Origin of the sequence: Streptomyces sp. NPDC007945, assembly GCF_042958885.1 — a bacterium.
Classification (GTDB): domain Bacteria; phylum Actinomycetota; class Actinomycetes; order Streptomycetales; family Streptomycetaceae; genus Streptomyces.
Window position 1 is genome coordinate 114,738 of sequence record NZ_JBIBJV010000008.1, and the last position, 56,603, is coordinate 171,340.

The 56,603-nt window shown below is 73.5% G+C and carries 49 protein-coding genes (2 of these 49 cut by a window edge); 35 read left to right on the forward strand and 14 right to left on the reverse strand.

From position 1 onward, the window contains the following. Positions 1-398, forward strand: the 3' portion of a protein-coding gene (locus ACFZCF_RS24775; RefSeq protein WP_388449449.1) for a GntR family transcriptional regulator. Its footprint begins 286 nt before the window's first position; only the last 398 of its 684 coding nucleotides appear in the window; its start codon lies off the left edge, out of view; it ends in the stop codon at positions 396-398. Positions 399-566: 168 nt separating this feature from the next. Here ACFZCF_RS24775 and ACFZCF_RS24780 read toward each other — a convergent pair whose 3' ends face one another. Next, on the reverse strand, positions 567-848 hold the full coding sequence (locus ACFZCF_RS24780) for an HPr family phosphocarrier protein (protein ID WP_043227291.1): 282 nt from the start codon (positions 846-848) through the stop codon (positions 567-569). Positions 849-1,051: 203 nt separating this feature from the next. On the opposite strand from ACFZCF_RS24780, the gene ACFZCF_RS24785 reads away from it, so the two are divergent. From ACFZCF_RS24785 to ACFZCF_RS24820, 8 genes are all read left to right on the forward strand, one after another. After that, on the forward strand, positions 1,052-4,102 hold the full coding sequence (locus ACFZCF_RS24785) for a GNAT family N-acetyltransferase (RefSeq protein ID WP_391288850.1): 3,051 nt from the start codon (positions 1,052-1,054) through the stop codon (positions 4,100-4,102). A 39-nt stretch (positions 4,103-4,141) separates the two neighbouring features. Next, positions 4,142-4,741 carry a DUF5998 family protein gene (locus ACFZCF_RS24790; RefSeq protein ID WP_189955404.1) on the forward strand — a complete coding sequence of 200 codons (600 nt, stop codon included), beginning with the start codon at positions 4,142-4,144 and terminating at the stop codon, positions 4,739-4,741. Then, on the forward strand, positions 4,741-5,946 hold the full coding sequence (locus ACFZCF_RS24795; protein ID WP_388449447.1) for an alkaline phosphatase family protein: 1,206 nt from the start codon (positions 4,741-4,743) through the stop codon (positions 5,944-5,946). Before ACFZCF_RS24790 ends, ACFZCF_RS24795 begins: the two co-directional genes overlap by 1 nt. A 79-nt stretch (positions 5,947-6,025) precedes the next feature. Beyond that, complete coding sequence (locus tag ACFZCF_RS24800; protein WP_388449446.1) at positions 6,026-6,676, forward strand: thymidine kinase; 651 nt, start codon at positions 6,026-6,028, stop codon at positions 6,674-6,676. Between the two features lie 63 nt (positions 6,677-6,739). After that, on the forward strand, positions 6,740-6,898 hold the full coding sequence (locus ACFZCF_RS24805) for a hypothetical protein (protein WP_391288853.1): 159 nt from the start codon (positions 6,740-6,742) through the stop codon (positions 6,896-6,898). A gap of 218 nt (positions 6,899-7,116) precedes the next feature. Next, entirely contained in the window at positions 7,117-9,741 is a 2,625-nt protein-coding gene (locus ACFZCF_RS24810; protein ID WP_391288855.1) for a YfhO family protein, read from the forward strand. Positions 9,742-9,934: 193 nt separating this feature from the next. Beyond that, a complete protein-coding gene (locus tag ACFZCF_RS24815) occupies positions 9,935-10,900 on the forward strand; it encodes a glycosyltransferase family 2 protein (RefSeq protein ID WP_388449443.1) in 966 nt (321 codons plus the stop codon). A 2-nt stretch (positions 10,901-10,902) separates the two neighbouring features. Then, entirely contained in the window at positions 10,903-12,252 is a 1,350-nt protein-coding gene (locus ACFZCF_RS24820) for a polysialyltransferase family glycosyltransferase (RefSeq protein ID WP_391288857.1), read from the forward strand. A 42-nt stretch (positions 12,253-12,294) separates the two neighbouring features. Here ACFZCF_RS24820 and ACFZCF_RS24825 read toward each other — a convergent pair whose 3' ends face one another. After that, the gene (locus tag ACFZCF_RS24825) at positions 12,295-13,017 is read right to left on the reverse strand and encodes a VOC family protein (protein WP_391288860.1); all 723 of its coding nucleotides are present in this window, start codon (positions 13,015-13,017) and stop codon (positions 12,295-12,297) included. Between the two features lie 210 nt (positions 13,018-13,227). Between ACFZCF_RS24825 and ACFZCF_RS24830 the strand changes: the two genes are divergently transcribed. Further along, on the forward strand, positions 13,228-14,055 hold the full coding sequence (locus ACFZCF_RS24830; protein ID WP_391288862.1) for a rhodanese-like domain-containing protein: 828 nt from the start codon (positions 13,228-13,230) through the stop codon (positions 14,053-14,055). Between the two features lie 174 nt (positions 14,056-14,229). Here the strand turns inward: ACFZCF_RS24830 and sepH are convergent, their stop codons facing one another. After that, complete coding sequence (sepH, locus tag ACFZCF_RS24835; protein ID WP_391288864.1) at positions 14,230-15,276, reverse strand: septation protein SepH; 1,047 nt, start codon at positions 15,274-15,276, stop codon at positions 14,230-14,232. A 411-nt stretch (positions 15,277-15,687) separates the two neighbouring features. On the opposite strand from sepH, the gene ACFZCF_RS24840 reads away from it, so the two are divergent. Beyond that, complete coding sequence (locus ACFZCF_RS24840; RefSeq protein ID WP_391288866.1) at positions 15,688-16,659, forward strand: hypothetical protein; 972 nt, start codon at positions 15,688-15,690, stop codon at positions 16,657-16,659. 7 nt (positions 16,660-16,666) lie between these two features. On the opposite strand, the gene ACFZCF_RS24845 is transcribed toward ACFZCF_RS24840, so the two are convergent. Further along, positions 16,667-18,004, reverse strand: a complete 1,338-nt coding sequence (locus ACFZCF_RS24845) for a D-arabinono-1,4-lactone oxidase (protein ID WP_391288868.1) — start codon at positions 18,002-18,004, stop codon at positions 16,667-16,669. Beyond that, positions 17,946-19,205 (reverse strand): MFS transporter, encoded by a 1,260-nt coding sequence (locus ACFZCF_RS24850; RefSeq protein WP_388449436.1) that lies wholly within the window; start codon positions 19,203-19,205, stop codon positions 17,946-17,948. Before ACFZCF_RS24850 ends, ACFZCF_RS24845 begins: the two co-directional genes overlap by 59 nt. A 159-nt stretch (positions 19,206-19,364) precedes the next feature. On the opposite strand from ACFZCF_RS24850, the gene ACFZCF_RS24855 reads away from it, so the two are divergent. Together ACFZCF_RS24855 and ACFZCF_RS24860 are read left to right on the forward strand one after the other, a co-directional pair. Next, on the forward strand, positions 19,365-20,492 hold the full coding sequence (locus tag ACFZCF_RS24855; protein WP_388449435.1) for a ferrochelatase: 1,128 nt from the start codon (positions 19,365-19,367) through the stop codon (positions 20,490-20,492). A 10-nt stretch (positions 20,493-20,502) separates the two neighbouring features. Next, positions 20,503-21,306 (forward strand): inositol monophosphatase family protein, encoded by an 804-nt coding sequence (locus ACFZCF_RS24860; RefSeq protein WP_388449434.1) that lies wholly within the window; start codon positions 20,503-20,505, stop codon positions 21,304-21,306. 93 nt (positions 21,307-21,399) lie between these two features. Here the strand turns inward: ACFZCF_RS24860 and ACFZCF_RS24865 are convergent, their stop codons facing one another. Next, positions 21,400-21,582, reverse strand: coding sequence for a hypothetical protein (locus tag ACFZCF_RS24865; protein ID WP_189955346.1), 183 nt, complete (start codon positions 21,580-21,582; stop codon positions 21,400-21,402). Positions 21,583-22,000: 418 nt separating this feature from the next. Between ACFZCF_RS24865 and ACFZCF_RS24870 the strand changes: the two genes are divergently transcribed. The 4 genes from ACFZCF_RS24870 (at position 22,001) to ACFZCF_RS24885 (ending at position 25,668) form a co-directional block, all read left to right on the forward strand. Further along, positions 22,001-22,654 carry a response regulator transcription factor gene (locus ACFZCF_RS24870; RefSeq protein WP_189955344.1) on the forward strand — a complete coding sequence of 218 codons (654 nt, stop codon included), beginning with the start codon at positions 22,001-22,003 and terminating at the stop codon, positions 22,652-22,654. Between the two features lie 4 nt (positions 22,655-22,658). Further along, the gene (locus ACFZCF_RS24875) at positions 22,659-23,897 is read left to right on the forward strand and encodes a sensor histidine kinase (protein ID WP_388449433.1); all 1,239 of its coding nucleotides are present in this window, start codon (positions 22,659-22,661) and stop codon (positions 23,895-23,897) included. 396 nt (positions 23,898-24,293) lie between these two features. Further along, a complete protein-coding gene (locus tag ACFZCF_RS24880) occupies positions 24,294-24,590 on the forward strand; it encodes a DUF4193 domain-containing protein (RefSeq protein ID WP_003955561.1) in 297 nt (98 codons plus the stop codon). A gap of 13 nt (positions 24,591-24,603) precedes the next feature. Then, on the forward strand, positions 24,604-25,668 hold the full coding sequence (locus tag ACFZCF_RS24885) for a hypothetical protein (RefSeq protein ID WP_391288873.1): 1,065 nt from the start codon (positions 24,604-24,606) through the stop codon (positions 25,666-25,668). 37 nt (positions 25,669-25,705) lie between these two features. Here the strand turns inward: ACFZCF_RS24885 and ACFZCF_RS24890 are convergent, their stop codons facing one another. After that, a complete protein-coding gene (locus ACFZCF_RS24890) occupies positions 25,706-26,212 on the reverse strand; it encodes a DUF3093 domain-containing protein (RefSeq protein WP_388449431.1) in 507 nt (168 codons plus the stop codon). Between the two features lie 57 nt (positions 26,213-26,269). Between ACFZCF_RS24890 and ACFZCF_RS24895 the strand changes: the two genes are divergently transcribed. The 8 genes from ACFZCF_RS24895 to ACFZCF_RS24930 all read left to right on the forward strand — a co-directional run bounded on the left by ACFZCF_RS24895 (position 26,270) and on the right by ACFZCF_RS24930 (position 33,815). Continuing rightward, positions 26,270-26,854, forward strand: coding sequence for a PaaI family thioesterase (locus ACFZCF_RS24895; protein WP_388449430.1), 585 nt, complete (start codon positions 26,270-26,272; stop codon positions 26,852-26,854). Next, entirely contained in the window at positions 26,854-27,366 is a 513-nt protein-coding gene (gene dut / locus ACFZCF_RS24900) for a dUTP diphosphatase (protein ID WP_388449429.1), read from the forward strand. The genes ACFZCF_RS24895 and dut overlap by 1 nt, the downstream gene beginning before the upstream one ends. A gap of 1 nt (position 27,367) precedes the next feature. Next, positions 27,368-28,135: a DUF3710 domain-containing protein gene (locus ACFZCF_RS24905; protein ID WP_388449428.1), complete on the forward strand. Its 768-nt coding sequence runs from the start codon at positions 27,368-27,370 to the stop codon at positions 28,133-28,135. A 251-nt stretch (positions 28,136-28,386) separates the two neighbouring features. Then, on the forward strand, positions 28,387-29,115 hold the full coding sequence (locus ACFZCF_RS24910) for an ABC transporter ATP-binding protein (protein WP_388449427.1): 729 nt from the start codon (positions 28,387-28,389) through the stop codon (positions 29,113-29,115). 142 nt (positions 29,116-29,257) lie between these two features. Next, entirely contained in the window at positions 29,258-31,804 is a 2,547-nt protein-coding gene (locus ACFZCF_RS24915; protein ID WP_391288878.1) for an ATP-binding protein, read from the forward strand. A 133-nt stretch (positions 31,805-31,937) separates the two neighbouring features. Then, on the forward strand, positions 31,938-32,624 hold the full coding sequence (locus ACFZCF_RS24920; protein ID WP_388449425.1) for a response regulator: 687 nt from the start codon (positions 31,938-31,940) through the stop codon (positions 32,622-32,624). A gap of 45 nt (positions 32,625-32,669) precedes the next feature. Beyond that, positions 32,670-33,068, forward strand: a complete 399-nt coding sequence (locus ACFZCF_RS24925) for an OB-fold nucleic acid binding domain-containing protein (protein ID WP_381860680.1) — start codon at positions 32,670-32,672, stop codon at positions 33,066-33,068. Positions 33,069-33,071: 3 nt separating this feature from the next. Next, complete coding sequence (locus tag ACFZCF_RS24930; protein ID WP_391288880.1) at positions 33,072-33,815, forward strand: DUF3159 domain-containing protein; 744 nt, start codon at positions 33,072-33,074, stop codon at positions 33,813-33,815. Positions 33,816-34,269: 454 nt separating this feature from the next. Here ACFZCF_RS24930 and ACFZCF_RS24935 read toward each other — a convergent pair whose 3' ends face one another. After that, positions 34,270-34,944, reverse strand: a complete 675-nt coding sequence (locus ACFZCF_RS24935) for a potassium channel family protein (protein ID WP_388449423.1) — start codon at positions 34,942-34,944, stop codon at positions 34,270-34,272. Beyond that, entirely contained in the window at positions 34,944-35,612 is a 669-nt protein-coding gene (locus tag ACFZCF_RS24940; protein WP_362185874.1) for a TrkA family potassium uptake protein, read from the reverse strand. Before ACFZCF_RS24940 ends, ACFZCF_RS24935 begins: the two co-directional genes overlap by 1 nt. Positions 35,613-35,846: 234 nt before the next feature. On the opposite strand from ACFZCF_RS24940, the gene ACFZCF_RS24945 reads away from it, so the two are divergent. From ACFZCF_RS24945 to ACFZCF_RS24955, 3 genes are all read left to right on the forward strand, one after another. Then, complete coding sequence (locus ACFZCF_RS24945) at positions 35,847-37,898, forward strand: APC family permease (RefSeq protein ID WP_388449422.1); 2,052 nt, start codon at positions 35,847-35,849, stop codon at positions 37,896-37,898. 67 nt (positions 37,899-37,965) lie between these two features. Then, complete coding sequence (locus ACFZCF_RS24950; protein ID WP_391288883.1) at positions 37,966-39,294, forward strand: TRAM domain-containing protein; 1,329 nt, start codon at positions 37,966-37,968, stop codon at positions 39,292-39,294. A 1,072-nt stretch (positions 39,295-40,366) separates the two neighbouring features. After that, positions 40,367-40,999 (forward strand): TetR family transcriptional regulator, encoded by a 633-nt coding sequence (locus tag ACFZCF_RS24955; RefSeq protein ID WP_391288885.1) that lies wholly within the window; start codon positions 40,367-40,369, stop codon positions 40,997-40,999. On the opposite strand, the gene ACFZCF_RS24960 is transcribed toward ACFZCF_RS24955, so the two are convergent. Beyond that, on the reverse strand, positions 40,988-41,614 hold the full coding sequence (locus tag ACFZCF_RS24960; protein WP_388449417.1) for a ScbR family autoregulator-binding transcription factor: 627 nt from the start codon (positions 41,612-41,614) through the stop codon (positions 40,988-40,990). The genes ACFZCF_RS24955 and ACFZCF_RS24960 overlap by 12 nt on opposite strands. Positions 41,615-41,731: 117 nt before the next feature. Then, a complete protein-coding gene (locus ACFZCF_RS24965) occupies positions 41,732-42,514 on the reverse strand; it encodes a response regulator (protein WP_391288887.1) in 783 nt (260 codons plus the stop codon). Between the two features lie 312 nt (positions 42,515-42,826). Between ACFZCF_RS24965 and ACFZCF_RS24970 the strand changes: the two genes are divergently transcribed. Further along, positions 42,827-43,825 (forward strand): ScbA/BarX family gamma-butyrolactone biosynthesis protein, encoded by a 999-nt coding sequence (locus tag ACFZCF_RS24970; protein WP_391288889.1) that lies wholly within the window; start codon positions 42,827-42,829, stop codon positions 43,823-43,825. 279 nt (positions 43,826-44,104) lie between these two features. On the opposite strand, the gene ACFZCF_RS24975 is transcribed toward ACFZCF_RS24970, so the two are convergent. Beyond that, entirely contained in the window at positions 44,105-44,497 is a 393-nt protein-coding gene (locus ACFZCF_RS24975; protein ID WP_388449414.1) for a winged helix-turn-helix transcriptional regulator, read from the reverse strand. Positions 44,498-44,749: 252 nt separating this feature from the next. Between ACFZCF_RS24975 and ACFZCF_RS24980 the strand changes: the two genes are divergently transcribed. From ACFZCF_RS24980 to ACFZCF_RS24995, 4 genes are all read left to right on the forward strand, one after another. Next, complete coding sequence (locus tag ACFZCF_RS24980; RefSeq protein WP_391288892.1) at positions 44,750-45,595, forward strand: NAD(P)H-binding protein; 846 nt, start codon at positions 44,750-44,752, stop codon at positions 45,593-45,595. Between the two features lie 223 nt (positions 45,596-45,818). Beyond that, entirely contained in the window at positions 45,819-46,799 is a 981-nt protein-coding gene (locus ACFZCF_RS24985; protein WP_391288894.1) for a 3-oxoacyl-[acyl-carrier-protein] synthase III C-terminal domain-containing protein, read from the forward strand. A 101-nt stretch (positions 46,800-46,900) separates the two neighbouring features. Beyond that, positions 46,901-47,665, forward strand: a complete 765-nt coding sequence (locus tag ACFZCF_RS24990) for an alpha/beta fold hydrolase (RefSeq protein WP_391288896.1) — start codon at positions 46,901-46,903, stop codon at positions 47,663-47,665. A 126-nt stretch (positions 47,666-47,791) separates the two neighbouring features. Further along, on the forward strand, positions 47,792-49,375 hold the full coding sequence (locus ACFZCF_RS24995) for an aspartate aminotransferase family protein (RefSeq protein WP_388449410.1): 1,584 nt from the start codon (positions 47,792-47,794) through the stop codon (positions 49,373-49,375). 73 nt (positions 49,376-49,448) lie between these two features. On the opposite strand, the gene ACFZCF_RS25000 is transcribed toward ACFZCF_RS24995, so the two are convergent. Next, on the reverse strand, positions 49,449-51,935 hold the full coding sequence (locus ACFZCF_RS25000) for a BTAD domain-containing putative transcriptional regulator (RefSeq protein ID WP_391288898.1): 2,487 nt from the start codon (positions 51,933-51,935) through the stop codon (positions 49,449-49,451). 428 nt (positions 51,936-52,363) lie between these two features. Between ACFZCF_RS25000 and ACFZCF_RS25005 the strand changes: the two genes are divergently transcribed. Next, the gene (locus ACFZCF_RS25005; RefSeq protein WP_359533981.1) at positions 52,364-53,131 is read left to right on the forward strand and encodes an SDR family oxidoreductase; all 768 of its coding nucleotides are present in this window, start codon (positions 52,364-52,366) and stop codon (positions 53,129-53,131) included. Between the two features lie 147 nt (positions 53,132-53,278). Here the strand turns inward: ACFZCF_RS25005 and ACFZCF_RS25010 are convergent, their stop codons facing one another. Beyond that, positions 53,279-53,656 (reverse strand): SgcJ/EcaC family oxidoreductase, encoded by a 378-nt coding sequence (locus ACFZCF_RS25010; RefSeq protein WP_189955219.1) that lies wholly within the window; start codon positions 53,654-53,656, stop codon positions 53,279-53,281. A 275-nt stretch (positions 53,657-53,931) separates the two neighbouring features. Between ACFZCF_RS25010 and ACFZCF_RS25015 the strand changes: the two genes are divergently transcribed. Further along, on the forward strand, positions 53,932-56,603 hold the beginning of the coding sequence (locus ACFZCF_RS25015) for an SDR family NAD(P)-dependent oxidoreductase (RefSeq protein WP_391288901.1). Its footprint extends 11,086 nt past the window's final position; only the first 2,672 of its 13,758 coding nucleotides appear in the window; its start codon is at positions 53,932-53,934; the stop codon falls past the right edge of the window.

Sequence of the window (56,603 nt, forward strand, 5' to 3'; positions counted from 1 at the left end):
GCACCGACGCCCACCTCAAGGTGCTGCGGGGCCTGGTCAGGCTGGGGCAGGAGCGGGCCCGCCGGGGGCAGGGCGAGGACCTGCGGGCGCTCGGCGGCTGGTTCCACGAGACGCTCGCCCAGGCCTCCGGCTCCCCGGCCCTCGCCGCGCTCCTCACCCAGCTGCGCCACAAGATCGCCTGGATGTACGTGGTGGACCAGCCGGACCGGCCCGCCGAGACGTGGGCCGAGCACGGGGCCATCGTCGACGCCGTCGCCCGCGGGGACGCCGAACGGGCCCGCGCGCTCACCGCGCAGCACGCCGAGCACACGCTCCCGCTGCACCGGCTGAAAAGGCCCGAGCGGGGCCGCGTGAGGGTTTCGCAACATGCCGTCAACACGGCGAGCGTCCGGAATTAACACGGGCACCGTATACAAAGAATAGCGATTATCGGGCTTCTTTCGCGCTGCCCGGAAACTCTCCGAAAAGGCAATTCCGCTGTCCCGGAAATGCCGGACGGCCGCGTCCGCCCGGGAAATTCCGGGGACGCGGCCGTCGGGGGAGGAGCGTGGAGCGACCCGCCGGGGTCAGACCGTCTCGGGGAGCTCGTCGAGGCCCTCGGCGACGAGCTTGGCGAGGCGCTCGAGCGCGGCCTCGGCACCCTCGGCGTCCGAGGCGAGCACGATCTCCTCGCCGCCCTGCGCGCCCAGGCCGAGGACCGCGAGCATCGACGCGGCGTTGACCGGGTTGCCGTCGGCCTTGGCGATGGTCACCGGGACACCGGAGGCCGTGGCGGCACGGACGAAGATGGAGGCGGGGCGGGCGTGCAGGCCCTCGGCCCAGCCGACGTTGACGCGGCGCTCAGCCATGGTGTTGCCCTTCAGGTCTTCAGCGGGTTGTCTAGACCAGTCTCTCACGGGTTGCGGCGTGCTCCTGTCGGGGCGGTCCCGCCTCCGTGGGACGTCCGGCCCTCTCACCTTGCACGGGGCCGGGAGGCCGCGCGAGCCGTGTACCGCCAGGGAGTGGGCGCGCGGACGGTGCCGGTGTCGGACCCCGGCCGTAGGCTTTGCCCATGCGCAGCGCGTCGGAGCAGACGGACGGACCGGGCGGGGCCGGAGGCGGCGGGGCCGCGGTCGCGGGCGGGGCGCCGGGCGGCGGCCCGGCGCCGGAGGAGCACGCCTACCCCGACCACTGGGAGGCCGACGTCGTCCTCAGGGACGGCGGCACCGCGCGCATCCGGCCCATCACCGCCGACGACGCCGACCGGCTGGTCAGCTTCTACGAGCAGGTCTCGGACGAGTCGAAGTACTACCGCTTCTTCGCCCCCTACCCCCGGCTCTCCGCCAAGGACGTCCACCGCTTCACCCACCACGACTTCGTCGACCGGGTCGGCCTCGCCGCCACCGTCGGCGACGACTTCATCGCCACCGTCCGCTACGACCGGATCAACGACCTCGGTCGCCCCGCCTCCTTCCCCGCCGACGAGGCCGAGGTCGCCTTCCTCGTCCAGGACGCCCACCAGGGACGCGGCGTCGCCTCCGCGCTCCTCGAACACATCGCGGCCGTCGCACGCGAGCGCGGCATCCGGCGCTTCGCCGCCGAGGTGCTGCCCGCCAACACCAAGATGATCAAGGTGTTCACGGACGCCGGCTACACCCAGAAGCGCAGCTTCGAGGACGGCTCTGTCCGCCTCCACCTCGACCTCGAACCGACCGACCGCTCCCTCGCCGTCCAGCGCGCCCGCGAACAGCGCGCCGAGGCCCGCTCCGTCCAGCGGCTCCTCGCCCCCCGCTCGGTCGCGGTGGTCGGCGCCGGACGCGCCCCCGGCGGGGTCGGCAGGACCGTGCTGCGGAACGTGGTCGCCGGCGGCTTCACCGGGCAGGTGTACGCGGTCAACCCCGCGCTCGGCGCGGACGGGCCCGCCGAGCTCGACGGCGTGCCCGCCTTCCCCTCCGTCGGCGCCGTCGGAGCCCCCGTCGACCTCGCGATCGTCGCCGTCCCCGCCGAGCGCGTCCCGGAGGTCGTCGCCGACTGCGGCGAACACGGCGTGCGCGGCCTCGTCGTCCTCTCCGCCGGCTACGCCGAGAGCGGCGGCCCCGAGGGCCGCGAGCGGCAGCGGGCCCTGGTCCGCCAGGCCCGCTCGTACGGCATGCGGATCATCGGCCCCAACGCCTTCGGCATCATCGACACCGCCGAGGACGTGCGGCTCAACGCCTCCCTCGCCCCCGAACTGCCCGCCGCCGGCCGCATCGGCCTCTTCACCCAGTCCGGCGCCATCGGCGTCGCCCTCCTCGCCCGGCTGCACCGGCGCGGCGCCGGCCTCTCCTCCTTCATCTCCGCCGGCAACCGCGCGGACGTCTCCGGCAACGACGTCCTCCAGCACTGGTACGACGACCCGGCGACCGACGTCGTCCTCCTCTACCTGGAGTCCCTCGGCAACCCCCGCAAGTTCGCCCGGCTCGCCCGCCGCACCGCCGCCGTCAAGCCCGTCGTCGTCGTCAAGGGCGCCCGGCACAGCGGCAGCGCCCCGCCCGGCCACCGCGTCCCCGTCACCCGCATCCCGCACGCCACGGTCTCCGCGCTGCTCCGCCAGGCCGGCGTCATCCGCGTCGACACCGTCACCGAACTCGTCGACGCCGGGGTGCTGCTCGCCGGGCAGCCCCTGCCGGCCGGCCCGCGCGTCGCGATCCTCGGCAACTCCGAGTCCCTCGGCCTCCTCGCGTACGACGCCTGCCTCACCGAGGGGCTGCGCCCGCAGCGGCCCCTCGACCTGACGACCGGCGCCACGCCCGCCGACTTCCGGGACGCGCTCGCCGCCGCGCTCGCCGACGACTCCTGCGACGCGGTCGTCGTCACCGCGATCCCGTGGGTCGGCATCGAGGGCACCACCGAGGTCTTGGCCGCCTCCCTCCGCGAGGCCGTCGCGGGCAGCGGGGCCGCGGGCGCCGCGAAGCCGGTCGTCGTCGTCCACGTCGAGATGGGCGGCCTCGCGGAGGCCCTCTCCGCCGCCACCAGCACCCGCCCCGCCCTCACCCGCCGCCGCACGGCGGCATCCGCACCACCGGAGAGCGGGCGGACGCAGGACGCTCGGGCGGCGCAGAGCGCCCCGAGCTCCCAGAGCATCCAGAGCACTCAGGGGTCAGACACGTCACAGACGTCACATGCCTCACAGGCAGCACAGGCGCCGCAGGACCCCCACGCGCCGCAGGACGGGTCCGAGGCCGCCGGCCCGGACGGCCCCGCCCGGAACATCCCCGCCTACCCCGCCGCCGAGCGGGCCGTCCGCGCCCTCGCCGAGGCGGTGCGGTACGCGCAGTGGCGGCGGCAGGCCGCCGACCCGGGACGCGTACCGGAGTACGACTCCATCGACGAGTCCGGCGCCGCCGCGTTCATCGACCGGGTGCTCCGCGAGCGCGGCGCCGGGCAGGAGTCCCGGGGCGTCGGCCTCACCGCCGAGGAGACCGGCGCACTGCTCGGCCGGTACGGGATCGCGCTCCGCCCCACGCTGCCCGCGCCCGGCCCCGACGCGGCCGTCGCGGCCGCCGCCGTGCTCGGCTACCCGGTGGCCCTCAAGACCACCGCCCCCCACCTGCGCCACCGCCCCGACCTCGGCGGCGTCCGGCTCGACCTGGCGACCGAGCAGCAGCTGCGGACCGCCTACGCCGAGCTGACCGAGGCCCTCGGCAAGCCCGAGGAGCTCCAGCCGGTCGTCCAGGCGATGGCCCCCCGCGGCGTGGACACCGTCATCCGCGCCGCGATCGACCCCGCCGTCGGCGCCGTCCTCTCCTTCGGGCTCGCCGGCGCCGCCTCCGATCTCCTCGGCGACACCGCCCACCGCCTCGTCCCCGCCACCGACCAGGACGCCGCCGAGCTGGTCCGCTCCATCCGCACCGCCCCGCTGCTCTTCGGCTGGCGGGGCTCGGCCCCCGTCGACACCCCCGCCCTGGAGGAACTGCTGCTCCGGGTCTCCCGGCTGGTCGACGACCATCCGGAGATCGTCTCCGTCGTGCTCGAACCCGCGGTCGTCGGCCCGACCGGCGTCTCCGTGCTCGGCGCCGCGGTCCGGCTCGCCCCGCCCGCCCCCACCACCGACCTCGGCCCCCGCCGCCTGCCCAGCTACTGAAGGGTCGGAGGGGGCCCGCGGCCCCGTAGGATGGAGTCCATGGTGAAGAGCGGTACGACGACCCAGGGGCTGCGCGCGGCGATCGAGCGCAGTGGCTACTACCCGGCCCTCGTGTCCGAGGCGGTGGAGGCCGCCGTCGGCGGCGAGGACGTGGCGTCGTACGTGGTCCACCAGGAGACCACCTTCGATGCCAACGAGGTCCGGCGCCACGTCACCGTCCTCGTGCTGACGCCGAGCCGGTTCATCGTCAGCCACACCGACGAGCAGGCGGCCGACAACAGCTCGCCGAGCCCGTACGCCACCACGTCCACCGAGTCCGTGAAGCTGGACCGGATCTCCTCGGTCGTGGTCAGCCGGGTCGTCGCCAACCCGGAGTCGTACACCCCGGGCTCCGTGCCCCGCGAGGTCGTCCTCACGATCGGCTGGGGCGCCGTCTCCCGGATCGACCTGGAGCCCGCGGCCTGCGGCGACCCGAACTGCGACGCCGACCACGGCTACACCGGCAACGCCACCGCGGACGACCTCAGCCTGCGCGTCAGCGAGGCCGGGGACGGCCCGGACACCGTGCGGCAGACGCTCACCTTCGCCCAGGCCCTCTCCGAGGCCACCGCCGACACCGCGCCGACGGCCGGCCGCTGATGGCGCAGCCGACCTCCGTCTCCCACGGCTGGCCGGACGATCCGGTTCCGCTCGCGCCCGGGACCGCTCCGGTGCCCGAGTACGGCTCCGGCTCCCTCGCCGACCTGCTGCCCACCCTCGTCGCCGGCCAGGGAGTGCCCGGCTTCGACGCGCGGATCGCCGAGCTGACCCCCGCCGACCGCGTCTGCGTCTTCCTCGTCGACGGGCTCGGCTGGGAGCAGATCAAGGCCCACCCGGACGAGGCCCCGTACCTGACCTCGCTGCTCGCCTCCTCGCGCGGCGGCACCGGCCGGCCGCTGACCTCCGGCTTCCCCGCCACCACCGCGACCTCGCTCGCCTCCGTCGGCACCGGTCTCGCCCCCGGCGCCCACGGCCTCGGCGGCTACATGGTGCGCAACCCGGAGACCGACGAGCTGATGAACCAGCTCAAGTGGCGCCCCTGGACCCCGCCGAAGGCCTGGCAGCCGTACCCGACCGTCTTCCAGCGGGCGCACGAGGCCGGGATCCACACCGCGCAGGTGTCCTCCCCGATCTTCGAGCAGACCCCGCTGACCCAGATCGCGCTCAGCGGCGGCACCTTCCACGGCCGCCTCTCCGGCGAGGAGCGGATGGACCTCGCCGCCGAGCAGCTGGCCGGCGGGGACCGCTCGCTGGTCTACACGTACTACAGCGAACTCGACGGCGCCGGGCACCGCTTCGGCCTCTCCTCCGACGCCTGGCGCGGCCAGCTCATGCTCGTCGACCGGCTGGTCCAGCGGCTCGCCGAGCAGCTGCCCGCCCGCTCGGCGCTGTACGTCACCGCGGACCACGGCATGGTCGACGTGCCCTTCGACGAGGAGCACCGGATCGACGTCGACGAGGACTGGGAGCTGCGCGCCGGCGTCGCCCTCCTCGGCGGCGAGGGCCGCGCGCGGCACGTCTACGCCGTCCCCGGCGCCGAGGCCGACGTCCTCACCTGCTGGCGCGAGGTCCTCGGCGAGCAGTTCTGGGTGGCGGGCCGCGACGAGGCCATCGCCCTCGGCTGGTTCGGCGACACGGTCGACGAGCGGGTGTACGGCCGGATCGGCGACGTCGTCGCCGCGGCCCACGACGACGTGGCCCTCGTCGCGTCCGTGGGCGAACCGCTGGAGACCCGGATGACCGGCATGCACGGGTCGATGACCCCCGCCGAGCAGTTCGTGCCGCTGCTCGAAGTCCGGTCCTGACCCCTTCCGCCCTGCCCTTCCCGACTTCCCATCCTTCCCGGCCTCCCGCCCCTCCGACCCGAAAGGTCTGCGACCCGTCATGCCCGAGCTGGTGTTCTTCTCCGGAACGATGGACTGCGGAAAGAGCACCCTCGCGCTCCAGATCGCGCACAACCGCGACGCGCGCGGGCTCCAGGGCGTGATCTTCACGCGGGACGACCGGGCGGGCGCCGGGAAGCTGTCCTCGCGGCTCGGCCTGGTGACCGAGGCCGTCGAGGCGCCGGACGGCCTCGACCTGTACGGGTACCTCGTCGACCAGCTCTCCCAGGGCGGCAAGGCCGACTACGTGATCGTCGACGAGGCGCAGTTCCTCGCGCCGGTCCAGATCGACCAGCTCGCCAGGATCGTCGACGACCTCGGCCTCGACGTGTACGCCTTCGGCATCACCACCGACTTCCGCACCAAGCTCTTCCCCGGTTCGCAGCGGCTGATCGAGCTCGCCGACCGGATCGAGCAGCTCCAGGTGGAGGCGCTCTGCTGGTGCGGCGCCCGCGCCACCCACAACGCCCGGACCGTCGACGGCCACATGGTCGTCGAGGGCGAGCAGGTCGTCGTCGGCGACGTGAACACCGCCGCGGAGGTCGTCGGATACGAGGTGCTGTGCCGCCGCCACCACCGCCGCCGGATGACGAGCGCGAGCGCCCGCGCGGCGGCGCTGTCGCCGGACGTGCTGCCGGTGACCCCGGCCTGAATTTCGCCTTCCTGTACAACCTTCCGGCCAGGACGGGGGTCTCAGGGAGCGGCACCGGTATCCATGCGCCGCGCGCCGACTTCTCGGAAGGAACCTCGTCCCGCCGACTTCGTCGCCCGCGACCGGAACTACGCCGGGACGGGTGACTACCGGAAGCCCTTCGGCCCCCGCGTCGCCAGCCCCGTCCTGACCGGCCGGCCCGCGTTCGACCACGTCCTCTGATCCACCCGCCGTCCCGCCGGCCTCTCCGGCGGGACGGCGGAGCGCGCGCGGCCGGCACCCCTCCCGGCGGTGGAGGCGACACCAGGTGTTCACCCGTGAGCCGCCGGGAGATCGCCGGGTGATCCGCTTCGGGTCGCCCGAACCAGGAGTAATGGGTTCGTCCCGCCGTGCGTTCGCCGCGGGTGATCGACGAGAGCCCCGTGCTCCCTGGAGGACCCGTGCCACCCGCCGCCACACCCGCGCCCGCCCCTGACCGGGAGGCGGCGCGGGGCGGTCCCCGCCGGGTCCGGAACCCGCTGCTGCTCGCCCCCGCCGGCGCCGGACTGCTCACGGCGGCCGTCTTCGTCCTGGCCACCGCGCTCGCCCGCAGCCATCCCCTCGGGCCGTACACCCGGAACGTCGTCGACCTGGGCCAGCAGTACCTGCCGTACCACGCCTACTGGCGTGCCTTCCTGCTCGGCGACACCCACGGCGACGCCTTCCTCAACTGGAACTCCGGCTTCGGCGCGGGCTTCCTCGGCGACATCGGCACGTATCTGAGCAGTCCGTTCTCCCTGCTCGTCGTGGTCTTCCCGGCCGACCGGCCGGAGCTCGCGCTGTACGTCATCACCGCGCTCAAGATCACCGCGGCGGGGGCGGCGATGGCCGCGCTGCTGATCCGGCTCCGCCCGGCGGACGGGCGGGACGGCGGCCCCTGGCCGCTCGCCGCCCTCCTCGGAGCCGCGTACGCGCTCTCGGGCTGGACCTTCAACCACGGCGCCTCCGTGCCGATGTGGCTGGACGGGCTCATCGCCTTCCCGCTGCTCTGCCTCGTGGCCGAGTGGGCACGGGCGGGACGGCGGCCGGTGCTCGGGCCGCTGGTCGTCGCCGTCGCCTGGACCGCCAACTTCTACACCGCCTACATGGCCACCCTCGGTGCCGCGCTCTTCCTCGCCGTGCGGCTCCTCACCGCCGACACCACCGGCGCCCGGGCGCGTCTCGCCGCGCTGCTCCGGTCCGTGTGGACCGTCGGCCTCGGCGTCGGGCTCGCCGCGCCGCTCGTCCTCGTCGTCTTCAGCGGCACGAAGTACGCGGACCCGACGCCCGAGACCGTCTTCGCGCCCGCCGCCTGGACCGAGCTGTTCGGCCGCTTCCTGCCCGCCACCGCCAACGTGGGCACGCCGGCGCTCTTCATCGGCACGCCCGCGCTCCTCCTCGCGCTCACGCTGCCGTTCAACCGGGCCGTCGCCCCGCGCGTCCGGTACGGCTGGACGGCGGCGGTCGTCCTCGTCACGCTCTCCCTCCAGTGGGGGCCCACCCACCTCCTCTGGCACGCCGGCGCCTCACCCAACGGCAACCCGTACCGCCAGACCTTCGTCCTCTGCGGCCTGCTCCTGATCGCCGCCTGGCTCTCCGGCGCCCCCGGCGTGCCCCGTCCGGCCGCCCTGCTCGGCGCCGCCACCCTCCTCGGGGCGCTCGCCCTCGCCGCCCGCACCAGCACCGACATCGACGCCTGGAGCCACCCCACCGCCGGCGCCGCCCTCCTGCTCGCCGCCCTCGCCGCGCCGCTCCTGCTCCGCGGCCGCGCACGGACACCCGCACTCGCCGCCGTCGCCGCCGCCCTCCTGCTCGCCGCGCAGGCGGGCGAGGCGGCCGTCAGCGGGGCGCGGATCGAGCGGCAGCAGCGCGCCGACGTGGCCTGGGCGCCCCGGATCGGCGGCTGGCAGCGGGCCGTGGGCGCCGAGGTGGCCCGCGCGGACGCCTGGCCCGCGCACCGCACCGACCCCGGCCCGCTGCCCGGCGGCAACGAACCCCTCCTCCTCGGCGGCGAGGGCGCCGACACGTACTCCAGCCTCACCACCGAGAACACCTCCCGCACCCTCGACTCCCTCGGCTTCGGCCACTACGCCAAGGGCCGGCACCCCGAGACCCTCGACAACCCCGTCACCGACGCGATCTTCTCGATCGGCACCCGGATCCGCTCCGCGGCCGCCGAGCCGGTGCGCCAGGACGCCGCGCCCCGCGGCACCGCGACCGCCACGACCACCGCCGTACCGCCGCTCGTCACCGTCCACCCGGGCCGGCCGGCCGTCGTCGACCCGGCGGACTCCGCCTTCCGCAACCAGGAACTGCTCCTCGGCGCCTCCGTGTACGCGCTGCCCGCCGTGCGCCGCACCGGCACCACGCTCACCGCCCGCTGCCCGGCCGGCGCCGAGGTCTGGTTCTGGGCGCCCGAGTACGAGGGCACCGCCGCCCTCGCCGACGGCGCGCCCGCCGACTACGACGGCCGCCCGCCCGCCACCCGCGCCCCGATGCGCGCCCTCGGTACCGTCCCGGCCGGCGGCGAGGTGCGCATCCGGCTCGTGCCCGCGCGGAAGCCGGTCCTGCCACGCCAGTCCGTCGGCTGCCTCGACCGCGCCCGGCTCGCCGCCGCCGTCACCCGGCTCACCGCCACCGGCGCCACCCGCGTCACCACCACCGGCCACACCCTCACCGCCGAACTGCCGCCCGGCAGCACCGGCCTCGCCGTCGTCGCCGTGCCCCGGACCACCGGCTGGCGCTGCGCGGCCGGGGAGGCCGAGCCGGTCTCCGCCCGCTCTCACCGGGGCCTGCTCGCCGTCCCCCTGGACGGCCGCGCGACCCGGGTCGGCTGCTCCTTCCGCCCCCCGGGCGTCCGGCTCGGCGCCGCCGCCGGGGCCACCGCGCTCCTCGCCCTCGCCGGCACCGCGCTGGTCGCCCGGCGTCGCGCCCGAGGGCCGGACGGCGGTTCGCGCGAGGGACGACAAGAGTTCACCGGCCGTCCACGCGAGGCTCGTTCGCGTGCTCAGGACGCCGATTACGCTGCCCGCCGTACCGGCGCCTGACAGCCGGAGGACACCCGGAATCCAGATCCGGGCCCGTCCCCGGCACCGCAAGCCCGCCCTCGTGAGCCCACTCCCGCAAGCCCGCCCTCGTGAGCCCACTCCCGCAAGCCCGCCCCGTCGCACGGTCCCGTCCGTCTCCGACCCGTCCGTCTCCGACCCCGTCCGTCTCCGATCCAGTGTGGGGATTCTCCGCGTGCCCAAACTCTCCGTCGTCGTCCCCTTCCACAACGTCGGGCCCTACGCCCCCGACACCGTGCGCAGCCTCGCCCAGAACGCGGACCCGGACTTCGAGTTCCTGCTGATCGACGACTGCTCCACCGACGAGACCCCGGACGTCCTCGACCGCTGGCGGGACCGCATCCCGAACGCCAGGGTCATCCGCCACGAGACCAACCTCGGCGTGGCGCAGGCCCGCAACACCGGCATCGACGCCGCCACCGGCGACTACCTCACCTTCCTCGACGGCGACGACTGGTACGCCCCCGGCCACCTCCGGGCCGCCGTCGACGGCATAGAGCGGCTGGGCTGCGACTTCGCCCGGACCGACCACGTCCTCGCCGAGGGCCGCAAGCGGAACATCAAGTACGCCCCCGCCAAGGTCCGCGACGCCGTGATGGACCCCCGCGACGGCATCGCCCCGGCCAGCATGATCACCATGGTGGACTACCCCTTCGTCCCCTTCGGCATCTACGGCCGCACCCTCTTCGAGGACGGCGCGTCCCGCTTCGAGACCCGGCTGCGCACCGCCGAGGACCGTCTCTGGGTCTGGCGCCTCCACCTCAAGGCCCGCACCTACGCCGCCCTCTCCCTGCACGGCGTCTTCTACCGCCGGGGCGTCACCACCTCGCTGACCCAGATCAGCGACAACCGCCAGCTGGACTTCATCCCCTCCTACGACCTGCTCCTGGAGGAGGTCTCCCGGGACCGGGACGCCGACCGCTTCCTGCCCAAGGCCGTCCGCACCTACTGCGCCATGATCGCCTTCCATGTGAACAAGGCCGGGAAGTACGAGCCGGAGGTCGCCCAGCGGCTGCGCGCCGACGTCGCCGACGCCCTGCACCGCATGCCGCAGGACGTCCTCGAAGAGACCCTCTCCACCATGGACACCCCTCGCGCCACCCTCCTGCGGAGCCTGCGCGAGACCGGAAGGACCGTCTGACCATGACCACCGACACCGCCACCGGGGCCGGCACGGTCCAGATCTTCCAGGTCTCCACCCTCTACGGCGCCGCGACCGTCGCCGCCGCGATCGACGCCGGACTCTACGGAGCCCCCGCCGACGCCCGCCGCCTCCTGCTGCTCTCGCACAACGCCGAGATCCCGGAGACCGCGCTCCGCCTGGAGTCCATGACCGGCTACCCGCGGATCGCGGCCCGCTTCGACGGCGTCCTCGACTGGAACGAGACGATCCACCCCTACCACCCGGCCGCCTGGGCCCCCCGCCCGGAGGAGGCCCCGCTCTGGCAGCGGGTGCTCCGCACCGCCTGGGACCTCGGATCCGCCCGCGTCGAGCTGATCGTGGAGTCCATCCAGGTCAACCCGGCCAAGGCGCTCGGCGCCTGCTTCCCGGAGAGCTCCGTCGAGGTGTACGCCGACGGGCTGATGAGCTACGGACCCACCCGCACGGACGTGGCCCAGTCCCTGGCCTGCCGCATCCGCCGGCTGCTCCACCTCGACCTCGTGCCCGGCCTCACCCCGATGCTCCTCACCGAGTACGGCACCCCCTCGGCCCTGGTCCCCGACGCCGCCTTCCGCGCGGTGCTCGCCGAGATCGCCGCCGACGCGGGCGAGGACCCGGCCGTCGCCGCGGCCGTCGCCGCCGCGCCCACCGCGCTCCTCCTCGGCCAGTACCTCGCCGCGCTCGGCCTCCTCACCGTCGAGGAGGAGGAGGAACTGCACGTCCGCATGCTCCGGGGCGCCGCCGCACTCGGCCACCGCAGCGTCGTCTTCAAGCCGCACCCCACCGCGCCCGCCGGCTACTCGACCGTGCTGCGCGAAGCCGCCGAGGAGGCCGGGGTCCGGCTCACCGTCCTCGACGTGCCGCTGCTCGCGGAGACCTTCTACGAGCGCTGCGCGCTGCGGCTCGTCGTCGGCTGCTTCTCCACGGCGATGCTCACGGCCGCCGTCTACTACGGGGTCCCCGTCGCCCGGGTCGGCACCGGCGAACTGCTCGAACGGCTGACCCCCTTCGAGAACAGCAACCGGATCCCGCTCACCGTGGTCGACCACCTCGTCCCCGATCTGGAGGACGGCGCGGAGCCCGTCGTGCCGGGGGCGGCGCCCGCGTCACTCGCGCCGCTCGTCCGCGCGGTGAGCTACTGCATGCGGCACAAGGCCCACCCCGGCATGCGGGCCGAGACCGAGCTGTACCTGGCGGCGCACCACGCCGACCCTGCGGTCGCCCACCACTTCGCCCCGGCACGCCTCACCCAGCTCGGCCTGCCCGGCGGCGAGCCCGCCCCGGCCGGGCCCTCGCTGCTCCGCCGGGGCCTGGTCCGCGGCCGCCGCTGAGGTCCGCCGCGCCGCCGGTTCGGTCCCGGGGCCGTACCGGCGTCAACGGGAGCGTGACCTCACGAGGGTGAACACCGCGCCCTCCGGGTCCGCCACCAGGGCGAGCCGTCCGGCGGTGCCGTCCCGGGGCGGCCGCAGCACGTGGCCGCCCAGCTCCACCACGAGCCGGGCGGCCGCGTCCGCGTCGTCGACCTCGAAGTACGTCATCCAGTGCGGGCCCCGGTCCCGGGCCAGCTCCTCGCCCACCCCGTGCAGCGAGGCGACCGGGCGCCCGTCGACGTGCAGGGTGGCGTAGTCGAAGTCCGCCGAGACGACCGGCTCGACCTCGTAGCCGAAGACCGACCGGTAGAACTTGCCGACGGTGGCCGTCTCGTAGGTGAGCAGTTCGTTCCACACCGGCGTCCCGGGCGGGCCCGCGAGCGCGGTGCCGTGGTGGGCCTCCGCCTCCCAGACCCCGAAGACCGCGCCCGCCGGGTCGGCGCAGATGACGAGGCGGCCGGCCTCGCCCGCGTCCAGCGGGCCGACCGCCACGGTCCCGCCGCAGCAGCGGATGGACTCGGCGGTCTCCCCGGCGTCGTCGGTGGCCAGATAGGTCGTCCAGGCGGTGTCGAGGTGGCGGTCGGGGGGCAGCTGTCCGATGCCGGCCACTTCGCGGCCGCCGAGGAGCGCCCGCACGTACGGGCCGAGCTGCTGCGGACCGGGGACGAACTCCCAACCGAAGAGTTCCCGGTAGAAGTCCTGCGTCGCCTGGATCCCGTGCACCATGAGACTCACCCAGCAGGGTGTCCCCGGGCTGCGTCGAGCGGCCTCGGTCATCGTCACCCTCTCCTCGGACGTGGTCGTGACCGTGCTCCGCCGCCGGTGACTTCGCCGGGCCGCGCACGGCGCGCCCCGGTCGCACCCCGTCTGGCGCGATCCTCCGGGAGGACGCCGGGTCCCTCCCCGACGCGGGCATGGCTGCGCGAGGATGGCCCCATGAAGCCCATCATCTCCGCAAGCGAACTCGCCAGCGAGTCGGCGGGAACCCGGCCGCCGGTCCTCCTGGACGTGCGCTGGACCCTCGGGGGCCCGCCCGGGCGCCCCGCGTACGAAGCCGGCCACCTGCCCGGCGCGGTCTACGTGGACCTCGACGCCGAACTGGCGGGACCGCCGGGGGAGGGCGGCCGGCATCCGCTGCCCGACCCGGAGGCCTTCGGGGCGGTGATGCGCCGGGCGGGGGTCCACGCGGACCGTCCGGTGGTGGTCTACGACGGCGGGCTCGGCTGGGGGGCCGCCCGCGCCTGGTGGCTGCTGCGCTGGACCGGCCACCAGGACGTGCGGGTGCTCGACGGGGGCCTGGCGGCCTGGCCGGGGGAGCTGTCGACCGCGGTGCCGGCACCGGAGCCGGGCGACTTCACTCCGAAGCCGGGCGGGCTGCGGTTGCTCGACGCGGACGAGGCGGCGGCGCTGGCCCGCTCCGGGCTGCTCCTGGACGCCCGGGCGGCCGAGCGGTACCGCGGCGACGTGGAGCCGATCGACCGGGTCGGCGGTCACATCCCGGGCGCCCACTCGGCGCCGACCACGGAGAACGTGGCCGCGGACGGCCTCTTCCTCGCCGCCGACGCGCTGCGGGAGCGGTTCGCCGGTCTCGGCGCGGTGGAGGCGGAGGAGGTCGGCGTCTACTGCGGCTCGGGCGTCTCCGGCGCCCACGAGGTGCTGGCCCTGGAGCTGGCCGGCATCCCGGCGGCCCTGTACGCCGGCTCCTGGTCGGAGTGGTCCTCGGACCCGTCCCGCCCGGTGGCCACCGGCCCGGACCCGCGGTAGCGGAGGCGTACGGGAAGGACCGCGGCACCGGAGGTTCACGGAAGGGCCGGCAGTAGCGGAGGCGTCCGAGAGGCCCGCGGTAACGGAGGCGTCCGAGAGGCCCGCGGTAGCGGAGGCGTACCGAAGGGCCCGCGTCGAGCGTTCGACGCGGGCCCTTCCCGGTGCGTGCCGGGGCTACTCCTGCTTCTTCCGGCGCGTCCCGAAGACGATCTCGTCCCAGCTGGGGACCGCCGCGCGGCGGCCCGGGCGGACGCCGTCGGCCTCCGCCTGCCGGTCGGTGGCGCCGTGCAGCCGGTCGCGGTGACCGGAGACGGAGCGGGGCATGAGGACGTCGGCGTACGCCGCGCCGGCTCCCGCGGAGGCGGCGGGAGCGGGCGGCTCCTCCGCCTCGACCTCGTCGGAGGGCTGCCCGTCGGGCTGCTCCGGCACCACCAGGTCGCCGCGGAAGCTCGGCACCGCCTCCAAGAGGCTGGTGAGCGAGTCCCGCTCGTCCTCCGGCTCCGCCGACGCCGTCAGCGGGGCGCGGTCGAGCTGCCGGTCGAGGGCGCGGTCCAGCGGCCGGTCCAGAGTCCGGTCGAGCGGCCGGTCCCGGGGCAGCCGGGCGATGCGCGGTACGAAGGGGAAGCTCGGCTCCGGCGCGGCGAGGGTGTCGTCGGTCTCGCCGATGAGCGCCCGCGCCTCGTCGTCCACGGCCTGGACGAGCCGGCGCGGCGGGTCGTAGGTCCAGCTGGCGGTGTGCACCTCGCCCGCGACCCGGTAGACGAGCAGCACCTCCCAGGTGCCGTCGTCGCGCCGCCAGGAGTCCCACTGCACGGTGTCCTTGTCGGCGCCGCGCAGCAGCAGCCGCTCCTGCACCGCCTCGCCGAGCTGGGGTCCGGTGTTCTCGCCGGGCCGGCGAACCGGGGTCTTCCGGGCCCGCTCGGCCATGAAGGCGCGCTCGGCGAGGACGGGGCCCTCGAACCGGCGGACGCGGTCGACGGGGATGCCGGCGAGCTGGGCGACCTCCTCGGCGGAGGCACCGGCTCGTATCCGCGCCTGGATGTCCCGGGGGCGGAGGTGGCTCTCGACCTCGATCTCGATCTGGCCGAGGCGCGCGCGGTCGTTGCGCACGGCGGCCCGCAGCCGCTCGTCGATCGGAAGCGTGTACTCCGTGCTGTCGGCAGCCTTGAGCACCAGTCGTGTGCCGTCGTTGGAGACGGCCACGACACGCAGTTCGGGCATGGGGACCTCCCGGGTGGTGCCTGCCGACGTCACGTGCGTCGCTGCTTCCGCTAGTCGAGTGTGGCCTGCCCGGGTGCAGCCTGCCACTACCTTGCCGAGTTGCCCGGCGTGTCGGGCGTGGACCCGGAGTCGCCGTTATGGCACGGTTACCTGTTCACTACCCGGAGTGACCGAGGGTCACACTGTGTAGCGGTTCCGTTCCCGGGCGCCCCGGAAGGCGTCCGGACCCAGGGTTCGCCAATGTACTCCATTCGGGCCACTCGGGTGGACCGGCGCGCCGCCCAACTTCTCGGGGTGCGCGGGAGTTGAGTCGCCGTCTCCCTTCCTGCCGCGTGGCACTCTTCACAGAACCCCCTGAAACGGAACTATTCGCTTCGCCCGTATGTCCCTTCTGGGTGCACGGTGGAACAGATGACCAAGCAGAGGGTGGAGATGCGTCACAGGCAGCCGACCGACACGGACGACCCGGAGATACGGGCGCCGGCCCCCGGGAACGGAGCCCCGGAGCCGGGGGAGACGGCCCCGCGGAAGATCGACCTGAGCGTGCCCCAGGTCGCCGGCAGCGCTCTCGCCGCCGTGATCGCCGCCAAACTCGCCTCCACCCTGGGGGTCTACGGCACGATCCTCGGCGCCGGTGTGATCAGCGTCATCGCCACCTGCGGCGGGCCGCTCTTCCAGCAGCTCCTCAAACGGACCGGCGAGCAGGTGCGGGGCGCGACCGCCGTCAAGCCGAGGGCGCGTCAGGTCCCGTCCCCCGCACCGGCGGACCCCCGCGACGACCGCCACACCCCGATGCCGGGCGCCCTCCCCGGGGCCGCGGCGCCGTCGCCGTACGACGGGGAGTTCGGCGCCGCCACCCTCCACGGAACCCGGCTGCGTGGCTGGAAACGCCCGATGCTGGCCGCCGCGCTCGTCTTCGGCGTCACCATGGGCGGCATCACCACCTACGAGCTGGTCTCCGGCGAGGACTTCAGCGGTACCCAGGGCACCACCACCTTCGGCTCCGTGGTCCGCGGCGACGGCGGGGGCCGGCAGGACGCCCCCGAACCGCTCGCGCCCGAGCGCCGGACGCCCGCGCCGACCGGCTCCGCGAGCCCCGACGCCCAGCCGGACGCGCGCACCCCGTCCACCGGCGCCACCTCCGACCCCGGCACCGGCACCGGAACCCCGGACGGCGGGGCCACGACGGCCCCGGTCCCGGACCCGACCGGCTCGGCCGACGGCGGCACGGCCCCCACCCGGGAGCCCGTCGCGCCGACCACCGGGCCCACGGCGCCCGAGTCGCCGAGCGCGCCCACCGAGCCCCCGGCCACCGGCCCGGTTCCCGGGGGCACCGCCCCCACCGCCCCCGCGGCCCCCTCCGGGGACGGCACGGCCGGCTGAGCCCCCGTCAGTCGCCGAGGATCCGCCGCAGATGGTCGTTGGCGAAGAGGCGCTCCGGATCGAGCCGGTCGCGCAGGGCCGTGAACTCGGCGAAGCGCGGATAGGCCGCCGCCAGCCGGTCCGCGTCCCGGGTGTGGACCTTGCCCCAGTGCGGCCGGCCGCCGTGCGCGGTCATGATGCGCTCCACCGCGGTGAAGTACCCGCGGTGGGGCGTCCCCCGGTAGAGGTGCACGGCGATGTAGGCCGTCTCCCGGCCGGAGGCCGTGGAGAGCGTGATGTCGTCGGCGGGCGCGGTGCGCACCTCCACCGGGAAGCTCACCTTGAGCGGCGAGCGCTCCACCATCGCCTTCAGCTCGCGCAGCGCCGTCGTAGCGGCCTCCCGCGGCAGCGCGTACTCCATCTCCAGGAAGCGGACCCGGCGCGGGGTGGTGAAGACCTTGTACGGGATGTCGGTGTACGTACGGGCGGACAGGGCGCGGCTGGAGACCCGGGCGATCGAGGGGATGGCCGGCGGCACCGCCCGGCCGAGTGCGCAGGCCGCCCGGAAGACGCCGTTGGAGAGGAACTCGTCCTCGAACCAGCCGCCGAGGCGCGGCAGCGGGGCGGCGGGACCGGCGCTGCGGTTGTTGCGCTTGGTGTTGCAGTTGTCCGTGTGGGGGAACCAGTAGAACTCGAAGTGCTCGTTCTCCGCGTGCAGCTGGTCGAACTCGGCGATCACGCGGTCGAAGCGCATCGGCTCCTCCCGAGCGGTCAGCAGGAAGAGCGGCTCCACGGCGAAGGTGATCGCGCTGACCACGCCGAGCGCGCCGAGGCCGATCCGGGCCGCCGCGAACACCTCGGGGTGCCGCTCCTCGGAGCACGTCATGACCCCGCCGTCGGCCGTCACCAGCTCCAGGGCGCGTATCTGGGCGGCGAGGGAGGCGGAGTCCCGGCCGGTGCCGTGGGTGCCGGTCGAGGTGGCCCCGGCGACCGTCTGCTCCATGATGTCGCCCATGTTCGTGAGCGACAGGCCCTCCCGGGCCAGCGCCACGTTGAGCCGCTTCAGCGGCGTGCCGGACTCCACCGTCACCGTCATCGCCGCGCGGTCGATCCGCCGGATCCCGGTGAGCAGATCGGGGCGGATCAGCACCCCGTCGGTGGCGGCGATCGGGGTGAAGGAGTGGCCGGTGCCGACCGTCTTGACCCGCAGCCCGTCCCGGGCGGCCCGGCGGAGCTCGGCGGCCAGCTCCTCGGCGGAGGCCGGGCTCACCTCCCGGACCGGCCGGGAGGTGACGTTCCCCGCCCAGTTACGCCACGGGCTGCCCGCCGTCCTGGCGCTGCCCGGTCCCGCTGTCCTCGTGCTCATCTCGCCCCTCCCGCTCCGGCGCCGGCGTCCGCAGCCGGCGGTGGCCGAGGAGCCCCACCACGACCGCGAGCGCGCCCGCGACGACGGGCACCACGTACGCCGCCTCCGCCCCCGAGGCGTCGACCACCCAGCCGGCCGCGGAGGAGCCGAGGGCCACGCCGATCGCGAGGCCGGTGCCGGTCCAGGTCATGCCCTCGGTCAGCTGGGTGTGCGGTACGTGCTTCTCGACGAGGGCCATTGTGGTCACCATCGTCGGCGCGATGGAGAGGCCCGCGACAAAGAGCGCCACGGCCAGCAACGGCAGGTTCCCGGCCAGTAGGAGGGGGATCATACTCACGGCCATCGCGCAGACGCCGAGCAGCCACCGGCGGGACGGCTCGCCCTTGAGGTGCAGCAGCCCGAAGACCGCGCCGGCCAGGCAGGAACCGAGCGCGTAGACGGCCAGGACCAGGCTGGCGGCGGCCTTGTGGCCGCGCTCCTCGGCGAAGGCCACGGTCACCACGTCCACCGCGCCGAAGATCGCGCCGGTCGCCACGAAGGCCAGGGCGAGGACCTGGAGGCCGGGGGAGCGGAGCGCCGAGCGGCTCTTGACGGCGGGCTGCGGGTGCGGCTCGGGCTCGGTGGCCCGCTGGGAGGTCAGCCAGAAGACGCCGATGGCCAGGAAGACGCCGGCGAGCAGCGGGCCGGCCTCGGGGAACCAGGTGGTCGACAGGCCGATGGAGATGATCGGGCCGAAGATGAAGCACACCTCGTCGACGATCGACTCCCACGAGTACGCCGTGTGGAGCTTGCGCGCGTCACCCCGGTAGATGCCCGCCCAGCGGGCCCGGGTCATCGCGCCGACGCTGGGGACGACGCCGATCACGGCCGTGAACGCGAAGAGGGTCCAGTCCGGCGCCCCCTGCTGCACGCAGAGCAGCAGTCCGGCCGCGGCGGCCATCGAGATCAGGGTGACCGGGCGGAGCACCCGGCGCTGGCCGTGGCGGTCGACGAGCCGGGAGACCTGGGGGCCGAGCACGGCGGCGGACATCGCGAGCGTCGCCGACAGGGCGCCGGCGAGCCCGTACCGGCCGGTGACCTGGGAGATCATCGTGACGATGCCGATGCCCATCATGGACAGCGGCATCCGGCCGAGGAACCCGGCGACGGAGAACGAGGCGGTGCCGGGAGCGGAGAAGATCGCGCGATAGGGACTGGACAAGGGGTTCTCCGGCTCTGCGACGCGGCGTGCCGTCTGCGCGGCGCGGTCGACACGGGTAGTTAATGTCTAAAGCCTAAGGGTTCGAAGCGATCGGGTCACCCCCGAATTCCGGACGGGCCGCGCCCCGGACCGTCGGTCGCGGGTGGCAGGATCGGTGCCATGTCCGATCAGCTCGATCCCGCCCCGTACGACGCCCTGCTGCTGCTCTCCTTCGGCGGCCCCGAGGGCCCGGACGACGTCGTCCCGTTCCTGGAGAACGTGACGCGCGGCCGTGGCATCCCCAAGGAGCGGCTCAAGGAGGTGGGCCGGCACTACTTCCTCTTCGGCGGCGTCAGCCCGATCAACGGCCAGAACCGCGCGCTGCTCGACGCGCTGCGGGCCGACTTCGACGGGGCCGGCCTGCGCCTGCCGGTCTACTGGGGCAACCGCAACTGGGCCCCCTACCTGACCGACACCCTCCGCGACATGGTCCACGACGGCCGCCGCCACATCGCCGTCCTCACCACCAGCGCCTACGCCTCCTACTCCGGCTGCCGCCAGTACCGCGAGAACCTCGCCGACGCGCTCGCCGCCCTGGAGGCCGAAGGCCTGCCGCTGCCCCGCGTCGACAAGCTCCGCCACTTCTTCAACCACCCCGGCTTCGTGGAACCCATGGTCGAGGGCGTCCTCGCCTCCCTCGCCGACCTGGACGACGCCGTGCGGGACGGCGCCCACCTGGCCTTCACCACCCACTCCATCCCCGACTCCGCCGCCGACACCTCCGGCCCCGTCGCCGACCACGGCCCCGGCGGCGCCTACGTCAAGCAGCACCTCGACGTCGCCGGGCTCATCGCCGACGCGGTGCGCGAGCGGACCGGCACCGACCACCCCTGGCGGCTCGTCTACCAGTCCCGCAGCGGCGCCCCGCACATCCCCTGGCTGGAGCCGGACATCTGCGACCACCTGGAGGAGCTGCACGCCGCCGGCGCCCCCGCCGTCGTCATGGTGCCGATCGGCTTCGTCTCCGACCACATGGAGGTCCTCTACGACCTCGACACCGAGGCCACCGCCAAGGCCGCCGAGCTCGGGCTCCCGGTCCGCCGCTCCGCCACCGTCGGCGCCGACCCCCGCTTCGCCGCCGCCGTCCGCGACCTGGTCCTGGAACGCGCCGCCACCGAACGCGGCAGCCGCGCCGAACGCTGCGCCCTCGGCGCCCTCGGCCCCTCTCACGACCTCTGCCCCATCGGCTGCTGCCCCGCCCGCGGCGAACACCCGGCCGCCGCCGGCGCCGACAGCCCCTACGCCTGAGGAGCCGGCCATGACCTCCGCACCCCCGCTCGACGAGCTGCTCGCCCTCGCCCTGGAGGCCGCCCGGCGCGCCGGCGCCCTGCTGCGCGACGGCCGGCCCGACGACCTGGCCGTCGCCGCCACCAAGACCAGCGCCATCGACGTCGTCACCGAGATGGACATCGCCGCCGAGAAGCTGATCACCGGCTTCCTCACCGAGCACCGCCCGCAGGACGGGCTGCTCGGCGAGGAGGGGTCCGCCACCCCCGGCACCAGCGGCGTCCGCTGGGTCATCGACCCGCTCGACGGCACGGTGAACTATCTCTACGGCCTGCCGTCCTGGGCCGTCTCCATCGCCGCCGAGTACGAGGGCGAGACCGTCGTCGGCGTCGTGGAGGCCCCGCTGCGCGGCGAGACCTTCCGCGCCGTCCGCGGCGGCGGCGCGTACCTCGGCGACCGCCGGCTCGCGGTCCGTACGGCGCCCCCCTTCGACCAGGCCCTGCTCGGCACCGGCTTCGGGTACGTCCAGACGCGCCGCGCCCGCCAGGCCGACGTGGTCAGGGAGATCCTGCCGATGGTCCGCGACATCCGGCGGGGCGGCTCGGCCGCCATCGACCTCTGCGACGTGGCGGCCGGCCGGCTCGACGCGTACTACGAGCGCGGGCTCAACCCCTGGGACCACGCGGCGGGGGCCCTGATCGCCCGCGAGGCGGGCGCGCGCACCGGCGGACGTCCGGGGGAGCCCGAGTCCGGCGAACTGGCCGTGGCGGCCCCCGAGGGGCTCTTCGGGCCCCTCCAGGAGCTGCTCGAACGCCTGGGCGCCTGGCACGACTGAGACAGGGCGGGGCGGGGCCCCGACACGGCGATGCCCCGGAGCCGCGAAGGCTCCGGGGCATCGCCGTCGGCGCTCCCGGAGGAGCGCCGACGCTCAGGCGCTCTGTGCGTAGACCGTCGCGACCTCCACGCCGTGCTCCGCGGCCAGTCGGTGCAGGTCCTCCAGCTCGGCCTGCTCGACCTCCGCGAGGTACTCGTCGCCGGTCTCGCGGGCCCGCGTGAGGTCCGACTGCGTGGTCCTGATGCGGTGCAGCAGTCCTGCGGTGAACGCGTCCATGCGCCCCTCCTCGTGGGTCCGGCGGCACGGGGGTGTGCCGAGGATGGATGGATCACGCTCTGCGACGCTCCCCGGGGGACGGAGGAGCCGTGGGCGTGCCACAGACAGGGTGTGATCGCGGGGTGTGCAGACCTCCTCCCCAACGCCGTCCGCGGGGAAACCTCAACTGGCCCGGGATTCATGGTGAATTCTCCGTACTCCGTGGCGAGTCCCCGCCACGCACCCGCCCGCCCACGCGCCGACCCCGGCGCGTCCCCCGCCGTTCGCCGTCCCGTCATCCGCACCCCCGAGCGACCCCCGCACCCCCGCCTTACAGCCGGTTTACGCGCGTCCGGGGCAGGATGGACACGCACAGTCAGTGTTCGAGAACCGCCTCCGGTCCGCCCGGACCGGGGCGCGCGAGGGAAGGAAGAACGACGTGCGCGTACTCGTCGTCGAGGACGAGCAGCTGCTCGCCGATGCGGTGGCCACCGGACTGCGCCGGGAGGCCATGGCCGTCGACGTCGTGTACGACGGCGCCGCCGCCCTGGAGCGCGTCGGGGTCAACGACTACGACGTCGTCGTCCTCGACCGCGACCTGCCCCTGGTCCACGGCGACGACGTCTGCCGCAAGATCGTCGAGCTGGGGATGCCCACCCGCGTCCTGATGCTCACCGCCGCCGGCGACGTCAGCGACCGGGTCGAGGGCCTGGAGCTGGGCGCCGACGACTATCTGCCCAAGCCCTTCGCCTTCACCGAGCTCACCGCGCGCGTGCGGGCACTCGGGCGCCGCACCTCCGTGCCGCTGCCGCCCGTCCTGGAGCGCGCCGGCATCAAGCTCGACCCCAACCGCCGCGAGGTCTTCCGGGACGGCCGGGAGGTCCAGCTCGCCCCCAAGGAGTTCGCCGTCCTGGAGGTGCTGATGCGCTCCGAGGGCGCCGTCGTCTCCGCGGAGCAGCTCCTGGAGAAGGCCTGGGACGAGAACACCGACCCGTTCACCAACGTCGTCCGCGTCACCGTCATGACCCTGCGGCGCAAGCTGGGCGAGCCGCCCGTCATCGTCACCGTCCCCGGCTCCGGCTACCGGATCTGACCCGGTGGCCGCGACTCCGGCGCCGCACCCGCAGGCGCCACCGAAGCCCACCTGGGACCCCAGGGACCCGGTGAGACCGCTGCTCCGGCCGACCATCCGGATACGGCTCACGCTGCTGTACGGCGGCATGTTCCTGATCGCGGGGATCCTGCTGCTGTCGATCATCTACGTCTTCACGGCGCAGGCCGTCACCCACAACCTCACCCAGCTGCCGTTCAAGGTCGTCACCGGCAAGGTGCAGCCCACCACCTCCTGGTGCGAGCTGCCCGTCCAGGGCACCGGCGAGCAGCTCAACGCGGCCGTCTCCGCCTGCCTCAAGTACCAGCAGGACAAAGCCCTGGACGACCTGCTGCGCCGCTCGCTCTTCGCCCTCCTCGGGCTCAGCGTGATCGCCTTCGCCTTCGGCTACGCCATGGCCGGACGGGTGCTCTCGCCGCTCGGCAGGATCACCCGCACCGCCCGCCAGGTGGCCGGTTCCGATCTGGCCCGGCGGATCGAGCTGGACGGGCCGGACGACGAGCTCAAGGAGCTCGCGGACACCTTCGACGAGATGCTGGAGCGCCTGGAGCGGGCCTTCACCGCCCAGCAGCGCTTCGTCGCCAACGCCTCGCACGAGCTGAGGACCCCGCTGGCGATCAACCGCACGCTCCTGGAGGTCCACCTCTCCGACCCCGGGGCGCCGGTCGAGCTCCAGCAGCTCGGCAAGACCCTGCTGGCCACCAACGAGCGCAGCGAGCAGCTGGTCGAGGGCCTGCTGCTGCTCGCCCGGAGCGACAACCAGATCGTGGAGCGCAAGCCCGTCGACCTCGCCGAGGTCGCCGAGCGGGCCGTGGACCAGGTGCACGCGGAGGCCGAGGCGAAGGGCGTGGAGATCCGCGGCCGGCGGGCTCCCGTGGTCGTCCAGGGCAACGGCGTCCTGCTCGAACGGATCGCCTTGAACCTGCTTCAGAACGCCGTGCGGTACAACGTTCCCGAGGACGGCTGGGTCGAGGTCACCACCGAGGCGCAGCACGGCCAGGCGGTGCTCGTGGTGTCCAACACGGGACCCGTGGTCCCCGCGTACGAGATCGACAACCTCTTCGAGCCGTTCCGCAGGCTCCGCCAGGAGCGGACCGGCAGCGACAAGGGCGTCGGGCTCGGACTGTCGATCGCGCGCTCGGTGGCCCGGGCGCACGGCGGGAGGATCAGCGCGGAGCCCCGGGAGGGCGGTGGGCTGGTGATGCGTGTCACTCTGCCGATCTGACACACTGCGGGGACGAAGCCCGATCTGTTCGCTTTGAGCGGAATTCGGCGCGTCCCGCCCTGAGACGGTCATGTGTGATCGATCACAAGCACGAGTGCGGGATCGACCGCGCTGCGTGACCGTGAATTCCGGGGGAAAACCCGGAAAAGTCCGGGTTTCCCGGGCATCCGGCGGCGGAAAGTACACGGGGTGGCGCTCCACGCGGACCCACCGAGGACCGTGTACGGTCCGCTTCGCCACTCGTACCGATCCCTCGTGAAGAGCCCGGGACGGGTGTCGATTGAGTAACAGACCTTGATGTGAGGCAAAATCTGCGCCTCAGGTCGGGCACAAGTCCGACCTCTCACGCGTTACGTGCGCTGAGACACCCGCAACGACCCAGAGGGGGAGAGCGACATGGCAACGGATTACGACACCCCACGCAAGACCGACGACGACGTCGACTCGGACAGCCTTGAAGAGCTCAAGGCCCGTCGGAACGACAAGTCGACCTCGACCGTCGACGTCGACGAGTTCGAGGCCGCAGAGGGCCTGGAGCTCCCGGGCGCCGACCTCTCGAACGAGGAACTGGCCGTCCGCGTCCTGCCCAAGCAGGCCGACGAGTTCACCTGCATGAGCTGCTTCCTGGTGCACCACCGCAGCCAGCTGGCGCGCGAGAAGAACGGCCAGCCGATCTGCCGCGACTGCGACTGAGCTGGTCGCGGCCGTGGCAGGCGACACACCGTCCCGGAAGCGGCGTCTGAGGCTCCCCGTGAAGCCCCGGACGCACAAGGGCGGCACAGGCCCGACAGAGGGCGCCCAGGAGGCTCCCGACGCCGGGCGGGCCGCCCCTCTGCCCTCCCTCGGTCCGGCGGACGACGAGCGGGGCCCCACGGCCTCGCTCGAAGGCGCCGCGACCCCCGGAGAGGACCGGGCACCGCTCCCCGCCGAGCGGGACGCCGAAGGGTCCGCGGACCCCGGGGCGACGAAGGACCGTGACGACCGCCGGAGCGGGAAGCGCGGCACCGTCAGGCGACTGGCCGATCCGGCGCGCACCCGGATCGACCGCATGAGGATCGACGCCTCGCGCATCGACGCGGTCCGTCGCGGCGTGGAGGGCGTCAGGCAGGGCGTGAAGCGGAGCGGCGACGGAGCCAAGGCGGGCATCGGCTATCTGGCCGACCGGCTGATCGACCTGGCCCCGCGCGTCCCCGTCCGCGACCTCGCGACCCTGCGCAAGCAGTTCCCCGGGCTCGGGCCCGAGGAGCTGGCCGACAAACTGGTCTCCGGCGCGGCCAACGCGAGCTCCACCGTCGGTGCCGGCATCGGCGCCGCCGCCATGCTCCCCGTACCGCCGGCCATGCCGGCCGAGCTGGCCGCGGAGATCACCGGCGTGGCCGCCATCGAGCTCAAGCTCATCGCCGAGCTCCACGAGGTCTACGGACTCCGGCCGCCCGGCACCCTTCCCCAGCGCTCGGCCGCCTATCTGGCCTCCTGGGCCGAGGAGCGGGGCATCGACCCCACCAAGCCCACGACGATCAACGCGGCCCTCGGCGGGCAGCTCAAGCGCGAACTGCGCCAGCAGATCATGAAGCGCATGGTGCGCAACCTGCCGAACCTCACCCCGTTCATGGTGGGCGCCGCCGTCGGAGCGGTCATGAACCGGCGCGACACCAGAAAGCTCGCCGGCCACATCCGCAAGGACCTCAGAGCCCGCCAGGTCCCCTGGGGGAAGCTGGCGGAGCTGCCCCCGCTGGAGCAGCCCGAGAACCCCAAGGAGCTGGGCTTCTAGGGCGTGCCCGGGCCGCGCGAGCGGCCCCGTGCCGGGCTCAGGCCTCGCCGCGCACCGCCTCCACGGCGGCCGCCAGGCCCTCCGGGTCACGGCTCGACAGGTACAGGTACGGCGTCGGGTCGGCCGGGTCCGTGACCTCGATCCGCACCGCCCGCGGCACATAGCTCCGCAGCAGCATGAAGGCGCGCGGATCGGCCTTGTGCGAGCGCCAGGCGCGCGCCTCCTCCTCGTCCAGCACCTCGACCGCCCCCAGGGCCGACACCGGCACCCGCGCCTCGCCCGCCACCAGCGAACCGGCCACCACCCGGATCCGGGCGGAGCCGTACGAGGACACCGCGACGCCGGCCGCGACGCCCGCCACGATCAGCCCGCCCAGCGTCGGCACCGTTCCCAGCGGGAAGGTGACGAGACCGCCGGAGAGCGCGAGCAGCACGACGATCACCCACCACGAACCGGGCACGGTCAGCCGCTCGTCGAAGCGCGGCGCCGCCGGGGACGCGGAGGACTCGGGGGAGGGGGCGGGAGACGAGGCGGAAGGCTGCATGCGTCCAGCTTGGCACGGCGCGACCCGGCCCCGGCCGCGCGGGTAAGGTCTGGGCCTGTGACTGCAACATCTGCCGCCCTCACCCCGCCGGCCGACGCCGTGGCGCCGACCCGGCACCCCGACGCGCCCGCCCCCGGCGAGGCACTCGGCTCGCACTACGGCCACTGCTTCGGGTGCGGCGACGGGCAGCCGCACGGGCTCCACCTGGACGCGCGCGCGGGAGAGGGCGTGACCGTCACCGCCGAGTTCACCGTGACCGCCGACCACCAGGGCGCCCCCGGCCTCGCCCACGGCGGCGTGCTCGCCACCGCGCTCGACGAGACCCTCGGCTCCCTGAACTGGCTGCTCCGCGTCATCGCCGTGACCGGCCGCCTGGAGACCGACTTCCGCAGGCCCGTCCCGGTCGGCACCGTCCTCCACCTCCAGGCCGAGGTCACCGCCGTCCACGGCCGCAAGATCTACTCGACCGCCACCGGCCGGATCGGCGGCCCCGACGGACCCGTCGCCGTCCGCGCCGACGCCATGTTCGTCGAGGTCAAGGTCGACCACTTCATCGACAACGGCCGGCCGGAGGAGATCCGCGCCGCCATGGCCGATCCCGACCAGCTCCGGCGCGCCCGCGCCTTCGAGGTGAACCCCTGATGCGCCCTCCCGTCGACGTGCTGATCCGCCGGGTGGACCCGGACGTGCCCATCCCGGCCTACGGCCACCCCGGCGACGCCGGTGCCGACCTCGTCACCACCGAGGCCGCCGTCCTCGCCCCCGGGGAGCGCGCCGTGCTGCCCACCGGGGTCTCCGTCGCCCTCCCCGACGGCTACGCCGCCTTCGTCCACCCGCGGTCGGGACTGGCCGCGCGCTGCGGAGTCGCGCTCGTGAATGCCCCAGGGACGGTCGATGCCGGGTACCGTGGAGAGATCAAGGTGATCGTGGTCAATCTCGACCCGCGCGAGAGCGTGCGGTTCGAGCGCTTCGACCGGATTGCCCAACTGGTCGTCCAGCAGGTCGAGAAGGTGCGCTTCCACGAGGTGGCGGAGCTTCCCGGCTCGGCGCGGGCCGAGGGGGGCTTCGGGTCCACCGGCGGTCATGCCGCCGTGGACGGCACGACGGGTGGGAATCGATACGCTTCGGTCGTATCCGACCGGGAAGGACAGTGACGTGTTCGGACGTCGCAAGAAGAGCGGTGCCGCCGACGCGGCGGGCGAGGCCGAGCAGGTCGTCGACGCCGTGGCCGGCGAGGACTCCGCGGAAGCGGCCGACCAGCCGCGCAAGGTGAACCTTCCGCCGGCGCCCCGGCCCGACGGTCCCTGGGACATCTCCGAGGTCGCGAAGCCCGAGGAGGGCCGCGTCGACCTCGGCGGCCTGTACGTCCCCGGTGTCGAGGGCATGGAACTCCGCGTGGAGGTGGCGGGCGACGCGATCGTCGCCGCGACCGTCGTGCTGCGCGACAGCGCCGTACAGCTCCAGGCGTTCGCCGCGCCCAAGAAGGAGGGCATCTGGGGCGAGGTCCGCGAGGAGATCGCCACCGGCATCGTCCAGCAGGGCGGCGCGATCGACGAGGTCGAGGGCCCCCTCGGCTGGGAGCTGCGCGCGCAGGTCCCCGTCCAGCTGCCCGACGGCAACCGCGGCGTGCAGATCGTGCGCTTCGTCGGCGTCGACGGCCCGCGCTGGTTCCTGCGCGGCGTCATCTCCGGCCAGGGCGCGGTGCAGCCCGAGGCCGCCGGCCTCCTGGAGCAGATCGTCCGGGACACCGTCGTCGCCCGCGGCGACGGCCCGATGGCCCCGCGCGACCCGATCGTCCTCAAGCTGCCGAACGACGCGCAGATGGTGCCGGACGGCGTCCAGCAGGAGGAGCAGGCCGGGTCCCGCTTCTCCGGCGGCATGGGCCAGCTCCAGCGCGGCCCGGAGATCTCCGAGATCCGCTGACCCGCCCCGGGGCCGTCGCGGCCCGGGAAGGAGTCGGTCCGGTGGGCCGTCGCCCGTACGCACGTCGTACGGGCGACGGCCCACCGGCCGTTTCGCGCCCCGGTCCCGCGCTTCCCCTACGGGTCCTCCCCCGTCCGGAGTGCGGGATGGGGCGTCCGGACTTCGGGGTCGGGTCGGGGTTCCCGGCTCTGGCCCCGGTGCGGGCGGCCGACCATACTGGACTGCGCAGGTGTTCGAGGAGGGGGACGCAGATGAGCGAGAACAGCACGCGGTCCGCGACGGCCGTCGCCGAGGACCCGGCCGGGGGGCCGATGATCCGGGTCGAAGGGCTGCGCCGGACGTTCGGTGAGGGCGAGGCCGCCGTCCACGCCCTCAAGGGCGTCTCCTTCGAGATCCCGCGCGGCGAGCTGGTCGCCCTCAGGGGCCGCTCCGGCTCCGGCAAGACCACCCTGCTCAACCTGGTCGGCGGCCTCGACAGCGCCGACGGCGGCCGGATCGTCATCGACGGCACCGACCTCTCCACCCTCGGCGAGGACGGACTCCTGGAGCTGCGCCGGGACCGCATCGGCTTCATCTTCCAGTCCTTCGGCCTGCTGCCGATCCTCTCCGCCGCCGAGAACGTCGGCGTCCCGCTGCGGCTGCGGAAGGCGGACCCGGCCGAGCGGGAGGAGCGGGTGGCCCTGCTGCTCGCCCTCGTGGGCCTCGCCGACCACGCCGACCAGCGCCCCGGAGAGCTCTCCGGCGGCCAGCAGCAGCGGGTCGCCATCGCCCGCGCCCTCGCCAACAAGCCGGCCCTGCTCATCGCCGACGAGCCGACCGGCCAGCTCGACGCCGAGACGGGCCTCGCCGTGATGGAGCTGCTGCGGGCGGTGGTCCGCAGCGAGGGCTGCACCGCCCTCGTCGCCACCCACGACCACCAGCTCCTCGGCCTCGCCGACCGGGTCCTCGAACTCCGCGACGGGGAGATAGCCGAGGCCTGAGCCCCGGCGGGACGGCCGGCGCTCAGGCCGGCCGGGCCGGTGCGGGCCGACCGCGCCGACGGGCATCAGGATCACGTCAATACCGCGTCGGGGTGCTCCTCCGGGTGCGGAATGTCCGATCGGCCGGACGTATGGTCGGTCCATGGGACGTGGCAAGCTTCGGATCTACCTCGGCGCGGCGCCCGGCGTCGGCAAGACGTACGCGATGCTCGCCGAGGCCCACCGCAGGGTGGAGCGCGGCACCGACTGCGTCGTCGGCTTCGTCGAGCACCACGGCCGGCCGCGCACCGAGGTGCTGCTGCACGGCCTGGAGCAGGTGCCCCGGCGCGAGCTCGAACACCGCGGCGGAGTCTTCACCGAGATGGACGTCGACGCCGTCCTCGCCCGCCGTCCCGCCGTCGCCCTCGTCGACGAGCTCGCCCACACCAACGTCCCCGGCTCACGGAACTCCAAGCGCTGGCAGGACGTCGCCGAACTGCTCGCCGCCGGCATCGACGTCGTCTCGACCGTGAACATCCAGCACCTGGAGTCCCTCGGCGACGTCGTCGAGGCGATCACCGGCGTCCGGCAGCAGGAGACCGTCCCGGACGAGATCGTCCGCCGCGCCGACCAGATCGAACTGGTCGACATGTCGCCCGAGGCCCTGCGCCGCCGCATGGCCCACGGCAACGTCTACACCTCCGACAAGGTCGACGCCGCCCTCTCCAACTACTTCCGCCCCGGCAACCTCACCGCCCTGCGGGAGCTCGCCCTCCTCTGGACCGCCGACCGGGTCGACGAGTACCTCCGGCAGTACCGCGGCGAGCACAACATCCGCTCCACCTGGCAGGCCCGCGAGCGGATCGTCGTCGGTCTCACCGGCGGCCCCGAGGGCCGCACCCTGATACGACGCGCCACCCGGCTCGCCGAGAAGGGCGCGGGCGGCGAGGTCCTCGCCGTCTACATAGCGCGCAGCGACGGCCTCACCGCCGCCTCGCCGAAGGAGCTGGCCGTCCAGCGCACCCTCGTCGAGGACCTCGGCGGCACCTTCCACCACGTCATCGGCGACGACATACCGACCGCCCTCCTGGAGTTCGCCCGCGGGGTCAACGCCACCCAGATCGTCCTCGGCTCCAGCCGCCGCCGCACTTGGCAGTACGTCCTCGGGCCCGGCGTCGGCCAGACCGTCGCCCGCGAGTCCGGCCCCGACCTGGACGTCCACATCGTCACCCACGGCGAGGTCGCCAAGGGCCGGGGACTCCCCGTCGCCCGCGGCGCCCGGCTCGGCCGCTCCCGGATCCTCGGCGGCTGGCTCGTCGGCGTCGCCGGACCGGTGACGCTCGCGCTCCTCCTCACCCACACCGACGCCGACCTCGGCCTCGCCAACGACATGCTCCTCTTCCTGGCGCTCACCGTCGGCTCGGCCCTGCTCGGCGGCTTCCTGCCGGCGCTCGCCTCCGCGGCCGTCGGCTCCCTCCTCCTGAACTGGTTCTTCACCCCGCCGATCCACCGGATCACCATCGCCGACCCACTGAACATCGTCGCCATCGCGGTCTTCCTCGGCGTCGCGATGGCCGTCGCCTCCGTCGTCGACCTCGCCGCCCGCCGCACCCACCAGGCCGCCCGGCTGCGGGCGGAGTCCGAGGTCCTCTCCTACCTCGCAGGCAGCGTGCTGCGCGGCGAGACCAGCCTCGACGCCCTTCTGGAACGGGTCCGCGAGACCTTCTCCATGGAGTCCGTCGCCCTGCTCGAACGGGCCGACGGCGCCGAGCCCTGGCAGCGGGCCGCCGCCGTCGGGCCCCACCCGGCTGCCCGGCCCGAGGACGCCGACGTGGACATGCCGGTCGGCGACCACCTCGCCCTCGCCCTCAGCGGACGGGTCCTGCCCGCCGAGGACCGCCGGGTGCTCGGCGCCTTCGCCGCCCAGGCCGCCGTCGTCCTCGACCGGCAGCGGCTCGTCGGCGAGGCCGAGGAGGCGCGCAAGCTGGCCGAGGGCAACAAGATCCGCACCTCCCTGCTCGCCGCCGTCAGCCACGACCTGCGCACCCCGCTCGCCGGCATCAAGGCCTCCGTCAGCTCCCTCCGCTCGGACGACGTCGAATGGTCCGAGGAGGACCGGGCCGAGCTCCTGGAGGGCATCGAGGCCGGCGCCGACCGCCTCGACCACCTCGTCGGGAACCTCCTCGACATGTCCCGCCTCCAGACCGGCACGGTCACCCCGCTGATCCGCGCCGTCGACCTCGACGAGGTCGTCCCCATGGCCCTCGGCGGCGTCCCGGACGGCAGCGCCGAGGCCGACGTCCCCGAGACCCTGCCGATGGTCGAGGTCGACAAGGGACTCCTCGAACGGGCCGTCGCCAACATCGTCGAGAACGCCGTCACCTACAGCCCCGACGGCGTCCCCGTCGCCGTCACCGCCAGCACCCTCGGCGACCGGGTCGAACTCCGGGTCGTCGACCGCGGCCCCGGCGTCCCCGACGAGTCCAAGGACGGCATCTTCGAGCCCTTCCAGCGCTTCGGCGACGCCCCGCGCGGCTCCGGCGTCGGCCTCGGGCTCGCCGTCGCCCGCGGCTTCGTGGAGGCCATGGGCGGCACCCTCAGCGCCGAGGACACCCCGGGCGGCGGCCTCACCATGGTGCTGACCCTCCGGGCCGCCGGGGGCACCGCACCGCCGCCCGCCGCCGGGCTGCCGGCCCGCACCATGGGCTGAGCCCCCGCCCTCCGCCCCGTACCCGCGCCGAACCCCCGCGCCCCGTCCCGTACCCCTCCCGCGGAAGTCCCCGTGGAACGCCCGCGCCGCCTCCGTACAGCAGGAACAGCTCCAGAGAAGGAAGGCCCCCGCCATGACCCGGGTCCTCGTGGTCGACGACGAGCCACAGATCGTCCGCGCCCTGGTGATCAACCTCAAGGCGCGGAAGTACGAGGTCGACTCGGCCCCCGACGGCGCCACCGCCCTCAAGCTCGCCGCCGAACGCCACCCCGACGTCGTCGTCCTCGACCTCGGCCTGCCCGACATCGACGGCGTCGACGTCATCAAGGGGCTGCGCGGCTGGACCCGGGTCCCGATCATCGTGCTCTCCGCCCGCCACACCTCCGACGAGAAGGTCGAGGCCCTCGACGCGGGCGCCGACGACTACGTCACCAAGCCCTTCGGCATGGACGAGCTCCTCGCCCGGCTGCGCGCCGCCGTCCGCCGCGCCGAGCCCGTCGGCGGCGCCGAGGACGGGGTCGTCGTGGTCGAGACCGAGCACTTCACCGTCGACCTCGCCGCCAAGAAGGTCCACCGCGACGGGCGGGACGTCCGGCTCACCCCGACCGAGTGGCACCTCCTGGAGGTCCTGGTCCGCAACGGCGGCCGCCTCGTCAGCCAGAAGCAGCTCCTCCAGGAGGTCTGGGGCCCCTCCTACGGCACCGAGACCAACTACCTGCGGGTCTACATGGCCCAGCTGCGCCGCAAGCTGGAGACCGACCCCTCGCACCCGCGCCACTTCGTCACCGAGCCGGGCATGGGGTACCGCTTCGAACGTTGAGACGGGCCCGCTCCCGTCCAGGCCGCGGCCGGTACGCTTTTGGGTATGAGTGCTGCACCCCGTACCGACAGGCCGGCAGGCCGGTTCCGCCGGATGCTCGACCGGCTCTCCTCCTCGCCGGAGGACCTGGAGTCGGAGGAGCTCCAGGAGGACACGGCCGCCTCGGGCTGCACGCGGATCTCCGACTGCGACGACCGCCAGATAGTCAAGGTCACTGGTACCTTGCGCACGGTCACGCTGCGCCCCAGGGCCGGTGTCCCGGCGCTCGAGGCCGAGCTGTTCGACGGCACGGCACCCCTGGACGTCGTCTGGCTGGGCCGGCGCTCCATCGTGGGCATCGAGCCGGGCCGCAAGCTGATCGCCTCCGGCCGGATCTCCATGAGCCACGGCCGGCGGGTCCTCTTCAACCCCAAATACGAGCTCCGACCGCTCGGACAGGAGTAGCCGGTGACGTCCGTCGACAAGCCGACCACCGCACCCCCGACCCCGGATCAGGACGCCCGGACCGACAGGGCGGTGACCGAGGCCGCGCTCTTCGAGGCGTTCGGCGGCGTCCGCGGCATGGTCGAGACGGTCCTGCCCGGACTGCTCTTCGTCACGATCTACACGATCAACAAGGACCTGAAGAGCTCGGCCATCGCCGCGCTCGCCGTCTCCCTCCTGCTCGTCGTCGTCCGGCTCGCCCGCCGCGACACGGTCAAGCACGCCTTCAGCGGGGTCTTCGGCGTCGGCTTCGGCGTCGTCTTCGCGATGATGACCGGCAACGCCAAGGACTTCTACCTGCCCGGCATGCTGTACACGCTGGGCCTCGGTCTCGCGTACATCGTCACCACGCTCGCCGGCGTCCCGCTGATCGGCCTCATCCTCGGCCCCGTCTTCAAGGAGAACCTCTCCTGGCGGACCCGGAACCCCGGCCGCAAGAAGGCCTACGCGAAGGCCAGCTGGGCCTGGGGCCTGATCCTGCTCGCCAAGTGCGCGATCCTCTTCCCGCTCTACTGGTGGGCCGACACCACCCAGCTCGGCTGGGTCCTCGTCGCCCTGAAGATCCCGCCCTTCCTGCTCGCGGTCTACCTCACCTGGGTCTTCCTGGCGAAGGCGCCGCCGCCGATCGACGTCTTCGCCGAGATGGAGGCGGAGGAGAAGGCCGAGAAGGAACGCGAGGCCGCGGCCGCGAACCGTTCCGAGGCCTGACCCGCTCGCGCGGGGGCGCCGTCGCGGCGCCCGATCCGCCGCCGGCCGGGACGGCCGTACCGACGCGTGATCCGGTTCGGCCGAGGGCCGCACCGAGGCCTGATCCGGGCCGGCCGGGGCCGTGTCGGCACGTGACCTCGTCGGGCCCGGGGCCGTACCGTGCTCCGGTCGGGCCGGGGCCCGTACCGCAGCCCGATCCGGCACCGGGCCGTACCCGGTGCGACCTGATCTGACCTGACCTGACCTGACCTGACCTGACCTGACCTGACCCGATCCGGCCCGGCTCCCGAGCCGTGGCGGACCCCGGTCCGGGAGCGTCGCTCGGGGCCGTACGGCTGCCCGGCCCCGGGGCCGTAGCGACGCCCGGGCCGCCGGCCGTGTCGGTCGCGGCCGTACGCGGAAGGGCCCGGGACCTGCGCAGGTCCCGGGCCCTTCCGCGTACGGTGCGGTGGCGCTACTCCGTCGGCTCGCGGCGGACCTGGAGGAGCTCCTCCAGCTGCTCCTCGCGGGCCTGCGCCGCGACGAACAAGAGCTCGTCGCCGGCCTCCAAGGTCTCCTCGGGACTCGGCGTCAGCACCCGCGAACCGCGGATGATCGTCACCAGCGAGGTGTCCTGCGGCCAGGGGACCTCGCCCACCTGCGTACCGGCCACCGCCGACTCCGGCGGCAGCGTCAGCTCCACCAGGTTGGCGTCGCCGTGGCTGAAGCGGAGCAGCCGGACCAGGTCGCCGACGCTCACCGCCTCCTCCACCAGGGCCGACATCAGACGCGGCGTGGAGACGGCGACGTCCACGCCCCAGGACTCGTTGAACAGCCACTCGTTCTTCGGGTTGTTCACCCGGGCGACCACCCGGGGCACCCCGTACTCGGTCTTCGCGAGCAGCGAGACGACCAGGTTCACCTTGTCGTCGCCGGTGGCCGCGATGACCACGTTGCAGCGCTGGAGCGCCGCCTCGTCCAGCGAGGTGATCTCGCAGGCGTCGGCGAGCAGCCACTCCGCCTGCGGCACCCGCTCCACCGAGATGGCGGTCGGCGCCTTGTCGACGAGCAGGACCTCGTGACCGTTCTCCAGGAGCTCGCCGGCGATGGAACGGCCCACCGCGCCCGCGCCCGCAATCGCGACCCGCATCAGTGACCGCCCTCCTCGGGGCCTTCCGCGAAGGCCGCCTCGACCTTCGCGATCTCGTCGGTCCGCATCATCACGTGCACCAGATCGCCTTCCTGGAGCACCGTCTGCGAGCTCGGGATGACCGCCTCGCCCAGCCGGGTGAGGAAGGCGACCCGCACGCCGGTCTCGTCCTGCAGCCGGCTGATCTTGTGGCCGATCCAGGAGGGCGAGGTGTGCACCTCGGCGAGCTGGACACCGCCGCTGGGGTCGCTCCACAGCGGCTCCGCGCCCGACGGCAGCAGCCGGCGCAGCATCTGGTCGGCGGTCCACCGGACCGTCGCCACGGTGGGGATGCCCAGGCGCTGGTAGACCTCGGCGCGCCGGGGGTCGTAGATCCGCGCGGCCACGTTCTCGATGCCGAACATCTCGCGGGCCACCCGGGCCGCGATGATGTTGGAGTTGTCACCGCTGCTCACCGCGGCGAACGCACCGGCCTCCTCGATGCCCGCCTCGCGCAGCGTGTCCTGGTCGAAGCCCACACCGGTGACGCGCCGGCCTCCGAAGCCGGAGCCCAGGCGGCGGAAAGCCGTCGGGTCCTGGTCCACCACGGCGACCGTGTGGCCCTGCTGCTCCAGGGTCTGCGCGAGAGCGGCTCCCACTCGCCCGCAGCCCATGATGACGATGTGCACGTCCCCGTTACCCCGCACTCCTGATCGCCTTGCTGACCTGCGAAAACACCCTGCTCACAACTTTCCTCGCCCGATCGGCCCGGGCCGTGGCGGGCAACGCCCTGCCGGGTTGCCCGGTCCGAGCTTAAGCCGCAACGCGGAACGGGACCGCATCCGAGGGCCCCCGGAAAGATTCCGTATGGATTGGGGGTCGCGGTGAGGATGGCTCTTTTCGAACGCTTACGATCCTCTGTTGTGTCCAAACTGACCGATGTGCCCAAACGGATCCTGATCGGGCGGGCCCTGCGCAGCGACAAGCTCGGGGAGACCCTGCTCTCCAAGCGGATCGCCCTCCCCGTCTTCGCCTCCGACCCCCTCTCGTCGGTGGCGTACGCGCCGGGCGAGGTCCTCCTCGTCCTCTCCGTCGCCGGCCTGTCGGCCTACCACTTCAGCCCGTGGATCGCGCTGGCCGTGGTCGTCCTGATGTTCACCGTCGTGGCCTCGTACCGGCAGAACGTGCACGCGTACCCGAGCGGCGGCGGCGACTACGAGGTCGCGACCACGAACCTCGGACCGAAGGCCGGACTCACCGTCGCGAGCGCCCTGCTCGTCGACTACGTCCTCACCGTCGCCGTGTCGATCTCCTCCGGCATCGAGAACCTCGGCTCCGCGATCCCCTTCGTCGTCGAGCACAAGGTCGCCTGCGCCGTCGGCGTCATCGTCCTCCTCACCGTGATGAACCTCCGCGGCGTGAAGGAGTCCGGCAGCCTCTTCGCGGTTCCGACGTACGTCTTCGTCTTCGGCGTCTTCTGCATGATCGCCTGGGGCGCCTGGCGCGGCATCGTCCTCGACGACACCATGAAGGCCCCCACGGCCGACTTCGAGATCAAGCCGGAGCACCCGGGACTCGCCGGCTTCGCCCTGGTCTTCCTGCTGCTGCGCGCCTTCTCCTCCGGCTGTGCGGCCCTCACCGGCGTCGAGGCCATCTCCAACGGCGTCCCCGCCTTCCGCAAGCCGAAGTCGAAGAACGCCGCCACCACCCTCGCGCTCATGGGCGGCCTCGCCGTCACCATGTTCTGCGGCATCATCTTCCTCGCCGGGGCCACCGACGTGCGGATGGCCGAGAAGCCCGCCGAGGACCTGCTGCTCGACGGCGTCCCGGTCGGCGAGGGATACGTCCAGGACCCGGTCATCTCCCAGGTCGCGGCCGCCGTCTTCGGCGACGGCACGTTCTTCTTCATCCTGCTCGCCGCCGCCACCGCGCTCGTCCTCTTCCTGGCCGCGAACACCGCGTACAACGGCTTCCCGCTCCTCGGCTCGATCCTCGCCCAGGACCGCTACCTGCCGCGCCAGCTGCACACCCGCGGCGACCGGCTCGCCTTCTCCAACGGCATCGTGCTCCTCGCGGGCGCCGCCGCCCTCCTCGTCTGGGTCTACGGCGCGGACTCCACCCGCCTCATCCAGCTGTACATCGTCGGCGTCTTCGTCTCCTTCACGCTCAGCCAGATCGGCATGGTGCGGCACTGGAACCGGCACCTGACGACCGAGCGCGACCCGGCCAAGCGCCGCCACATGATCCGCTCCCGCGCGATCAACGCTTTCGGCGCCTTCTTCACCGGCCTCGTCCTCGTCGTCGTCCTCGCCACCAAGTTCACCCACGGCGCCTGGGTCGCCCTGCTCGGCATGGTGATCTTCTACGTGACGATGACCGCGATCCGCCGCCACTACGACTCCGTCGCCGCCGAGATCGCCGCCGCGGAAGAGCGCCCCGACGAGTACGTGCGCCCCTCCAGGGTCCGCTCCATCGTCCTCGTCTCCAAGCTCCACAAGCCCACCCTCCGTGCCCTCGCCTACGCGAAGCTGCTGCACGCCCACGAGCTGGAGGCGCTGACCGTCAACGTCGACCCGGCGGAGACCAAGGCGCTCCGGGAGGAGTGGGAGCGGCGCGGCATCAACGTGCCGCTGAAGATCCTCGACTCGCCGTACCGCGAGATCACCCGGCCGGTCATCGAGTACGTGAAGAACCTCCGCAAGGAGAGCCCGCGCGACGCCGTCTCCGTGTACATCCCCGAGTACGTCGTGGGCCACTGGTACGAGCACCTGCTCCACAACCAGTCCGCGCTCCGCCTCAAGGGCCGGCTGCTCTTCACCCCCGGCGTCATGGTCACCTCCGTCCCCTACCAGCTGCAGTCCTCCGAGGCCGCCAAGCGCCGGGCCCGGAAGCGCCAGGACTGGAACGCGCCGGGCTCGGTCCGCCGCGGACCGGTCGAGAAGGCCAGGAAGGAATCGGCCGGGAAGAGCAACTAGACTGGTGGGCTGCTGTCCGAACAGCAGCCCGCTTTTCCTCCCCCCTCTGGCTCTGGAGTCCCCGATCATGCAGAACACCCCTGTGAAGTCCCTGATCGGGGAGGAGTACGAGGTCGAGGTCGGCCCGGTGGCCCACGGCGGCCACTGCATCGCGCGGACGGAGGAGGGCCGCGTCCTCTTCGTGCGCCACGCGCTGCCGGGCGAGCGCGTCCGGACCCGCGTCACCGAGGGCGACGAGAGCAGCCGCTTCCTGCGCGCCGACGCCGTCGAGATCCTCGACGCCTCCAAGGACCGCATCGAGGCGCCCTGCCCCTTCGCCGGGCCCGGCAAGTGCGGCGGCTGCGACTGGCAGCACGCCAAGCCGGGCGCCCAGCGCCGCCTCAAGGGCGAGGTGATCGCCGAGCAGCTGAAGCGGCTCGCGGGCCTCACCCCGGAGGAGGCCGGCTGGGACGGCACCGTCGTCCCCGCGGAGGGCGACAAGCTCCCGGCGGGCGAGGTCCCGCAGTGGCGCACCCGCGTCCAGTACGCCATCGACGCCGACGGCCGCGCGGGCCTGCGCAAGCACCGCTCGCACGAGGTCGAGGTCATCGACCACTGCATGATCGCGGCCCAGGGCGTCTCGGAGCTCGGCATCGAGGCCCGCACCTGGGAGGGCATGGCCACCGTCGAGGCGATCGCCGCCTCCGGCTCCCACGACCGCCAGGTCATCCTCACCCCCCGCCCCGGCGCCCGCCTTCCGCTCGTCGAGCTCGACAAGCCGGTCTCGGTGCTGCGCGTCGACGAGAAGGACGGCGGCGTCCACCGCGTCCACGGCCGCGCCTTCGTCCGCGAGCGCGCCGACGAGCGCACCCACCGCGTCGGCAGCGGCGGCTTCTGGCAGGTCCACCCGAAGGCCGCCGACACCCTCATGAAGGCCGTCATGCAGGGCCTCCTCCCGCGCAAGGGCGACACCGCCCTCGACCTCTACTGCGGCGTCGGCCTCTTCGCCGGAGCCCTCGCCGACCGCGTCGGCGAGCAGGGCGCGGTCCTCGGCATCGAGTCCGGCAAGCGCGCCGTCGAGGACGCCCGCCACAACCTGGCCGCCTTCCCGCGCGTCCGCGTCGAACAGGGCAAGGTCGAGTCGGTCCTCCCGCGCACCGGCATCACCGAGGTCGACCTCATCGTCCTCGACCCCCCGCGCGCCGGCGCCGGCAAGCAGACCGTCCACCACCTCGCCGGCCTCGGCGCCCGCCGCATCGCCTACGTCGCCTGCGACCCGGCCGCCCTCGCCCGCGACCTCTCCTACTTCGCCGAACGCGGCTACCGGGTCAGGACCCTGCGCGCTTTCGACCTGTTCCCGATGACGCACCATGTGGAGTGCGTGGCGATTCTGGAGCCTGCCGACAAGGGTCGCTGAGCCGCCGTTCTTCCGGTTGTCCGTGAGGGGTGGCGTGGGCTGGGGCCGACCGGGGTGACGCACGTCTGAGGCGGGAGGGCCACGCGGAATCCGGCCCTCCCGCGTGGTGAGCGGAAGGGGTGGGCGCACGCGCCCGCGGGGGCCTCATCGACGCCTGCACCGTCTGCCTCCGCCCGGTCGCCAGGGACGAGTGAGGGCCGTGGACGTGTGAGGTGTCCCATCGCGCGCGTACACGCGATGAACAGCGGGCTCGGTTCGCCCAGAAGGTCCTCCCGGTGCTGCTGGGGGCGGCGACCTCCTCCGAGTGAGGGTGTTCTTCTGTGGCACGAGCGCATCGCTCACGGCGGCGACGGTGACGCAGCGGCAGGCAGCGGCCTCCCCCTTGCCCTGCGTGCAGGAGGCCGACGCCCCGGCGTGGTTGGTCCGGAGCCCGCTACTTCGCCCCTGCGCCCCGTGTCGCACCTGCTGATCCGTGCGATCTCCCTGAAACGCGGCTACTCAGGGGGCTTGCCGCACTGCTTGTGGAACGGGCCTGTCGATGGTTCGGGCGTCGGGGGGTGGGGCAGGCCGGGCTTCAATCAGATCCTCCTGGCGGCCGGTGAAGTAAGCCTTTCTCCTGCGCGGTTGCAAAGCGGCGGGTCGCCTCGCTGTTCGTCGTGGACGATCACCCTTCCTCTTCGGCCGTGCTCGGGGGAGAGGCTTTCTCGGACGTCCTCGCTTCGGCGGCTCGGAATTCTGGAGTCCTCCTTGAGTTCCTCTGGAGAAAGGAGAGGAGGTGGAGACGGTATGTGCGGAGCGTGGGGTTCAGTCGGTGGTCACCTTGGAGGCGTGAGGGGGTCTCTGAGGGAGCGGGATAAACCGACTTACCTGTTTTGTTTTCTGTGGGGGAGGGGTGGCTCGGGGAGAGGTGGGGGAGCAAAAGGGCTTTGTAGCGGGTCGGGGAGCCGTTCAACGCGCCCTGCTGGAGCGGTGGATGAGGGCGAGCGGCTCATAAGAGGCAGTGTTGTATGATTCCGCGTGGCTTTCACGCCCGGGGGTAGCAGATTCGACCGATGTCATGAAAAGAGGGCCCATGCAGACCAGGTCGCACCGGACCCGGCAAGCCCTTGTGCGGGCCATGGCCGAGCTGGTCGCGGACGGGCCGCCCGCGGACGCGGGACTGGTCAACGTCTGTGAGCGGGCCGGGGTGAGCAGGGGGGCGCTCTACCACCACTTCGCCTCCACCGCGATGCTGGCCGCCGCGGTGTACGAGGAAGCCCACCACCGGATCGTCGTGCTCATGGACGAGGCGTTCAGCCGGGAGTCGGCGGAGGCCTTACGGACCTTCCTCGTCGCCCTGGGCGAGTCGCTGCGCACGGACCCGCTCGTGCGGGCGGGGATGAAGCTCGCGGGCGACGGGACGTTCCGGTCGCCCCGGCTGCGGGACCAGATGCTGGCCATGCTCCACGAGCGTCTCGTGCTCTCCGGGCGGCGGACGGCGTTCCCGGGGGAGGACCTCGCCGACCTCGCCGTGCTGCTCGCCGCGGGCGTGGAGTCCCAGGGGCGCAGCGACCCCAAGTGGTGGGAAGGGCACAGTGTGGACCGGCTGTGGCCCGTGCTTCAGGCGCTGTTCGAGCCCGGAGAGGCCGCGGAGGGGCGTGGGGCGGGGCGGACAGCGCCCTCGGTGCCGGCGCCGGGCGGTTCCGGGTGGCCCTCAGTCAGATGAGGGCCGCGGGGCGCGCGTCGGCGGTGTGGTCCGCAGGCGGCTGATGAGGCCCGGCGTGGCCAGGCCGGGCAGGACGAACCGCCAGAGGGCGCCGACCCGGTCGATCAGGTCGGCGCGCCCGCTGTACGCCTGGTCCATGGTCTGGACGCCGGTGTAGGCGCCGACGATGAAGAGCGTCGCCTCGTCGATGTCCAGGCCGGGCAGCATCTCGCCCTGCTGCATGGCCTGCCGCAGGAGGTTCCGTATGACCTCGATGGACTGCTCGTAACCGGTCTGGACGGCGGTGAACGAGGACTGTTCCACGGAGAGGCGGACACTGGCGCGGAGGGCGGGATCACGCTGCAGCTGCTGGGCGAACCTGAAGGTCAGGTCGATCAGGCTCTGGAGCTTCACCGGCTGCTCCTCCACCTCGAGGGCGTCGACGTGCATGTCGAGCAGGGCGAGGGCGATGGCTTCCTTCGACGGGAAGTGGTGGTACAGCGCCCCGCGGGTGAGGCCGGCCCGGGCGAGGATGTCGGTGGTGCTCGCCGAGTCGTAACCGCGCTCGTCGAACAGCTCCGCCGCGGCGGTGAGGATGGCGTGACGCGTCCGCAGTGCCCGTTCTTGTTTAGCCATTCCACTCTCTCGCCGCGAAGTTTTTGACAAACTTGTCTGTACTTTAACGCAACGTGAACGCGGCGGTGTGGCGGGCGGCGGGGGAGGAGCGTCGCCGGGCGGCCGTGTGCGGCCCGGTCACGGGCACCGGAGGCGGAAGCCGATGCCCCGGACGGTGTGGATCCACTCGCTGGAGCCGAGCTTGCCCCGGAGCGTTCCCACGTGGGTGTCGATGGTGCGGCCCTGGGCGGATCCGACGTCCCCCCAGACCTGGGCCATGATCTGGCGGCGCGAGATCACCGTGCCCGGCTGGGAGGCGAGCAGGAACAGCAGGTCGAACTCCTTGCGGGTCAGGTCCAGCGGTTCGCCGTCGAGAGTGGCCGTCCGCGCGTCGGCGTCGAGGCGCAGGCCCTGGTGGGCGGCGACGCGCGCCGGCGAGGTCTGACGGTGGACCCGCCGCATGACGGCCTCCATCCGGGCCAGCAACTCCCGGAAGCCGTAAGGCTTGACGAGGCAGTCGTCCGCCCCGGCGCGCAGGCCGAGGACCCGGTCGAGCTCGGAGTCGCGCGCGGTCACCGTGATGATGGGCGTCTCGCTGACGGTGCGGATGCCCCGGCACACCGCGAGGCCGTCGAGGTCCGGCAGGTCGAGGTCGAGCAGGACGAGGTCGGCGTCGCGGTGGAGACGGAGCGCCTGGGCGCCGTTCCTCGCGCTCTGCGTCACGTACCCCTGACTGCTCAGGCCTTGGCGGAGCAGGATGGCGTCGCGGGTGTTGGTCTCGACGACGAGGACACGCAGGCCCTTCTGGCCGAGAGGGGCGAGGGAGGAGGTGAAGTGGAGCCGGGAGGGGGCGCCCTGCGGGTGCCGCGGGCGCGGGCGTCCGGTCGGTGGAGCGAGGAGATCCACGGCCTGCCGATTCATCTGTTCCTCCTGAGGCGTGGCCGCAGCGGCTGAGGCGCCGCAGTCGGCGTGAGGACGATAACAAACAGACATGTCTGAATGTCAAGAGGGTTCCACCCCTGCGTGTCAAGGGTTCGGTGGGTGAGGGCACCTTGAGGAGCGGTGGAGGTGCTCCTCTTTGGTGACTCACTGTGACGACGGGTTCGGGATTCGGGGAGAACTTCATGGGGACCACGCAGACCGGTCTGTATGTTGTCTCCCGGAAGGTTTGCCGCAGCGGGGGGCGACGGCGTGCCGTAGGTGTCCCCTGCCCGCATACGACAGGAGCCCTACATGCCGCACTTCGTTGAGCAGTCGTCCACGACGCGGGTCAGGCGGACGGGACCGGCCCCGGTGGTCGAGCAGGCCTTACTCCGGGTCCCCGCGCAGCGCCTGACGTCGACGGTCCCGCGGGAGTACGTGCACCGCGCCGCGGTCTCCGAGGTCTTCCTGACGGGATGGGACGCCGTCGGCCCGCAGGGCGGTGCCGAGGCGTTCGCTGTCCGCGCCCAATGGCCGCGCAGCCACTCCCTGTTCGCCCGCGACGACGACTACCAGGACCCACTGCTCCTGGTCGAGTCGGTCAGACAGGTCGGATCGCTCCTCGCCCACGCCGAGTTCGACGTGCCCTTCGGCCACCAGTTCCTGATGCGGGACATGTCCGTCTCGCTCGAACCCGAGCTGCTCAGGGCGGGCGGCACCCCTACGGAGATCGTCCTCCGTACCGAGTGCCGGGACATCGTCCGCCGCAACGGAGCGCTGTCCTCCATGGGGTACGTCGTCGCCGTGGAGCGGGACGGCAGGAGACTCGGCACCGCGGAGGCCTCCTTCCGGTGCATGAGCCCCCAGGTGTTCCGGCGACTGCGCGGCGGCACCCCCACCCACAGCGACCGGCCGGTGCCCCCGGCCGTCGAGCCGGCCCTCGTGGGGCACACCAGCCCCCGGCACGTCGTGCTCGGCGTGCCCGCCCCGGGCGCCGTCGACCGCTGGGAACTGCGGGTCGACACCGCTCACCCGACCTACTTCGACCACCCGGTGGACCACGTCCCGGGCATGGTCCTGCTGGAGGCCGCCCGGCAGGCCGCGCACGCGGTCACCGGCCTTCCCGACGCGCTCGTGCTCGGCCTGAAGAGCACCTTCACCTCCTACGCCGAGTTCGAGGCGCCTTGCTGGATCGAGGCCCGGACCCTTCCGGGTGATCGCCCGGACGACGTACTGGTGAGGGTGGAAGGGATCCAGCGGGACAAGCCGGTCTTCACCACCGACCTGGTCGTGTCCCCGCGGAACCGCTGACCGACGTCCGCGACGAGGCAGGCGCGCACGTCCCCGAGTACGCCGTCGACTCGGGGGACGGCTCCGTCGGACGGACGTCGGCACCGCGACGTACCGCCCCGGGGGCGCACCCACCGCTCCGGGCCCGATGGACGGGCCGTCGGGCCCGGAGCTCTCGGCGAGGATCCGGCCCCCCGGCCCGGCGGCATCGCAGACTGCCACCGGCCGCCTGCCGGCCCCCGTGGAGCCCTGCGGCGGGGTCTTCCGCGGGCCGGCGCCGAGACGTGCGCGGCAGGCGGTTCAACCGGCGGTGGCCGGGTGTTCCGCCCCGTCGAACGCCCGCCGTGCCCGCTCCACCTCGGGAAGGTGCTCCGCCGACCAGTCGGCGAGGGAGGCGAACAGGGGCGCGAGGCTCCGGCCCAGGTCGCTGATCTCGTACTCCACGCGGGGCGGCACCTCCGGGTGGTACGTGCGCAGGACCAGGCCGTCCCGCTCCATCTGGCGCAGCCGCTGGGTCAGCACCTTGGGAGTGATGGTGCCGATGTTCCGGTGCAGTTCCACGAAGCGCTGGACGCCGTGGGTGTGGAGGGTCCAGAGGATGGGCGTGGTCCAGCGGCTGAAGACGAGGTCCACGACCGGAGCGATGGGGCACGCCTGCTCCGCCGCGCGGGTGTCGGCAAGGCTTCTCGGCAAGGCGGTCACCTTTCGGGACGTCGTTCTCCTCCGGGTGCTCACCCTATCGACGGTGACGGCCCTGTCGACGGTGACGGCCCTGTCGCCGCGTACGGCGGGGACCTGGGGGTGAGTCGCTTTCCTCTAGGTACCCACTGGTCCGCGGGTGTTAGCTTCCGCGACGTGACGGCGGACGTGCTGTCCGAACCCGTGCGCCCGGTCTCCCCGGCAGCGGTGAACTCACCCCAACCACCCCGATACAGGGAGCTGTTCATGATTGTCGTCACCGGTGCCACCGGCAACATCGGACGCCCGCTGGTCGCGGCCCTGGCCGAGGCCGGCGAGGAAGTCGTGGCGGTGTCGCGCAGCGCCCGGCCCGCCGGCCTCCCGGACGGCGTCCGCTTCGTCCAGGCCTCGCTCGGCGACTTCGCCGGCATGAAGCCGGTCCTCGAAGGGGCCGACGCCTTCTTCATCCTGCTGGCCGGCGAGCAGAACGGCCCCGGGCAGCCGGCGACCGACCTGCTGGACATCGCGAAGGGCGCCGGAGTCAAGCGCGTCGTCCTCGTCTCCTCCCAGCTCGCCGGCACCCGCTCGGACACCCCCTCGCACCACCGCCTGCGCGAGTTCGAGGCCGCCGTGCGCGCGTCGGGCCTGGAGTACACCATCCTGCGGCCCGGCGGCTTCGCCTCCAACGCCTTCGCGTGGGCCGAGTCGGTGCGCACCAGCCGCCGGGTCTTCCACCCCTTCGGCGACATCGCGCTGCCCGTCGTCGACCCGGCGGACATCGCCGACGTCGCGGCGGTCGCCCTCCGCGAGGACGGCCACGACGGCCGCACCTACGTGCTGACCGGCCCCGAGGCCGTCGACCCGCGCCGCCAGGTCGCCCTGCTCTCCGAGGCCCTCGGCGAGGAGGTGACCTACGTGGAGCTGACCCGGGAACAGGCCGCCGAGGTCATGTCCGCGGTCATGCCGGAGGCCGTCGTCGAGGGCACCCTGGACGTCCTCGGCGAGCCGCTCCCCGTCGAGCAGGAGGTCAGCCTCGACGTGCGGAAGGTCCTCGGCCGCCCGGCCCGTTCCTTCGGCGACTGGGCCGCGCGCGCCGTCCCGGCCTTCACGTAGGGATGCCGGGAGGACCGGACACGGAGCCGCCACCGCGGGTCCGCCGCGATCGCCCCCGCGGCGGGCGGATGCCCGGTGGCCGAGGGCCGAGCCCGCACCCCGGGCGTCCCGCCGTGCGGGCCTCCGCCGCACCGTGCGCAGGTCGGAGCCCGTTCGCGACCGGGGATGGACGGCGCTTCGAGCGGCCTGTGACAGGCTGGCCGTTCGGATGAAGGGGTGGACGATGCGGTGGGACAGCGTGTACGTCGGTGCTGCCACGGTCCGGCTGGGACGACGTGAACCCATTCGCCCCGCGGTGACCGCCGGGCGCTACAGCCTCCGGACCTGGCGCCGCGACGGCTACGACGCCGTGTGCGTCGCCGAGCGCGGGAGCGCCGAACAGCTCACCCACTCCGCCGCCTCGCACGCCGTGCGCACCGCGGGCCGCGCCGGGCGCGAACTCGACCTCGTCGTCCACGCCCAGTCGACCCGCTGCGGCTCGCTCCAGGGGACCGCCGGAGCACGGGTGCGGGAGACGGTGGCCGGCCACCGTGCCACCACCCTGGAGGTCGTACGCCCCGCCGGGGGCGGAGTGCTGGCCCTGCACACGGCCGCCGCCTACCTGGACGCGCTCGACGGCGACGGCGTCGCGCTGGTCGCCACCACCGACGCCGGAGGCGCCGCCGACTGCGACCGCTACCGGCACACCAGCGGCGCGGTCCTCGGCGACGGTTCCACCGGGCTCGTCCTCACCCGCACCGGGGGAGTGGCCCGGCTGCTCTCCACCGCGGTCCTCGGCGAACCGCCCGAGGGCACGCTGTTCCGCGCCGACCTCGCCTGGCGCGAGGCGCCCTCCGCCATCGACTGCCGCCGCCGCGCCGGCGACGGACCGGGCGCCGCGTCCCTCCTCGCCACGCGGGAGCGGGAGGCCGTGCGCACCGCCGTCGCCGAGGCCGGACACACCCTCGACGACGTCGCGCGCTTCGTCTTCCCCAACACCGGCCGGGACTCCGCGGTCTGGCGGTGGCGCACCGCCGACGGGATCGACGAGAGCCGGACCACCTGGGACTGGGGCCGGCAGGTGGGGCACCTCGGCGCGGGCGACCAGATCGCCGGACTCGCCCACCTCCTGGAGACCGGCGCGGTACGGCCCGGGGACCTCGTGGCGCTCGTCGGCGGCTGTGCGCGCACCGTCGGCTGCGCCGTGGTGGAGATCATCCGCTGACCACCCCCGCCCACGGCGCCGCGGGGTTCTCGGCACATCGGTACGGACGAGGGCCGCTCCGACGACGGAGCCGGCCCAGGCAACGACAGGGGAGAGACATCATGAGTGGTGAGTGGTTCCGGCGGTTCGACGCGATACGCGCGAGCGGTCCGCGGCTCTTCTGCTTTCCGCACGCCGGCGGCGCGGCCAGCGCCTACGTGGGCCTGGCCCGCGAGCTGAACCCGGCGTTCGACGTGGTGGCCGTGCAGTACCCGGGCCGGCAGGACCGGCGCCTGGAGGAGCCGATCGACGACATCGAGCGGCTCGCGGACGCCATCGCCCGGGAGATCGTCCCGCACCTGGACCGGCCGTACGCCTTCTTCGGGCACAGCATGGGCGCCGTCCTCGCCTACGAGACGGCCCGCCGCCTCGCCGGCCAGGACCTCCCGGCCCCGGTGCGGCTCTTCCTGTCGGGCCGCGGCGCGCCGACGCCGTTCCGCAACCCGCTGGACCGCATGGACGACGACGAGGCGGTGATCGCCGCGATCCGCCGGCTCGGCGGCACCGGCAGCCAGGTCCTGGAGGACCCGGAGATCATGGCCATGGTGATGCCCAGCCTGCGCGCCGACTACCGTGCCATCGGCTCCTACGCCTGGACCGAAGGGCCCCGGCTCTCCATGCCGTTCACCGTCCTCGTCGGCGACAGCGACCCGGTGGTCACCACGGACCGCGCCGCCGCCTGGCGGGAGCACACCGAGGCCAGGACGGACGTGCGGATCTTCCCCGGCGGGCATTTCTATCTCGACGGCCGGACGGCCGATGTCGCCCGCGTCGTCCATTCCGCGCTCACCGCCGGTTCCGTGACCGTGCCCACCGCCGGGAAATGAGCGGCCGATGACCGCGGCATGACCCGGGGGGAGAAAAGGGAGAGGCCTTCCGGTTGCAGGCCGCGGCTAGGGTCGCCGCATCGCTTCGTGGTCGACGTGGTCGACGTGGCCGGAAAGAGGGCGGGCATGAATTCCAAGACACAGCAACCCGAGTTGGCGGAGCCGTACATTCTCGGTTTTCTCAGCTCCGTGGGGCTCGACGTCGCTTACAAGCGGGCCTCGGGAAACTCCCTGTACTACGAGGGCCGGGACGGCCGTGAGGTCGAGGTGTTCGACGCGGCGGGCGGATACGGCTCGCTCTTCTTCGGGCACAACCACCCGGAGCTCGTCGCGCACGCCAGGGAACTGCTCGACTGGGGGACCCCGGTGCTCGCGCAGTTCTCCCGGCACCCGGACGCGGACGCCGTCGCGGGCCGGCTCAACCGCATCCTCCAGCGCGAACTCGGCACGGACGAGCCGTACTTCGCCATCTTCGGCAACAGCGGCGCGGAGGCCATCGAGGCGGCCGTCAAGCACGCCGAGCTGGACCGGGTGATGCGGGCCGGCGAGCTCGCCGAGGCCGTCGCCGCGGAGCTGGCGGAGGCGCGGGCCGCCGTCCTCACCGGCGAGGCCGTGGTGGCCGCCGAGGCCTTCGGCGCCCTGGAGGTGCCGGCCGCCGACGGCGCCACCGGCTTCGAGGCGCTCGCCGCCGAGGTCGAGCGCCGCAACGCCGCCGTGGCGGGCCGGGCCCCGGTGTTCCTCACCCTGGAGGGCTCCTTCCACGGAAAGCTCGTGGGCAGCGTCCAGCTCACCCACAACCCCGGCTACCGGACCCCGTTCACCGCCCTGGCCGCGCAGGCCCGCTTCCTGCCGCGCGAGGACGCCGAGGCGCTCCGCCGGACCCTCGCCGAGGAGCGGACCGTCCTGCACGGACTCGCCGTGCGCGGCGGCCGGGTCGTCGTCGTGGAGCACGCCTTCCCGGGCGTGGCGGCGCTGCTCCTCGAACCCATCCAGGGCGAGGGCGGCATCGTCCCGCTCTCGGAGGAGTTCGCGGCCGAGATCCAGCGGGAGTGCGCGGCGGCGGGCGTCCCGATCGTCGTCGACGAGATCCAGAGCGGCGTCGGCCGGACCGGCCGGATGCTGGCCAGCTCGGCGATCGGGCTGCACGCCGACTACTACGTCCTGGCGAAGAGCCTGGGCGGCGGTCTGGCGAAGACCTCGGTCATGCTGACCCGGCAGAGCCGCTACCGCCACGAGTTCGAGCTCGTGCACAGCTCCACCTTCGCCAAGGACGGCTTCTCCACGCGCATCGCCCTCAAGGTGCTGGACATGCTGGAGGCCGACGGCGGCCGCGCCTACCGGCTCGCCGAGGAGCGCGGGGCCCGGCTCGCCGACGCCCTCGGCAAGGTGCGGGCCGACTTCCCCGACGTGGTGAAGGACGTGCGGGGCCGGGGCCTGATGCAGGGCCTGGAGTTCCACGAGCAGTCCGGTTCGGCGTCCGAGGTGATCGCCGAAGGGGCCCGCTCGGGGCTGCTCGGCTACCACCTCGCCGGCTTCCTGCTGCGGGAGCACCGGGTGCGTACCTTCCCCACCGCGAGCGCCGGCAACACCCTCAGGTTCGCCCCGTCGGTGCTGGTCACGGACGCGGAGATCGCCCAGCTCGAAGCCGGCCTGCGGGCCGTCGCCGAGGTGCTGAGGGACGCGGACGAGGCCCGGCTGACCGGTCGCTGACCCGGCCCTTCTCCCGGACGCCGGGAGGCCCCGGGCGCGAAGCCCGGAGCCTCCCGAGGGACCTGCGGGATCGTCAACCGACCAAGGACTCCGGTGACTTGTTGCCGGTCGGCCGCTCCGGCAGCGGGGTGGCGAGCCGCAGCAGTTCGCGCACCTGGCGGCGGCGGTCGGCCGGCGGATGGCACGCCGCACCCTGGAGCGTCCGGTGCAGCATCCCGCCGTTCCGCTTGTCCATCCCCGCCGTCGGCTCGGTGACCAGCAGGTCGAGGAGCCGGTCCACCGCGGTGTCGGAGAGCGGCGCCAGGGTGAGGGTGGTGGTGTGGGGGGCGGCCGCGCCCCACACCGGCCGGCGCTCGCGCAGCTCGGGGCGCGCCGCCGCGACCACCACCAGCGGCACCGGGCCGGCCTCCTCCGGCAGCCGCTCCAGGCAGTCGAGCAGCAGGTCGTCGGCGAGGTGCAGGTCGTCGACGGCGATCACCACGGGTCGCACCCGCGCGGCCCGCACGAGCAGGGAGCGCCAGGCGTCCAGGACGTCGGCCGTACGCGCGCCGCCGGCTCCCCGGTCCGCGTCCGCCCCGGCGTCGGTGAAGAGGGACAACAGGAGCGACAGCGCGCGCTCGTCGTCGGGGTCCGACGGCGAACCGGGCGGCAGCTCCCGCAACGGCCGGGCCAGCTTGTTCCGCACCTTCTCCGGCGGGTCGCCGGGGAGGATCCCGCAGTACGCGCGCAGCAGCTCGGCCGGCACGGCGAGGGGGCCCGCGTCGGCCGCGTCCGGCGCGGGAGTGGTCGCGGCGAGGAACTGCGCGAGGTCGGGGCGGCCCGCCACCCGGCGGCCCAGCTCCATCACCAGCCGGGTCTTGCCCACCCCGTCGGCGCCGACCAGGGTCACGAGGTGCGGCGCCGCCCGGTGCTCGGCGAGCTCCACCAGGCCGCTCAGCAGCTCCAGTTCGTACTCGCGGTCGACGATCGGGAGGGTGTGCAGGCCCGGCCGGTCGCGGCGCGGTCCGGTGAGCTTCCAGCCGGTGCCCGGACCGTCCGTGGGGAGATAGGAGAAGGCGGTCTCGGTCGCGTGGTGCACGCCGGCGCTGGCGTGGATCTCGCCGGCGGGGATGCCCGCGAGGAGCGTCTGAGCGCCGTCCAGGAGCCGGCCGCTCACCCGGGGAGGGGTGGTCTCGTCGTCCGGGCCGAAGTGGACGAGGACCTCGCCGGTGTCGATGGCGGCCCGGAACTCGACGAGCCCGGTGTGCGCGAGGCGGTCCCGTACGGCCAGGGCGGCCCGTACCGCCCGGGCCGTGTCGTCGCCGTGGCTGCGGCGCACCCCGAACAGGGCCAGGGACACCGAGCCGATGGCCGCCGCGAGCGTGCCGTTCAGCCGCTCCACCTCCTCGCGGACGGCGGCGGACGTCTCGGCGAGCGACCGGTCGACGACGTCGCCGGGCGACTCCAGGGCCTCCGGCGTCGGTTCGGTGCGGATCAGCAGCACGCCGAGCCACTTCCGCTCGGCCGACACCCGGGAGCGGCCCGCCGGGGCGGCCAGTTCTCCGGTGCCGTACGCCGTCGCGCCCGACGGCGGGGCCGCGGGCGCGGCCCGGTCCGGAAGGCCGCGGGACTGCGCGGGGATGAGGGTGGAGCCCGCCTCGGCCCGCGGGCGGTCCACCGCGCGGGGGGCGGCGGGTGCGCCGGATGGCGGGGCGAGGACGGTCGCGGCGGGGGAGAGGTCGGCCAGGGCCACCGGACGGGCCGCGGACCAGCCCATCGGCAGGGACTGCTGGGCGGACATGGGCACGCTGGGGAGGATGAGCTCGGGGTCCTGGTTGAGGATGGCCTGGTGGAGCAGCCGCAGGTCGTGCCCGGGCTCCAGGCCCAGGTTCTCCACCAGCTCCGCCCGTACGCGCGCGTAGACACTGAGCGCGTCCGCCTGCCGGCCGCAGCGGTACAGGGCGAGCATCAGCTGGCCGCAGGCGCGCTCCCGCAGCGGCTCCGTCTCGACGAGGGTCTCCAGCTCGCCGAGGATCGCCTGGTGGCGGCCCCGGGCCAGCTCGGCCTCGAAGTAGTCCTCCAGGGCGTCCAGGCGCGTGCCCTGCACGGCCGCCAGCTCGGGCCAGCACACACCGCCCTCGACGAGGTCGGCGAGCACCGGACCGCGCCACAGCGCCAGGGCGTCCTTCAACTGCTGGGCGGCCAGGTCCGGTTTGCCCGCCGCGAGCCGCGCCCGGCCCTCCTCGACCTGCGCCCGGAACCGGAACAGGTCGATCTGGTCGGTGCTGACCCGGAGCATGTAGCCGGGCTGCTGGGTGACGACCCAGGGGGCGTTCGGATCGCAGCCGGAGGTGTTGTCCCCGCTGGCCGCCAGCACCCGGCGCAGGCCCCACACCGTGTTCTGGAGGATCTTCCGGGCCGAGTTGGGTGCCTCGTCCTCCGGCCACAGGGCCTTCAGGAGCTGACTGGTCGCCACCACCTTGTTGACGCGCAGCAGCAGGAACCCCAGGGTCGCCCGCTGCTTCGACCCCCCCAGCGCAAGCGACTGGTCGTCGGCCGTGATCTCCAGTGGCCCCAACATCCGAAACCGCATCATGTTCCCCCGCGCGATCGTCGTCGTGGACTGCCCTCGCTCGCAGCCCCACCCGGGGGGCAGGGGCCGCATGATCCCGACTCGACTCCGAGCCGGCCCTTGAGCATCGAGCCGCGCACCGGGAAGATGACGGCGACGCTCAGGGCTACGGGTCCGGTACGACGGCATGCGGCCGACAGCGCCCCGCGCCCAGGGTCGCAGAGGCCTCTCGAAGGTCCGTAGAGGCCCCGTGGAACCCCCGTGGAGCCCGTGTTTGGGGTGTTTCCCACCCCTCCGGGCGGATCCCGGGCGCAGGTCAGAAGCCTGGATGAAACCTCAAGTAGCCCTCCAGGGTGCCGTGTTTCCATGAGGGCGTCCGGCCGGCGGCGCACGAGACGGCCGACCAGCGCGAGTGCTGGAATCACAAGGAGTAGAGAATGAGCAAGTACGCAGGCAAGAAGGCTCTCGTCACCGGCGGCAGCAACGGCATGGGCCTGGCCATCGCCAAGCACTTCGTCGACGGCGGCGGCGAGGTCATCGTCACCGGCCGCAGCGAGAAGAACCTGCAGGACGCCAAGAACGCCCTGGGCGACAAGGGCCACGCCGTGGTCTCCGACACCGCCGTCCTCGCCGACATCGACGCCCTCGCGGCCACCGTCAAGGACAAGGTCGGCTCGCTCGACTACGTCTTCGTGAACGCCGGCATCTCGGAGCTCGGCCCGCTGGAGCTGGTGACCGAGGAGTCCTACGACCGCCAGTTCAACATCAACACCAAGGGCGCGTTCTTCACCGTCAAGGCCCTGGCCCCGCTCATCAACGAGGGTGGCGCCATCGTCTTCACGACCTCGATCGCCGACGTCACCGGCACCCCGGGCATGGGCGTCTACTCGGCGTCGAAGGCCGCCCTGTGGTCCTTCGCCCAGGTGCTCGCCTCCGAGCTGCTCCCGCGCAACATCCGCGTGAACGCGGTGCAGCCGGGCTTCATCGACACCCCCACCGCCGGTGCCGCGGGCCTCTCCGCCGAGGAGCGCGCGGGCTTCCACGCGCTGGGCGACGCCATCACCCCGATGAAGCGCCACGGCTCGGTCGACGAGATCGCCGCCGCCGCGCTCTTCCTCGCCGCGGACGCCACCTTCACCACCGGCGTCAAGCTGCCGGTCGACGGTGGTCTGGCGCAGCACATCTCCGCCCCGCAGGAGGGCTGAGCCGGTACCCGCCGGGCACGTCCCGGCGGGTACCCACCCGGTGGGCGCTCCTCAGGGAGCGCCCACCCACCGTACGACTCGGTGAGCACCACCCCAGGTCCGGCCCCCGCCCACGGCGGGGGCCGGACCCTTTTTCCCGCCCGGAGCTCAGTTGCCGAACGGGTGGTCGATGGCGAAGCGCCACTTGCCGTCCTCGCCGAGGCGCAGGACGTCGTTGCCGACGCCCTCGTGGTGCTCCTCGGTCCCGTCCGGGCCCGTGACGTCGATCGTCCAGTCGACGACCAGGAGCGCGGCGTCGCCGGCCACGTAGGCGGTGCGCAGCTTGGCGTTCATCGTCGGCTTGAGGGCGAGGAACTCGGCCAGCGCGTCCTTGCGCTCCTGACCCGTCTTCGGCTGGCCGGGCTCCCACACCGTCACGGCGGCGTCGGTGTACAGCTGGTTGACCACATTCGGGTCACCGGTGTTGAACGCCTTCTGGTAGAGCTCCGTCATCTTGGTGGCGTCGTCGGTGAGTTCAATTGCCATGGCGAATCCGGTCCCACTTTCATCTCGGTCTGGCGGAAGCTTTTCCGAAAAGCTATCCGAACCCGACTCACCCACCGCTCACCGCAAGGTAACCGCCCGCTCTCCGGCGCGGATTCCACCGCCGTGACCAGGGGCCTACCGGAACATTACCGAGCCAGAACGAGGCAATTAGCGACGGTCGGTAAGTTCGATCGGGCTTCAGCTGTCTGCCTGTTTTCGATGATGAAGTCGGACAGTTCTTCTGTGCTTCTGCGATGAAAGGTCAGTCGAGCGCGATGACGGTCGAACACACCCCTGTCGTCAACGGTCCGGGAAACGGGAATGGTGCGGGCATCGCTGTGGTGGGAATTTCCTGCCGGCTCCCCCACGCCGCCGACCCGGACGCATTCTGGACCCTGCTCCGCGACGGTTCGAGCGCCATCACCGAAGCACCGGAGGGCCGCCTGGAGCACTCCACGCCGGCCGCGCACGACGGCGTACGGCGCGGCGGCTTCCTGGACCGGGTGCAGGACTTCGACGCCGCGTTCTTCGGCATCTCCCCCCGCGAGGCCGCCGCCATGGACCCGCAGCAGCGGATCGTCCTCGAACTGGCCTGGGAGGCCCTGGAGGACGCCGGAGTCGTCCCCGCCACCCTCCGGGGCAGCCGCACCGCCGTCTTCGTCGGCACCCTGCGCGACGACTACGCCGGACTCGTCTACCGCCACGGCGACCAGGCCGTCACCCAGCACACCATGGCCGGCGTCAACCGCGGCGTCATCGCCAACCGCGTCTCCTACTTCCTCGGACTCCAGGGCCCCAGCCTCACGGTCGACGCCGCCCAGTCCTCCTCGCTCGTCGCCGTCCACCTCGCCTGCGAGTCGCTGCGCACCGGCGAGTCCGAGACCGCCATCGCCGCCGGCGTGAACCTCAACCTGCTCACCGAGGCCGCCCTCGCCGAGGAGCGCTTCGGCGGCCTCTCGCCCGACGGCACCGCCTACACCTTCGACGCCCGCGCCAACGGCTTCGTCCGCGGCGAGGGCGCCGGCGTCGTCGTCCTGAAGCCCCTCGACCGCGCCCTCGCCGACGGCGACCGCATCTACGGCGTCATCCGCGGCAGCGCCGTCAACAACGACGGCGCCACCCCCGGCCTCACCGTGCCCAGCGCCGCCGCCCAGGAGCAGGTCCTGCGCGAGGCCTACGCCAAGGCCGGCGTCACCCCCGCCGAGGTGCAGTACGTCGAACTCCACGGCACCGGCACCCCCGTCGGCGACCCCATCGAGGCGGCCGCCCTCGGCGCCGTCCTCGGCGCGGACCGCCCGGCCGGCGAGCCCCTGCACGTGGGCTCCGCCAAGACCAACGTCGGCCACCTCGAAGGCGCCGCCGGCATCACCGGCCTCATCAAGACCCTCCTCAGCCTCTCCCACCGCGAGCTCCCCCCGAGCCTCAACTTCGAGACGCCCAACCCGGCCATCCCGCTCGACGCGCTCGGCCTCGCCGTGCAGCGCGAACTGTCCGGCTGGCCGCACCCCGAGCGCGAACTCGTCGCCGGCGTCTCCTCCTTCGGCATGGGCGGCACCAACGCCCACGTCGTCGTGGCCGAGAGCCCCGTCCGCGAGAGCGCGACCCCCGCCGGAGAGCCGGCCGCAGCCGCGCCGGCCGGGCTCACCCCCTGGGTGCTCTCCGGGCGCACCCCCGAGGCGCTGCGCGCCCAGGCCGCCCGCCTGCACCAGGCCCTCACCGACGGCGCCGGCGCGCCCGACGCGGCCGACATCGGCTGGTCGCTCCTCACCACCCGCACCCTCTTCGACCACCGGGCCGTCGTCCTCGGCGCCGGTTCCGCCGAACTCCTCGCCTCCACCGCCGCCTTCGCGGCCGGAGACCCCGCGCCCGGCGCCGTCACCGGCGCCGCGGCCGAGGCGGGCCGGACCGCGTTCCTGTTCACGGGCCAGGGCGCCCAGCGCGCCGGGATGGGCCTCGAACTGGCCGAGGCGTTCCCGGAGTTCGCGGAGGCCTTCGGCGAGGTCGTCGGTGTCCTGGACGGTCTGCTGAAGGTGTCGCTGCGCGAGGTCATCGCGTCGGGCGAGAACCTGGACCGGACGGGGATGACGCAGCCGGCGTTGTTCGCGGTCGAGGTGGCGTTGTTCCGTCTGGTGGAGTCGTGGGGTGTGCGCCCGGACTTCGTGGCCGGTCACTCGATCGGCGAGCTGGCCGCCGCCCACGTCGCCGGGGTGCTGTCTCTGGAGGATGCCTGCCGTCTGGTGGTGGCGCGTGCGTCGTTGATGGACGCGCTGCCGTCGGGTGGTGCGATGGTGGCGGTTCAGGCGGCGGAGGACGAGGTTCTTCCGCTGCTTGAGGGCCGGGTCGCAATCGCGGCCGTCAACGGTCCGACGTCCGTGGTCATCTCGGGTGACGAGGACGCGGTCCTCGCGGTCGCGGAGAAGCTCCGTGAGCAGGGCCGTAAGACGAAGCGGCTCACGGTCTCCCACGCGTTCCACTCCCCGCACATGGACGGCATGCTCGACGACTTCCGTACGGAAGCGGCGAAGCTCACCTATGCCGAGCCGGTCATCCCGGTCGTCTCCACGCTCACCGGCCGCCTCGCGGAGGGCGACGACCTGCGGACGCCCGCCTACTGGGCCGACCAGGTGCGGGGCGCGGTGCGCTTCGCCGACGCCGTCGGCACCCTGGAGGCCGCCGGAGTCGGCGTCTTCCTCGAACTCGGGCCCGACGGTGTGCTGTCGGCGATGACCCGCGACTCGGTGGCCGCCGCAGACCACGTCACCGCCGTCCCCGTCCTGCGCCGCGACCGCGACGAGGCGCAGACCTTCGCCTCCGCGCTCGCCGCCGCCTTCGTGCACGGCGCCCCCGTCGACTGGACCCGCGCCTTCGAGGGCTCCTCGCCGCGCCAGGTCGCCCTGCCCACCTACGCCTTCCAGCGGCAGCCGTACTGGGTCTCCGGCACCCCCCG

Coding starts and splice junctions, on each gene's coding strand:
- ACFZCF_RS24855 (WP_388449435.1), top strand. CDS start 19,365: ATGTCCGATCAGCTCGATCCCGCCCCGTACGACGCCCTGCTGCTGCTC.
- ACFZCF_RS24780 (WP_043227291.1), bottom strand. CDS start 848: ATGGCTGAGCGCCGCGTCAACGTCGGCTGGGCCGAGGGCCTGCACGCC.
- ACFZCF_RS24980 (WP_391288892.1), top strand. CDS start 44,750: ATGATTGTCGTCACCGGTGCCACCGGCAACATCGGACGCCCGCTGGTC.
- ACFZCF_RS24890 (WP_388449431.1), bottom strand. CDS start 26,212: ATGCAGCCTTCCGCCTCGTCTCCCGCCCCCTCCCCCGAGTCCTCCGCG.
- ACFZCF_RS24955 (WP_391288885.1), top strand. CDS start 40,367: ATGCAGACCAGGTCGCACCGGACCCGGCAAGCCCTTGTGCGGGCCATG.
- ACFZCF_RS24960 (WP_388449417.1), bottom strand. CDS start 41,614: ATGGCTAAACAAGAACGGGCACTGCGGACGCGTCACGCCATCCTCACC.
- ACFZCF_RS24965 (WP_391288887.1), bottom strand. CDS start 42,514: ATGAATCGGCAGGCCGTGGATCTCCTCGCTCCACCGACCGGACGCCCG.
- ACFZCF_RS24970 (WP_391288889.1), top strand. CDS start 42,827: ATGCCGCACTTCGTTGAGCAGTCGTCCACGACGCGGGTCAGGCGGACG.
- ACFZCF_RS24840 (WP_391288866.1), top strand. CDS start 15,688: ATGACCAAGCAGAGGGTGGAGATGCGTCACAGGCAGCCGACCGACACG.
- ACFZCF_RS24820 (WP_391288857.1), top strand. CDS start 10,903: ATGACCACCGACACCGCCACCGGGGCCGGCACGGTCCAGATCTTCCAG.
- ACFZCF_RS24800 (WP_388449446.1), top strand. CDS start 6,026: ATGCCCGAGCTGGTGTTCTTCTCCGGAACGATGGACTGCGGAAAGAGC.
- ACFZCF_RS24880 (WP_003955561.1), top strand. CDS start 24,294: ATGGCAACGGATTACGACACCCCACGCAAGACCGACGACGACGTCGAC.
- ACFZCF_RS24785 (WP_391288850.1), top strand. CDS start 1,052: ATGCGCAGCGCGTCGGAGCAGACGGACGGACCGGGCGGGGCCGGAGGC.
- ACFZCF_RS25010 (WP_189955219.1), bottom strand. CDS start 53,656: ATGGCAATTGAACTCACCGACGACGCCACCAAGATGACGGAGCTCTAC.
- ACFZCF_RS24935 (WP_388449423.1), bottom strand. CDS start 34,944: ATGCGGGTCGCGATTGCGGGCGCGGGCGCGGTGGGCCGTTCCATCGCC.
- ACFZCF_RS24950 (WP_391288883.1), top strand. CDS start 37,966: ATGCAGAACACCCCTGTGAAGTCCCTGATCGGGGAGGAGTACGAGGTC.
- ACFZCF_RS24795 (WP_388449447.1), top strand. CDS start 4,741: ATGGCGCAGCCGACCTCCGTCTCCCACGGCTGGCCGGACGATCCGGTT.
- ACFZCF_RS24925 (WP_381860680.1), top strand. CDS start 32,670: ATGAGTGCTGCACCCCGTACCGACAGGCCGGCAGGCCGGTTCCGCCGG.
- ACFZCF_RS24830 (WP_391288862.1), top strand. CDS start 13,228: ATGAAGCCCATCATCTCCGCAAGCGAACTCGCCAGCGAGTCGGCGGGA.
- ACFZCF_RS25000 (WP_391288898.1), bottom strand. CDS start 51,935: ATGTTGGGGCCACTGGAGATCACGGCCGACGACCAGTCGCTTGCGCTG.
- ACFZCF_RS24865 (WP_189955346.1), bottom strand. CDS start 21,582: ATGGACGCGTTCACCGCAGGACTGCTGCACCGCATCAGGACCACGCAG.
- ACFZCF_RS24805 (WP_391288853.1), top strand. CDS start 6,740: ATGCGCCGCGCGCCGACTTCTCGGAAGGAACCTCGTCCCGCCGACTTC.
- sepH (WP_391288864.1), bottom strand. CDS start 15,276: ATGCCCGAACTGCGTGTCGTGGCCGTCTCCAACGACGGCACACGACTG.
- ACFZCF_RS24860 (WP_388449434.1), top strand. CDS start 20,503: ATGACCTCCGCACCCCCGCTCGACGAGCTGCTCGCCCTCGCCCTGGAG.
- ACFZCF_RS24990 (WP_391288896.1), top strand. CDS start 46,901: ATGAGTGGTGAGTGGTTCCGGCGGTTCGACGCGATACGCGCGAGCGGT.
- ACFZCF_RS25005 (WP_359533981.1), top strand. CDS start 52,364: ATGAGCAAGTACGCAGGCAAGAAGGCTCTCGTCACCGGCGGCAGCAAC.
- ACFZCF_RS24790 (WP_189955404.1), top strand. CDS start 4,142: ATGGTGAAGAGCGGTACGACGACCCAGGGGCTGCGCGCGGCGATCGAG.
- dut (WP_388449429.1), top strand. CDS start 26,854: ATGCGCCCTCCCGTCGACGTGCTGATCCGCCGGGTGGACCCGGACGTG.
- ACFZCF_RS24825 (WP_391288860.1), bottom strand. CDS start 13,017: ATGGTGCACGGGATCCAGGCGACGCAGGACTTCTACCGGGAACTCTTC.
- ACFZCF_RS24985 (WP_391288894.1), top strand. CDS start 45,819: ATGCGGTGGGACAGCGTGTACGTCGGTGCTGCCACGGTCCGGCTGGGA.
- ACFZCF_RS24845 (WP_391288868.1), bottom strand. CDS start 18,004: ATGAGCACGAGGACAGCGGGACCGGGCAGCGCCAGGACGGCGGGCAGC.
- ACFZCF_RS24915 (WP_391288878.1), top strand. CDS start 29,258: ATGGGACGTGGCAAGCTTCGGATCTACCTCGGCGCGGCGCCCGGCGTC.
- ACFZCF_RS24995 (WP_388449410.1), top strand. CDS start 47,792: ATGAATTCCAAGACACAGCAACCCGAGTTGGCGGAGCCGTACATTCTC.
- ACFZCF_RS24920 (WP_388449425.1), top strand. CDS start 31,938: ATGACCCGGGTCCTCGTGGTCGACGACGAGCCACAGATCGTCCGCGCC.
- ACFZCF_RS24910 (WP_388449427.1), top strand. CDS start 28,387: ATGAGCGAGAACAGCACGCGGTCCGCGACGGCCGTCGCCGAGGACCCG.